Source organism: Exiguobacterium sp. s143 (genome assembly GCF_018618895.1).
Taxonomy (GTDB): domain Bacteria; phylum Bacillota; class Bacilli; order Exiguobacteriales; family Exiguobacteriaceae; genus Exiguobacterium_A; species Exiguobacterium_A abrahamii.
Genome location: NZ_JACSMX010000004.1, coordinates 1 through 56335 on the forward strand (window position 1 = coordinate 1; position 56335 = coordinate 56335).

Here is a 56335-nt window from a genome sequence, read left to right on the forward strand (position 1 = left end):
CTGCGCTCGACTTGCATGTATTAGGCACGCCGCCAGCGTTCGTCCTGAGCCAGGATCAAACTCTCCATGAAGTGTTTGACTTGCTCGTTTTTGTGACCGAAGTCACGATTGACGAAGCTTGCGCTTCATTCGTTTTTGTATTCCGTAGAATACGATTTTTGCCTCATCGTTCAGTTTTCAAAGTTCGTCATTGTTTGTTTTGAAAATGGTGGGCCTAAGTGGACTCGAACCACCGACCTCACGCTTATCAGGCGTGCGCTCTAACCAGCTGAGCTATAGGCCCGTCAAAGCAAACAAAATATGGTGCACCCTGAGAGATTCGAACTCCCGACCCCTTGATTCGTAGTCAAGTACTCTATCCAGCTGAGCTAAGGGTGCGATATGGTGCGGTCGAGAGGACTTGAACCTCCACGATGTTGCCACCACTAGGCCCTCAACCTAGCGCGTCTACCGATTCCGCCACGACCGCAAATATGAAATTAAAAATGGTGTGTCATGCAGGATTCGAACCTGCGACCCTCTGATTAAAAGTCAGATGCTCTACCAACTGAGCTAATGACACATAAAAACTGGGCTGGAAGGGATCGAACCTTCGCGTGCTGGAATCAAAATCCAGTGCCTTACCACTTGGCTACAGCCCAAAAATGGCGGTCCTGACGGGATTCGAACCCGCGATCTCCTGCGTGACAGGCAGGCATGTTAACCGCTACACCACAGGACCGCAATTTGAAGTTGTAAACAACTCTTTAAAAAGAAATGGTGGAGGATGACGGGATCGAACCGCCGACCCCCTGCTTGTAAGGCAGGTGCTCTCCCAGCTGAGCTAATCCTCCATATGGTGACCCGTACGGGATTCGAACCCGTGTTACCGCCGTGAAAGGGCGGTGTCTTAACCGCTTGACCAACGGGCCATATCGTAATTAATAATTATTCTCAAGAAACATTTTCACATAAGAGGTCTGGCGGAGATGGAGGGATTCGAACCCTCGCACCAGTTTCCCGGCCTACACCCTTAGCAGGGGCGCCCCTTATAGCCACTTGGGTACATCTCCAAAAGAATGGCTCCGCAAGTAGGATTTGAACCTACGACCTACCGGTTAACAGCCGGTTGCTCTACCGCTGAGCTATTGCGGAACGTTACGTTCTGTTCGGAACACTTTTATATAGTAGCAACTTTTTTTCTTTCCGTCAATGCTTTTTTAAAAAAGTTTTTAGCGACGATAAGTTGTTTAGTTGCTGTCGTTTTGACGACTTCTATAATTTATCATGCTCCGAAATGAACGTCAACTACTTTTGTAAAAAATCTTTCCACGACACCGACCACATCGATATCTTTCCGTATTCATGCGTCTTTTCCTTCTATATAATGTGCTGCATTTCTCACATTCATAAAGATAGGATTTTTTTTCGTCTTCTTGTCTTCTGGGACTGTATCGAAGCCCACCATAGCGCTCTAACCATTCCTTGAAGTCTTGATCTTGATGACGGTGTCCCATTCCTGTTAGATGTAAATGATAGTGACATAGTTCATGAATCACGATTCCGCGGAAGACTTTCATGTCATCGATATATCGTTTATTGAAGTCTAAATGGTGATCGCCTAAGAAGTAGCGACCACCTGTCGTCTTCAGTCGTGGATTAAAATAAGCTTCATGTCGAAACGGTAAGGAAAATACGTCGAGCGAAAGTTGCTCGACGTATCGTTGTAATTGTTCATTCGTCATTTCGGCGGAACCAGTGTCAAACCAATGCGTCCCCGCTCTGGTTCAACATTCGTCACCCATACCGTCACGATATCCCCGACAGCGACGACATCAAGTGGATGTTTGACACGCTTACGACTAAGCTTCGAGATATGAATCAAGCCATTCTCTTTCACTCCGATATCAACGAACGCACCAAAATCAAGAACATTCCGGACCGTCCCTTGGAACTCCATCCCGACTTGGATCATATCCATCGATAGAACATCTTGGCGAAGCAACGGTTTATCGAGCGCTTCCCGTGGATCACGACCCGGACGTTGTAACGCTTCGATGATATCACGTAATGTCGGTTCTCCGATCTCGAGCGTCTGTGCCATCTTCGGTAATGACAATGTAGACAATTGTTCCCGCACCGTATCCGTTCCAACTTGATCAAGTGTTAAGCCTAATGTCTTGAACAACTTCTCGACTGTTTTGTACTGCTCTGGATGAATCGGCGTCCGGTCGAGCGGATGCGTACCTTCTAGAATTCGCAGGAATCCTGCAGCCTGTTCATATGCCTTTGCACCAAGACGAGGAACTTTCAATAATTCCTGACGCGTCTTGAACGTTCCAAGTTCCGAGCGACGTTCGACGATTTTTTTCGCCGTCGCTTTCGTGATTCCTGCGACATAACTCAAAAGCGGTTCTGACGCTGTATTAACATCAACTCCGACTTGGTTGACGACCGTCTCGACGACGAAATCAAGTGTCTCCTTCAGTTTCGTTTGCGAGACATCATGTTGATATTGACCGACTCCGACAGACTGCGGGTCGACTTTGACGAGTTCAGCCAGTGGATCTTGCAGGCGACGCGCAATCGAAATCGCGGATCGTTGTTCGACTTGAAGCTCCGGAAACTCCGTCCGGGCAATCTCTGAAGCAGAATAAATACTTGCCCCTGCCTCGTCGACGATCGTAAAGGCGATATCTTTTTGCCCCTGCATCCAGTCCGCAACGAATGCTTCTGTTTCCCGCGAAGCTGTACCATTGCCGATTGCAATCAATTCGATCCCGTATGTATCGACGAGCTGCGAAAGAGTTTGGCGTGCTTCTTTTGCTTTTTGTTCTGACATCGTCACGTAGATGACGCCGACTTCCTTCATTTCACCTGTCGGATCGATGACTGCCCACTTACATCCTGTCCGGTAAGCCGGATCCAGTCCCAACATGACTTTCCCTTTCATCGGTGGCTGCATGTAGAGTTGGCGGAGGTTCTTACCAAAGACGTCGATTGCTTGGAGCTCTGCCTTTTCCGTCAGTTCATTGCGAATTTCTCGTTCGATGGCAGGGAAGACGGATTTTTTATAGCCCGTCGTGATCGCCGCTTCGACGATATCGCGTTTCTTTGGCGCCAGTTGTGCGTATGAACGAAGCAATGTTGGTAAAACCTGCTGTTCCTCTAACACGACTTTCACAGAGACGATTTTCAATGCTTCCGCACGGTTAATCGCAAGAATCCGGTGCGGAACGATCTGTTGAATCCGTTCACTGTAGGCATAATACTGTGCAAATACACCTTTTTCATCGACTGCATCCTTTTTCTGTTTCGTAACGATTTCTGCTGAACGGCGCATTTGCTTACGAATGAACTCACGCACCGTCGCTTGTTCGCCCCACTCCTCGGCAATGATCGATTGTGCCCCGGTAAGAGCTTCTTCCGGATCCAGCCCATTGCTCAAGCGATGGAATGTCGCTTCATCATAAGCAGACTTGTCGCGGAACCAGTCAGCAAGTGGTGCAAGCCCTGCTTCCCGTGCAATTTCCGCCTTTGTCCGACGTTTTGGTCGAAACGGTAAATAGATATCTTCGACTTGTTGTAACGTCGTCGCTTCCTCGAGCGTTCGACGGAGTTCCGGCGTCAATGCACCTTGCTCCTCGATTTTTTCAAGGACGTCACTCCGTCTACTTTCAAGTTGTGTTAATTGTTTATGTCGATCAAGAATCGCTTTGATCGCGACCTCATCGAGTTCACCTGTCTGTTCTTTTCGGTAGCGGGCGATGAACGGAATCGTACCGCCTTCTTCCGTCAATTGTAAGACTGCCTTCACTTGCGCAGGACGTACATTCAATTCACTTGCGATTCTCTTTTCCATCTGCTTCACCTCTCATTCATTATACCGAAGAACGCATGGAAAAGAAAAAAGACTGACACAAGGTCAGTCTTTTGAGAATACTTCATTTGGTTCGACTTTGATCGCTTCACGTAACTTCTGCAAAGCACGTCGTTGGAGACGGGAAACGTGCATTTGTGAAATGCCGAGTAATTCGCCCGTTTCTTTTTGACTCATATTGCGGTAGTAGGCACATTCGAGAATCGAACGTTCGCGGTCCGTTAAGACAGCAAATGCCTTTTCAAGAATCAGACGCTGATCGACGGAGTCGTAGCCGTTTTCTTGATTCCCGACGAGGTCGAGTAACGTAACGGTACTACCTTCCTGATCTGCCTCAATCGAACTATCGACGGATAATGCTTGATAGCTTTTACCCATCTCAAGTGTTTCGAGGACTTCCTCTTCCGATACTTCAAGACGCGCAGCAATTTCATCAATGCGCGGAGAGCGTTGCAACTCCGTCGTCAATTCTTCCACTGCTTTCTTGATTTTCGGTCCGAGTTCCTTAATGCGACGTGGAACGTGGACGCTCCATGTCTTATCGCGGATGAAACGTTTGATTTCACCGATGATCGTCGGAACAGCAAACGACTCAAAACTGCGACCGAATTCTTTATCGAAGCGGCGAAGCGCTGCGAGCAACCCAATCATACCGACCTGAACGAGATCGTCATGAATCGGTCGACCACGCGAGAACTTCCGGGCCAAAGCTTCTACCAAGTCTGAATAACGCTCGAGTAATGCCGCATGCACTTCCTCATCTTGGTCGTCCTGCTGATACAAATCAATCAGTCGAAGTACTTCATCATCACTGTGATGGCGTTGTTGAGACTTTGCTGGCACTTTGACCCACCTCATCTCTATTCATATATTTTGTCATATGGACAGTGACGCCGTTCGCTTTCTCGATCGTTACTTGATCCATCAATGCTTCGATCATCAAGATGCCGAGTCCTCCTTCATGCAAGGAATCGAGATCGTGTGCATCCGTAATCGGTTCACTTTGGCGTTTGACCTCATCTTTATCGAACGTAATGCCGTTATCCTTGACGACAATCTCGAGACGATCATCTGGATAGACGTTACATGTCAAGGCGATGCTACCATCTTCTTTTCCTTCGTACGCATGTTGAACAGCGTTCGCGCATGCTTCCGAGACAGCGATCTTGATATCTTCGATGTCATCATACGTATATCCCATCCGGTTCGCGACGCCTGAAACCGTCAAACGAGCAATGGCTACATATTCCGGTTTTGCCGGTAATGTCATGTTTAGTTGTTCGTTCTTCATTGCGTTCCACCTCTTACACCACTATCAATTGTAATGATGCTTGAAAGACCTGTGATTTCGAATAGACGACGGATGCGTTCAGAAACGCCGACGAGCGTGAACGATGTACCGTTCTTTTTCGCTGCTTTGAGCGCTCCGACGAACACGCCGAGACCTGTCGAATCCATGTAGTGTACTTCGTCCAAATGGACGACGACATCGTTTGTTTCAACTGCCGGGACTAGTTCTTGGCGAAGCTTTGGTGCTGTATACGTATCAATCTCACCTGCGATATAAAGATGCGTCTGACCGTCAAGCTGCTCTGTTTTAATTGTTAAATCCATCTTCAAGTTCCTCCTCAAGGAAAATCTGTCTATGTGGTCTTGCTATTCATCCTACCTCATCCCTTTATAAAAAGGTCACTTGGGTATGTTTCCCCGAAGTGAAAACTTTAAAACCTATTTTATAAAAAAAGAGGTCAAAAAAAGTCGCATACGCTAGTATCGACTCTTCTTGTGTTGCGCTTCTATGTAAGTGCCTAAAAATCAACCAAGCCTAAGCTGATTGCGACGGCACTATTTACCTTCATCATCGTGTCTGGATCTAGATGTGTGACTTTATCCGTTAGACGGCGTTTATCAATTGTCCGGATTTGCTCAAGTAAGATGACCGAATCACGTTCTAATCCGTGTCGCTCTCGATATACTTCCACATGGGTCGGTAGTTTGGCTTTGTCGATCTGTGCCGTGATCGCAGCCACGATGACTGTCGGGCTGAATCGGTTACCAATATCATTTTGTAGAACAAGCACGGGACGAACTCCCCCTTGTTCCGATCCGACCACAGGTGACAAATTTGCATAAAACACGTCGCCACGTTTGACTATCAAAGCTTACACCCCGCTTACTTGACGTAGGAGTGAGAACTCCGCCTCCGTTTCAATCTGGAACATTTCGCCAACGATCGATAAATTGATTGCTGCCATTTCTTCGTAACCACGCTTCAATTCCTCACGTAGCTGACGCTTGCGTTCTTCGGTCGTATGGTTCGACTTCATCCCAATCGTCTCCTTCGCTACATTTCGCTCAACAAACTGCATTTCCCGTTGTTGGACCAAGATAATGGCACCTCCAGATTCACTGAAACCTTAACGAACGACTCACTTTCTACTTCAATATATCAGTCGAATTCAGAAAATACAATCAAAATTCAAACAAATAACATATTTTTGCCATCTTATTGATGTCTTGTACGAATCATTGACGCGGAACACGCTTCGAGAATTGACACAGAACTTCATAGTTGATCGTCCCGAGCCAATGGGCTGCTTCCTCGATTGGTGCCCCTTCTCCAATCAAGATGACTTCCGTCCCAATCGGATATTCCCGAGGTAAACGAATCATGAGCCGATCCATGCAGACACGACCGACGATTTCGCACGGCAGACCGTCTACGATCAACGAATAGCCTTGGAACTTGCGTGACCAGCCATCCGCGTAACCAATCGGAACGGTACCGATCCATTCATCCGTCGGCGCTGTATAAGTCGCTCCGTAACTGATCGTTTGACCCGGCTCGACTTGTTTGACCTGCATCAAACGACTTTTCAGTGAAAACGCTGGTTTTAAGAACTCGTAATGTCCTGCCATCTCATCCGACGGCATCACCCCGTATAACGCGATACCGACTCGTACGACGTTAAACGGCGCTTGACCTGCTAAGCGAATCGCTGCCGCCGAATTGGCACAGTGGACGTAACGGATATCCGGTACTAGTGCGACATACGATAAAAACGTCTTGAGCTGGCGCTCGAATAACTGACTGTTCAGCTCGTCAGCAGTCGCGAAATGCGTATAGATGCCTTCGAGTTCGACGAGATCATCATCGCACTCAGCAAGAATTCGCTTCAACTCATCGACATGTTGTAGTCCGAGTCGTCCCATTCCCGTATCGATCTTGATATGCAAGCGGAGATGATCGATTTCCGTCAAATGACGTTTCGCTTCCTGAAGCCAATCGGCTGAAAAGACAGGAACGGCGACATCATAATTCGAAGCGACTGGTGCATGTTCTGGTAGTAAGGCTTCAAGCATCAGAATCGGTGCTTGGATGCCCGCTTCTCGTAACTCAATCGCTTCTTCAAGGAGTGCGACAGCGAGTAAGTCGGCTCCGTTCTCAAGAGCGATTTCAGCGACTGTCACTGCCCCGTGACCATAGCCGTCCGCTTTGACGACTGCCATCACCTGTTGCTCGCCCATCCGTGTTTTGATTTCGCGTATATTATGTGCGATCGCTTCCCGATCGATTTCAATCCAAGTTGGTCGGTACATCCCATTCCCTCTTCTCTAATAAGACTTGCGCAGATGCATAATGCTCAGAATGTGTGATCGAGACGTGGATGACGCCATCGAATGGTCCACTCATGATCGGTCGCCCCGTCTCATCGTTTAAGACTTCAACGTCTTGCCAAGAGACTTCTTTTCCGACGCCAGTTCCGAATGCTTTGACGAACGCTTCCTTTGCGGCGAAACGTCCAGCGAGATACTCGATGCGACGATGTCCCGAGAGCGATTGAAATCGTTCCTGCTCTGCCTGGGTTAAGATTCTCCCAGCAAAACGTGGCTGTCGCTCGAGCGTTTGCTCGATTCGATTCAGTTCGACCAAATCGATTCCAATTCCATAAATCATCTGAGACGCCTCCACAGTTCTATTCTTCGCCATCTTCATATAGAATGAAGATGAAGCGAGGTGTTGTCATGTTTAGTCGAACGGAAAACCTACAAACGTTCACACGTTCTTATCCGGTCGTTTCGTTGTTCATTTTAATCCAAGTTGCCCTGTTTGTCATCGAACAGTTGGGCCCACTCCTTAATCTGACATTCTCTCCTCTAAATGCAGGGGCATCCATCAATCTATTAATCGAACAAGGTGAATGGTGGCGTGTCGTCACAGCAACGTTCTTGCATTACGATTTTTGGCACATTGCGTTCAATACGTTTGCTCTCGTCATCTTCGCTCCACCGCTTGAGCGGATGATTGGTCATGGTCGATTTGCAGCCTTTTACTTGCTCGTTGGTACGCTCGCGAACATCTTGACGTACTTCACGAAAATCAACGAACCGTTTTATGGTCAAGCTGGAGCATCGGGTGCCATTCTTGGTTTGCTTGGTTTTTATGTCTACTTGAGTCGATTCAAGCGGACGGTCATCCTAGCAGACGATACACGTCTTGTGTATATCTTTACTGCGGTCACGGCAGTCTTTACCTTGCTCGGATCGAACGTTGCTGTCTTTGGTCACTTGTACGGTTTCGTCCTCGGATTCCTCTTTGGATTCGTCTTTGGTAATCGTGCCGTCCCATTCACACGTCCGTTCCAAACCGGTCGTCGTTCGAGCGGTGGACCTGTCTTCGTAAGCGGTTCTGGTCAACTTGGTCGGATCTTCTTCTATATCATCATTGCGTTTGCCGTACTCGGATTATTCTTCCGTTACTTGTAAACCAGCATGCAAAAAGGACTCCGCTACACACTCGAGTTCTTGCAGATTGTAGATAAAAGGGCTGACTCAAAAAATGACGCATCTTTTCACGCCCTTTCCTCAGGCGAGACACAAGCCAGTTTTCCCGCTCCATTCGAGCAGGAAAACGGGTCTTGTTTGTCTCTGACAGCGCAAAATCGCGTTTTTTCCTGTAGGAGTGGCGTATGACGCGTCATTCTTTTGATACTCGGAAGAAGTAGTAGAGAAGTATTTTGTTCCCTCGACATCGCTTCCTAGGGAAAAACAAGCAAGAGCGATCCTGCAGCGAAGCGGCGCGATGCTTGTCCCAGGAAAACGATGCGAGACGAACAAAAAAAGCGTAATCCTTCTCGTTAGAGAAAAATTACACTTTGTCTTCAGTCTCAAAGGACTCCGCTACACGCGTGAGTCCTTTTTTTGCTTATTTGCGAAGTACTTCTGCTAAGTCCTTCACGTCGTCAATCAGGTTATGGATTGTTTCCTGATTGTCCGTATAGAGTGCTTTTAGTTCTTCAAAGCGCCCTTTTGGATCTTGTTTGACAGCAGACAATTGTGTTCCTGCGCCGCTGAATGTCCGTTTCACTGCTGCAAACTGCGCTTGGCGCGTATCTTTATGCAGTAGTGATAAAGTAGCGCCGACAAGTGCGCCACCAAGTGTTGCTACGACAAAATAGTTCTTCTTCATCTGTTAGTCCCCCTGCATCTCACTCATTTGTTGGTGGTACGATTTGATACCGTTTCATGACGGGAGAAGGCGCGAACGACTTCCCTGCCTCTTCAGCATACTGGTCTACCGTAAGACGTTCAACTGATTTTGCATAACGAGCTCCGTCCCCTGTCTCTTGGAACTGAATCAATAAGGCAAGATCCGTTCCCTTCTCGACACGTCCAATCCGAAATGCCTGGAAGCCACCATATTCTGCTCCGATGACTTTCGGATTCGACATCACTTGATGTACGAATAGATCCCCGCTATTTTGATCTGCCGGAATCGACCAGTAGAAGAGACTGCCTTCGTCCGAAAAATTGCCACGTGATTCGAGCAACGTATAGGTATTGCCACTTTGAAAAGGTGATTTCGAGTCCGTCTCCATCCAGAGGATGGCATCGCCGCTTCCGCTAGCGACACGAATATGAGCATCACGGGAACGAATTTGTTCAACGAACGAACCGCTACCGAATGTAATCGAAAGTTTAGATGGCATCACAGGCCTCCGCAAGTTGAAAGTCTTTTTCCGTCAATCCGTTTTCATCATGAGTCGTCGCTGCAAGTGTGACGTTTTTATAGTCGATCACGATCCTTGGATGATGATTCAAGTTTTCAGCGATACTTCCGACTTCTTGTACGAAATCCAGTGCCGCAGGAAACGATGCAAGTGTATAAGTCCGGACGATTTCATCATCCACGACACTCCAATCCTGCAACCGCTCAAGACGCTCTTCCACTTCATACTCATTCAACCTAGCCATCCCTTTCTCCTCCTCTACTATCATTTTCGTCCTATACCTTATACCCCATTCTTTTACTTCTCTATACCTGTTTGTATCCGATTTCTTCCTTTTGCCTTCTGTGTGAGATAGAGTACAATGTGAAAGAGAACACTAATTCAAAATCGGAAAGGGGCTTACGCATATGCGCGCTCTGATTGTCATTGATTACACGATCGATTTCGTTGCTGACGAAGGAAAGCTGACTTGCGGAAAACCAGGACAAGCGATTGAAGAACGGATCGCTACGTTGATGGAGGAGTTTTCAACGGAAGATTACGTAGTCATCGCTAACGATATTCACGAAGAAGGCGATACATTCCACCCGGAAACCGTCCTCTTCCCGCCACATAATATCCGCGGAACACATGGACGTGATCTATTCGGGAAAGTCGCAGCCATGGCACGGGTCGCCGATCACGTTATCGACAAGACGCGTTACAGTGCGTTCGCCGGGACGGACCTTGATTTACGCTTGCGTGAACGCGGTATCCGCGAAGTCCACCTCGTCGGTGTCTGTACGGATATTTGTGTCCTTCATACAGCTGTCGATGCCTACAATCTCGGGTATCGTATCGTCGTCCATGCCGATGCGGTCGCAAGCTTTAACGCGACTGGTCACGAGTGGGCGCTTACACATTTTAAACAATCGATCGGCGCAGAAGTCGTCGGCGAATAAGAAGGGATCTGTCCGTCATGTTACAACGTAATCTTGCACTCCATACCGATCTGTACTTACCACGGTGGATGTATATCTATTGGAAAGAAGGACGTCATAATGAACGTGCCGTCTTTGATGTTTACTACCGTTCGAATCCGTTCGCAGGAGGCTATGTCGTCTTTGCAGGTCTCGAAAATATCATCGAGTATATTCAAACACTCCGTTTCACGGAAGAAGATATCACGTACTTGCAAGAGATGATTGGCTTCCCGGATGAGTTCAAGGATGAACTGCGTCAGTTCAAGTTCAATGGCTCGATCTCAAGTGTCAAAGAAGGCGAAATCGTCTTCCCGAACGAACCACTGATTCGGATCGAGGCACGCATCTTTGAAGCGAAGCTCTTACAGACCGCGATTCTGAACATCGCGAACCACGAATCGCTCATCGCGACGAAGTACGCACGTATTCGTCAATCGGCTCCCCGTGCGAAGTTCCTCGAAGCTGGTGCCCGTCGCGCGCAAGGCATCGATGCCGCTTACTTCGGAACGCGTGCTTCGTACCTGGCTGGTTTTGACGTCACAAGCCTTGCTTCAGCAGGACGCGACTTCGGCATTCCGTGTGGTGGAACGATGGAACATGCTGACATTCAATTCCACGATGACGAATTGACGGCATTCCGGACATTCGCTTCTCATTATCCGGATCAGGCGACATTACTCGTCGATACGTACGATACGCTCAAGAGTGGTCTTCCGAATGCAATCACGGTTGCAAAGGAGCTCCAAGCCAAAGGGCATAAACTGCGTGGCATCCGGATCGATTCTGGCGACTTATCTTACTTGTCAAAACGTGCCCGTAACATGCTTGACGAAGCTGGCTTCCCGGAAGTCGACATCGTCTTGTCAGGGGACCTCGATGAGTACGTCATTCAGGACTTACGCATCCAAGGTGCCCAAGCCAATACATTCCTCGTCGGAACACGTGGTATTACAGCTTACGAACAACCGGCTCTTGGGATGGTTTATAAACTGGTCGCGCGTGAAGTAGATGGCGAGCTCGCACCCGTCATCAAAGTATCCTCGTCAAAAGCCAAGACGACGACACCTCACATCAAAGAAGTCTATCGCATCATTGATCCGGTGACGGATAAGTTCAAAGGCGATTACGTGACGTTGATGGACGAAGATCCGTCGACACTTGAAGCTGTCGATCTCATCGACGTCCGAGACCCATCGTTCCGAAATCGCATCGAACAATTCAAGGTCGAGCGGTTACTTGAACCAATCTTCAAAGATGGAGAACTGGTCTATACGGTCCCAACGATTGAAGAAAGTCGCCACTTCCACGAAACACAGATCGGTCGTCTGTGGGAAGAGTACAAACGGCTGCGGTTGCCAGAGATTTATGCTGTCACATTCAGCGATCGTCTCTGGAAGCTCAAACTCGACATGATTCGGGACACTCGACTGGCAAGTGGGTTAAAATAAGACACAAAAAAGCGCCGTTCTTCCTCCATCGGGATGAACGGCGCTTTTTCTCATGTTAATCCTGCTTCGTTTCCGACAGGTGTCATTTCTGTTGGCGCTTGTTCCATCTTCTTACGAAAGTACCATGCGAAGCCAAGTGCACCTCCGATGAAGACGATATACGTGATGCGTTGACCGAATTCAGCTAAGGAATCCGCGTAGAAAATACTGATTAAATGATCACTTCCACTAATGAGTAGCAAACAGGCAATCAGGAGCGCAATGCGATATGCAAGCGTCGGGCGGTCTGTCGGTTCAGCATGCCAATACATGATGATATGGTGGGCAAGTAGAACGATACCCAGGATTCCTAATATTCCAATGAGTACTTGCGGCATAATGAACGATCCTCCTGTTTAGTAGTATCTAGTCTTATTTAAACATAGTTCATACGAATTTCGTCAGGAAAAGTTTCCCGTCTTACATTCCTCACGGTATACTGTAGGAAAATCGTAAGCGATCAAGGGAGGGCATTTTTTCATGAAAACCTTTAAGTTATGCACATTACGCATTTTAATGGATGAGTCAGGACGTGATACGACGATTCCCGTCGCCATTCAGGACGGATTGACGGTCAGTACCGAACAGACGGCACAGTGGGTTGCAGAAATCGTCGTTCCTCCGACGGATCAGCCGATCGTCGATGAATTGTTCACAAAACATTTACGTGCTTTGATTGAAATCACGATCTCACGACCTGATAATGACCCTGCCGCGATGATCGTCACGCCTCTTGAACGGACTGTCTTAAGCGAAAACGTCTCGTATGTCTTCACAGGTAAGATGGTCATGATGAAAAATGATTTATCTGAATCGATCTTACGCGAAGTCGTCGAAGATGGATTCGCTGGCGAAGAACTCGTTCAGGAGTATAAGGATCGTCGTTCAAAACGTGGTGCCCATATCACAAGTATCGCTAAAGAAACGTTCAAACAATATTTGACAGAGCATCCGAACACGCCCGTCTCTTAAGGTTTTTCGACCTCGTCCGTGATGTGGTCCGCTACGTTGATTCGATCAATCGTATAGCGATCCGTATGATGGATATAATTCGCACACGCGTTTTTCAAAGGTGTCCGGTAACTAAATGTCGCGTCAATCGATGATAATGCTGCCTTGATCGTATGCGAGTGACAGACGATTAGAATTCGTTTCCCTTCATACATGCGTGTCACTTCCTGTAGCGCCTCGAACACGCGATCCTGGATGGCTTGTTCCGTTTCAAGACCCGGCACAAGCGTCGTATCGTTCGCTTGAACGGCCTCGTAAATCGCTGCGACTGGTTCACCGGAAGCGGCTCCGAATTCGCGTTCGACAAGTCGCTCGTCTGTCGCTGTAATCGTTAAACCAACAGCACGACCGATGATTTCTGCTGTCTCAACGGCACGCGACAAGGGACTTGCTAACAAGACATCCCACTTTTCATTCGATAGATAAGCGGCACTGAGTTCCGCTTGTCTTCTTCCTGTTGCATTCAACGGGATATCTTCTCTTCCCTGAATCCGTTCGTTTAAGTTCCAATCCGTCTGACCATGCCGTACTAAACAAATTTCAGTCATGTCTCTGTCTCCCTCATTTAAGAAATATGACTGATTGTATCATGTTTTCCATTCGCAAGTTGTCGCGGTGGCAACAGTAGTACCTGACAGGTGAAACGTTCAATTCGTTCAAGCAATCGCTCGATCTTTAACGGATTTTCCGTCTGAGCGAAACTGGCAAGTGAGTGGGTGCCATTCGGAAAGGAAAACAAACGAACATCTGCTCCGACATCTGCTCCCTTCTCAACGAAATGCAAGGCTTGAGAAAATGGGACGATTGGATCTTTTTTACCGTGCAAGAGCATGATGGGCGGGGCATCCGATGTTAGGTGCGTGACGGGTGAGACGTGCGTCATCAGCTTACGCCATTCTTCTCGTCCCCCCTTATAGAACTTAATGTGGGCAATCCAAGTTTGAATGAAATTAAACAACAAAAAGTTCGTCGGTGGATATAAAGCGATCACACCACTGATCAATGGCATGTGCCGCTCATCACGCTCACCGACGAAAGCAGATGGGGCAAGTGCCGTCGTCAGCATGAGTGCAGCTCCGGCTGAGTCTCCCCACACCATCATCCTTCCTCTTAGAATGCGAAGATCCTCCGCTTCTTTGTTCAAAAAACATAACGCATCCCGTACATCTTCGAGGTTATCCGGAAAATAACTGCCCTCTTCGAACAAACGATAATCGATACTACAAACAGCAACTCCGAGTTCAAGCAGACGGTCGACGATTGGACTAAAACAGAACATGTCATCGCGCTCTCCACGAACGAATGCACCGCCGTGTGCGTAGATGGCAACTGGAAACGGTCCTTCCCCCGGCGGATAATAGAGATCGAGCTGTAAGGTGCGGTCCCCCACCTGTTTATAAATGAGCGTCCGCGGTGCAAGTTGTTTTTCTGTGAGTGGCAAGGCGGGTTCGGTCCATCGAAGCAATGCACCATAATTGTTCCAGATACTCGCTCCCGCTGCTGCCGTCGTCAATAACGCAGCTCCCCCCATTAGCCATGCAGTTTCACGTTTCACTTGATCACCTCCAAAAGACGTGCCAGTTTCTTCACTTTATTATCCTTCTACCCCGTTTTAAAAGAAGTCGAACGTCTCGGTATTCGTACTTGACGCTTCACCAGCGTTCCGCTATAGTGAGAAAGTCCAAATCGGAATAATTACGTTTTAATAATGGAGGTATCATATAATGAAAAAAATCATTCCTGCTTTAACAGTCGCTTTCGCAAGTGCAAGTGTTCTCGCTGCTTGCGGTTCGAATACCGATTCATCGACTTCAGATAAAACCCAGACAGAAGTCTATGCATCAACGTTCGCGACGGCTGCTATTGCCCGCGAAATCGGAGGGGATCAAGTCAACGTCAAGATGATCGTCCCACCTGGAGCAGACCCCCACTCTTACGAGCCGACGTCAAAACAACTCACCGAGATTGCTAAGGGCGACTTGTTCCTCTTAACCGGTACGACGCTCGAGCCGTATTCGAAAAAAATCCAGGAGAGTCTAAAAGGCACGGATGTCCGCTTCGTCGAGACGAGTAAGGACGTCAACTTGCTAGAATCGGATGCTACACTTCATGCACATGAAGAAGAAGGACATACAGAAGACGAACATGCCCACGAAGAAGAAGGGCACGATGATCATGCAACGGATGAACATGCGCATGAAGAAGAGGGTCATGACCATGGAAAATACGATCCACACGTCTGGCTCGACCCTGTCAACGCAAAAGCAATGGCACGTTCGATCACAAGCGCTTTATCAAAAGAAGCTCCAAAAGACAAAGCAACGTTCGAAAAAAACTTAAAAGCGTTCGATCAGCAAGCTGATGAATTGGACGAACAATTTAAACAAGCCGTCGCTGATGGATCGAAAAAAGAACTTCTCGTTACGCATGCCGCTTATGGTTACCTCGCAGAACGATATGGTTTCACACAACTGCCGATTGCGGGAATTTCTCCTTCCGATGAACCGTCACAAAAGCAACTGGCCGCTTTAGTGAAAGAAGCACGGATGCATGATTTGAAATACGTCGCGTTCGAAGAGACAGTCTCACCGAAGGTTGCACGTGTCATCCAAAAAGAAATCGGAGCTGAATCCGTGACGATTCATAATCTAGAGTCGGTCACGAAAGCGCAACAAAACAGCTCGTATTTCAAGTTGATGGAAGAAAACGTCCAAACATTGAAAAAGGCACTTCAGTAAAGTACAGTTGACACGCGTTACTCAATGCGGTACGGTAAGAAACGTGTTTTACAACAATTGAATGACTTCTTTTTATCGCGAGAAACGGAGGGACTGGCCCAATGATGTTTCGGCAGCGGACGATTTGATTCGTACTGTGCCAAATCCAGCAAGCGAAAGCTTGAGAGATAAGAAGAGCGTCTTTATTTCATAAAGACCTCCTTCTTTCTTGCGAAGGGGTCTTTTTTTGTATCTTTGAGAAACGAGGTGTCAACAATGAATGAAACGATCACGCCTAACAAATGGGCACTGCTTCCCCTCGTCGTATTCCTGGTCCTCTTCATCGGAGCCGGGATCTTCTATGACGACTTTTACAAATTTCCGATCCTTATCGCCGCACTGATCGCTTTGATTTTTGCTGCAATCACGACGAAAGGATCGATCAATCAAACGGTTGAACGAATCGCAACGGGTGCCGGAAATCCCGATATCATGATCATGGTCTTCATCTTCTTACTAGCCGGTACGTTTTCTGGAACAGCAGAAGCAATCGGTGCCATCGATGCGACCGTTAATGCCGCTTTGACGTTCCTACCTCCGTCGCTCCTGATGAGTGGTCTGTTCATCATCGCTGCCTTCATCTCGATGGCAATGGGAACATCGACTGGAACGATTGCTGCACTCGCGCCGATCGCCTTCGGTATTCATGAAGCGACAGGCATCAACGTTGCCATCGCAGCGGCTGCTGTCGTTGGTGGATCGATGTTCGGCGATAACTTGTCGTTCATCTCGGATACGACGATTGCTGCCGTCCGGACCCAAAAAACGAACATGCGCGATAAATTCCGGACGAACTTCATGATCGTTCTACCGGCTGCTATTTTGACGGTCATCCTACTCGCATTCGTTTCTGGTTCTGGTGACGTCGTCGAAGCAAAGGCCTTCGAATTCTATAAGTTGATTCCATATCTCGCTGTCATCGTCCTTGCGATCTTCGGCGTCAATGTCATCCTTGTCCTCATCGGTGGTACGTTACTCACCGGCATCATCGGTATGATTGATGGTAGCTTCGGCTTGAGTGGATTCGTCCTCTCGATGTCCGAAGGCATGTTGGGCATGGCGGAGATCTCCATTTTGACGCTCCTCATGGGTGGTCTCGTCAGCTTGATTACGTTCAACGGTGGAATCGCCTTCTTAAAAGAGACGCTGACACGCAAGATTTCACAGCGTCGTGGTGCCGAATTCAGTATGGCAGCACTCGTTAGCGCAACGAATCTCGCGACTGCAAACAATACGATCTCGATTCTCGTCGCTGGACCACTGGCAGCTGAAATCGCCGATACGTATGAAGTCGATCGAAAAAAATCGGCGAGTATCCTTGATATCTTCTCTTGTGGTATTCAAGGCATCATTCCGTATGGAGCACAACTATTGATCGCAGCAGAATTGACGAAAACGGCTTCACCGGAACTGATTCCGTATCTGTTCTATCCGTTCCTGCTCTTCGTCTGTGGATCAATTGCCATCTTCTTCGGCTTACCACGCATGAAGAAGACAGCGACGAAGCAAGAAAAAATTTCTTCGTAACCATAAAACAGGTCCAATCGCGTCGACGATTGGACCTGTTTTATTATTTATTCTGCTTCGCTTGTCGTTCTAAGATTAAGTAAGCGATTGCCGGAAGCGGGAACTGAACGAGTCCAGCGCCTCCCCACACCCATGGATTACGTCCTGACTTTCGCGCACTAAGAAACAGACCCACTGCCTGCGTTACTAACAAGGCGCCAATGCTAAGCCAAGTACATTTGGATAGCTTTTTATTCTTTTGAGCCATCTTTTCTCCCCCTCTTTTAACACACGATTAAATCTCACGATTCTTTTCTATTTTACCTTATTTCATTCCTCCATGAGCATGGAAACGGACGTCTTCGTTCGTTCATGCTAAACTAAACGAGCAAATCTAAACTACGTTTTATGAGGAGGAGTAACACATGCAATACGCAAAACTTTCAAACGGTATTACGATTCCCCAAATCGGATTCGGTGTCTGGCAAGTAGATGAAGAGACAGAAGCACCTGCTGCTGTCGCTGAAGCATTACGTGTCGGCTATCGTCATATCGATACGGCTGCTGTCTACAAAAACGAGCGCGGTGTCGCAAAAGGAATCAAGGAAAGCGGCGTGAAACGTGAGGATCTCTTCTTAACGTCAAAAGTCTGGAACGATGATATTCGTGCCGGTCGGACGAAGGAAGCATTCGCAGAATCGCTCGAACGTCTCGAAACAGATTATCTTGACCTCTATCTTATCCACTGGCCGGTCGAAGGCTATATCGAAGCGTGGAAAGCAATGGTTGAACTGTATGAAGCAGGCAAGATCAAAGCGATCGGTGTCTCGAACTTCAAAGAACATCACCTCGATACATTGGCAGAAGAGGGCTTGATGGCACCAATGATCAACCAAGTCGAGTTGCATCCACAATTACCGCAACACGAACTGCACGAATACTTGCAAGATCACAACATTCAAGTCGAAGCATGGAGCCCACTCATGCAAGGGAAATTCCTCGAAATCAACGATTTCAAGGAAATCGCAGAGAAACACGGCAAGACACCTTCACAAGTCGTCTTACGTTGGCATCTCGACAACGGCATCGTCGCTCTTCCAAAATCCGTTACACCAGAACGCATTGCGGAAAACTTCGACGTCTTTGATTTCCAACTCGATGCCGATGATCTTGAGAAAATTGATCGTCTGGTAACGGATGTCCGCCTCGGACCGGATCCGGACGAAATCGATTTTTAATCTGACGATTCACGTAAAAGAGAACGTCTTCCATATGAAGACGTCTTGATTCATCTGAACGACGAGAGACCCGTTTCCAGTCTACGACTTGGAAGCGGGTCTCTTTTTTTTATGATTTAAGCTGTTCAGACATAATAAATTAAAATCGTATCTTCCGCTTCTTCTGCCTTTTGAAAATAGGCACGTAAATCGGCGAACTGTTCCCAGATATCCTCGAATTCGCCCGGTGTTCCGGCTTCATCATGAATCGAAGCGAGTGCCCGTTGATCAAAATTCCGCATCACCTCAGCCGAGATGATGAGGAGTGGCAAGGGCAGAATACCGACAATCGCCGCTTTCTCCTCATTGACGATCAACTCTTCGCCAACGATCGCTCGTCCCAGGTTGTAATGTGTGTCTTGATCAATATAGATATCGATTTGATTCATCAAATGATAGATGGCGTTCGTCTGTTCGAGGGCGAACAATTGTTCATGATCGGGTTGTGTCTCATGAATGAATAAAATCCAATCCATGATGATGTGGGGATCGTTTCCGAACGACTCCCAGACCGCATCCGTGACGCGGACGAAATGTACGTTTTCCATTCTCCCCCTCCCTTCTGTACTCTGTATTCCCTTTTTAAATTCGTTCTATACAAAAAAAGAGCCAGATTTCTCTGACTCCCTTTTCCTTAAATTGCTTTTTCGTCTTTTTCTGATTCTTGCCATGCTTCAAGCGTATCTTTCCCTGGCAAGTTCGGAATCGAGTCCGTATAGAATCGTGGCTCTTTTCCAGCTTTTCGTTGCCCGACATAATCTTCGAGCGCTAGTTTCGCGATTTTCGAGAGACGGAAGATCGCATACAAGTTAACGATCGCCATCAGTCCCATAAAGATATCTGCTAATGCCCACACGAGGTTCGCCGATTCAACGAGTGAACCGAAGACGATCATGACGAGAACGAGCACACGATATGCCATCAAGACTTGTTTATTTTCACGGATGAAGTTGATATTCGATTCACCGTAGTAGTAGTTTCCGACGACGGAACTAAAGGCAAAGAGGAAAATCGCGACGACCATGAATCCTGTCGCGAGTGATCCCACTTGTGATGCGAGCGCACCTTGTGCTAAGTCGATCCCAGCTACCGGTTGACCACTAGCATCTTTTGTTGCCACTCCACTGACGAGAACGATCATCGCTGTCGCTGAACAGACCATCAATGTATCAACGAAGACCGCAAACGATTGAATCAACCCTTGTTTAACCGGGTGAGAGACTTCCGCTGTTGCCGCCGCGTTCGGTGCCGAACCCATACCGGCTTCGTTCGAGAACAAACCACGGCGAATCCCGTTCAAGAGTGCTGCACCTACTGCACCACCTGCGAGTGTCTTGAATTCGAATAGACCTTCTTGGAAGATCAATTTAAAAATACTTGGCAGTACTTCAAGATTCGTAGCCATGATGTAGAGTGCGATCAGAATATAACCACCGGCCATGATTGGTACGAGGAACGACGCGACGGTTGCGATACTACGGACGCCACCAAAGATGACAAGTGCCGTCAGCACGACTAGTCCGACCGTAATCCATGTCTTATCAAAGCCGTATTGATTTTGAAGTGAAAGCGAGATCGTATTCGATTGAACGGAATTGAAGACAAATCCGAATGAGATCGTAATCAAGATACTAAATAAAATCCCTAACCAACGTTGACCGAGTGCTTTTTCCATGTAATAGGCAGGGCCCCCACGCCATGCCTTATCGTCCCGTACCTTGTAGATCTGCGCGAGTGTACTCTCGACGAATGCCGATGCCGAACCGATCAAGGCGATCAACCACATCCAGAAGACCGCTCCTGGTCCACCGAGTGCGATCGCTGTCGCGACACCCGCGATATTACCAGTACCGACACGTGCTGCCGTACTGATCGCAAATGCTTGGAATGGCGACACGCCGTCTTTCCCTTTATCCGTTCCTTGGAACAGTAAGCGTAACATCTCCGGTATCATCCGGAATTGAACGAACCGCATCCGGAATGTAAAATAAATGCCTAATCCGATGAGTAAGATGATCAGTACGTTTGTCCATAACATATCACTGATTCTACTGACTACATCCATTACCTGCTTCTCCATCCGATTCCCTCCACTTCCACCACATAGTTTCTCTTTTTAGATGTAAACTTTTTTCACATGTGAATTATCATACGCAATTTTTTTTGAAAAATCAAACTCATCTATACCTCAGACGACAAAAAACGTGTCAAACCTCACATCAGATGTCAGGTTTGACACGTTCATTTAAACAGGTTTTTAGATTAGATGAACAGATTCAGATTGGCACCATCCGTTGCACCAAGGTAACTGGCGACGCCACCATAATCGATATCATCCAGTAATTCCTCTTTCTTGATGCCCATGATATCCATCGACATCGTGCAGGCGATCATTCGGACACCAGCAGCTTGTGCTTTTGCCATCATCGTCTCGAGTGCATCGACTTGTTTGTTCTTCATGACTTTTTTCATCATTTTTTGACCGGCGCCTGCCATGTTCATGTTCGAGAGCGGCAGCTCCCCGGCATGTTTCGGCATCATCATACCCATCATCCGTTCGATTCCTGCTTTCTCAACTGCCGGTGCGTCTGGTTTTCGAATGATGTTCAAGCCCCAGAACGTAAAGAACATCGTCACTTGTTTTCCCATCGCTTGTGCACCTTGCGCAATGACGAAAGAAGCAAGTGCTTTATCAAGATCACCACTGAAGACGACCATCGTCGCATCATCTGCCGGATTGACTTGAACCGGCGCTGCAGCTGGTGTCTCCCCTTGCCCTTTTTCAAGCAAGACCTCGACGACCCCTTGATTCATTTCCGCTGAATGGACCGTGTGACCTAGTTTTTTCGCCCATGCTTGAACGTCTGGCAAGAATCCTGGATCTGACGCCTTGACGAAAATTTGCTCGCCGTCCGTCATCTGATCGATTTTTGTTTTCAGCTCTAAGATTGGACCTGGGCACTGTAAACCGCACGTATCGAGCAGTGCCACTTGTTCTGGTGCAGCCTTCGTTTTTGGCTCACGTTTCGTTACCGTCACAGCAGTCTCCTCCTTCGCTTGGCTTCGCGCTTCTTGATCACGATGCACGACCGACCATGTTTTGTAGCCACCGCTTAAGTTTTTCACATCATAACCGTGTTGTTGCAACAGTTGACTTGCAACATATCCGCGTAATCCGACTTGGCATGTCACATAGATCGTTTGATCCTTCGGCAGATCATCCAACTTCTCACGTAACGTCGGTAACGAGATATTGACCGATCCCGGAATCGCGCCTAACTCGTTTTCCGATGGTTCACGGACATCGAGTAATAAGCCGCCATTGGCGACGATCGCATTGATTTCGTGCCAATGAACGTTCGCACTGTCACCAAGCACGATGTTCGACGCAATATATCCTGCCATGTTGACCGGATCCTTCGCTGAACTATATGGCGGTGCATATGATAGTTCAAGATCTGGTAGATCAAGCACTGTCAATCCACCTTTAATCGCTGTCGCGAGGACATCGATTCGTTTCTCGACACCTGTCATGCCGATTGCCTGCGCTCCGTAGATCGTTCCTTCGATTGGATCAAACAGTAGCTTCATCGAAATCGGACTCGCCCCTGGGTAGTACCCCGCATGCGATCCCGGGTGGAGATGCACCGCTTCGTAACGAAGACCGAGCTGACGTAACCGTTTTTCATTGTTACCGGTCGAAGCGACCGTCAAGTCGAAGACTTTTGCGACCGCTGTTCCGAGCGTGCCGCTGTACCGGACGTCGCGTCCGGAGATGATATCTGCAACGAGGCGTCCTTGACGGTTTGCCGGCCACGCGAGTGGAACATGTGTCGCTTCCTTCGTGATATAGTCTTTGACTTCGATTGCGTCACCAATCGCAAAGATGGATGGATCGGATGTCCGTAGTTGGTCGTCGACTTGAATCGTCTGTTTAATGCCAAGTGTTAAACCAGCATCTGCTGCGAGCGTGCTCTCCGGTGCAACACCAATCGATAGGATGTTCATCTCTGTTTCGATTACGCGTCCACTTGTCAGGACGACGTGGCGACCTGCCTCTTCAAAACGAGCGACGCCATCTTCTAGAATCAACTCGACGCCTTTCGTACGCAGATGTTCATGAACGATCGCTGCCATTTCCGGGTCGATCGGAGCCATGACTTGATCCGCCATCTCAACGAGGGTGACGTGCGCCCCACGTTCTGCGAGATTTTCTGCCATTTCAAGACCGATGAATCCACCGCCGATGACAAGTGCTTTATCAGGACGATTTGTATCAACGTATTCCCGCATCCGGTCCGTATCTGGGATGTTCCGTAACGTAAAGACGTTCGTTGCGTCATCGAGTCCTGGAATGTTCGGACGGATCGGTTTTGCACCTGGAGAAAGAATCAGATGATCGTACGATTCATCGTATTCTTCACCCGTTTCGACGTTGCGGATCGTGACTGTCTTCGCTTCACGGTTGATCCGAATCGCTTCCGACAAATTGCGGACATCTAAATTAAACCGTGCATGCATGCCTTCTGGCGTTTGGACGAGTAATTTATTGCGATCTTTGATGACATCTCCGATATAGTAAGGCAGTCCACAGTTCGCGAACGAAATCTCTTTTCCCCGTTCAAGCAAAATGATTTCTGCCGTTTCGTCAATCCGACGCAGTCGTGCTGCAGCCGTAGCGCCACCAGCGACGCCGCCTACGATGATCGTTTTCATCTGATGATTCCTCCTCGATTTTCTATCTGCCACTTAATATACCCTGTCAGGTATGTATTTTCAAGTCAGTTGCTCTCAGATTCACAAACATGACATATCTCTACTCTTTTGTATTTTCTTCCTATCTTAACGGACATTAGTTGCAATTCCTTCTGAAATGCTTGAAACTGAATTTATAGTATATAAAGGGGGATTTTGCAATGGACCAGGAACGTAACTCGAACGAATCAAACGAGAACAATAAAGTGACACCGATTCACCAAGATCGTCAACCCGAAACAAACGAGCAAGGAATCGCGCCGCAACAGCAACAACACTTGGAAGCTTTTCAAGCTTTCCTCGTTGAAAAAGGGATTCCAATGGAAGCACGTGAGAATGAGACACACGTCTTCTTCATGACACAAGAAAAAACACCTGCTGGAGCAGAACCGATGATGATGATCGTCTTCAGTAAGACGACGACAGATGTCGAATTGTTCGCTCGTACGGTGACACACGTACCAGACGGTGTCGAGGATCTCCCGATTCTTAACGCCATCAACGACTTTAACCAAGAGTTCAAATACTTCCGCGTCGTTCTCGACAGCGACCGTGATGTCACGATCGCATCAACGATCGATCTCGATCATGGCTTCAACCCAGCTGCTATCTTCGGACATTCTGTCATGATGTTCCAAGCATCAGACGAAGTCTACACGTATTTGACAAAACTGTACGAACAGTTCTAATTTCTCATTTTAAAACGGCTTTGGAGCCCTGCTCCAAAGCCGTTTTTTTCTTTAAAGTTCAATTGACAATGAGAATTATTCTCGCTATAGTTAGATTTGTGAAAACGACTACATGACGGAAAACGTCTTATTAATTCTTCTGGGGGAATCACGATTATGAAAAAACGTTTAAAAGTAGCTTCAATCTTCATGGTAGCCGGTATCTTGGCTGCCTGCGGTTCGAATGAAACGGATACGACTGCACCGAAAAAAGAGAAAACGGAACAGTCGACCGAAACAAAATCAGCAGATGCGGGGATCGCTACAACGACACTGACAGATGAATTGACGATCTTCAGCTCAATCAAAACAGAACTCGACAAAGCAAAAGAAGGACAAGCGATTGATTGGAAGATGGTCAAGACAAGTTATGAATCGAAACTAAAAGGTGGTGTCGAGACGACAGCACCAGAAATCGAACAAGTCATCCAGTCTGCTTTAGCAGGTGTTGAAGCGAAGGATCTCGATGAGAACATCGCTCGTCAACTCGTTGATAAAGGTCTACAATCGTATTTCTATAAATTACAAAAAGCAACGCAAGCAAAAGCTGAAGAAGCACTCGTAGCTGGTAAACCGGAAGCTGCAACGGAAGCACTCAAGGATGTTGAAGCGATGGCGAAGACCGTCTTCATTCCGACAGCTGAAAAACGGGACGCGAGCTACGGCTTCAAAAACGAAGACGCAATCGCTCAAGCGATCACATCAGGTCTTGCAGCTCAGCAAGAAGCCATCGACGCGAAAGAAATCGGTGACTTCAATGTTGCGAAACAAGTGACGGATAAATCGATTTATCGTTCCTTCTATTTAGCTGCACTCGGTTATGCACAAAAAATCGAGGATGGCGTCAAAGCCGGTACGGACGAAAAAGAATTACAAATGGAACAAGCAGAAGGATATGGCTTCCTCCTCGCGATCGAAGAATCATTAGCGGGCGGAGACGAAGAGGCTGTTAAAACACTGAAAGAGCGCTATGATTTCTCAAAAACAAAGCCAGCTGACGTTTCTTACAAAGAAATCGAAGGATTGTTCGCAAAAGCGTTGACTGAAAAAGTCGACGGTTATCATGAAGAGGCACAAGAAGCGATCGAGAAGAAAGACGTCGATACAGCACGTGCAGAAGCAATGGAAGCGAACATGTTCGTCGTTGCGATGAAACCGACACTTGAGAATCGTCTCGGCAAGGACAAAGCAGCGAAAGTCGCAAAAGACGCAAACGAATGGTTCGCACTCGTCGAAAAAGGCGACGTCAAGGCTGAAACGACAGGCGAACGGATCACAGACGCACTCGAACCACTTAACTAAGAAGGAAATGGAAACGGAGGGATAAGATGAATATCGGAATCACAGGAGGTGCCGGCTTCATTGGCGCCGCCCTCGCCCTCCGGCTCCAGCAGCACCATACCGTCCATGTCCTTGATGCTTTCACGGACTATTATGATGTTCAGTTAAAAGAAGAACGAGCAGCTGCATTAAGACGTGCCGGTGTTACCGTTACGACGGGTGACGTTCATCACGATCTCGACGCCTGGATGGAGACATCGTTCGACGCCGTCTTTCATCTCGCAGCTCTTCCAGGTGTTCCGCGTTCGCTCGAGGAACCGCATCACTATATTCGTGAGGACATCGATATGACGGTGACCTTGTTAGAAGCCGCAAAAAGACATGGCATGCCGCATGTCTTTTTCGCGTCTTCTTCTTCCGTTTACGGGGAACAGACTGGTCCGCTGAAAGAAGATCAGGCAACGGGACACGTCGCCAGCCCTTATGCGGCAGCCAAGTATAGTGCCGAAAGCTTTTGTCATGCTTATGCTCATTTATATGATGTAAACGTGACGCTGTTTCGCTTCTTTACGGTCTATGGTCCTTCGGGTCGTCCTGATATGGCGCTGTTTCGATTCATCGAACAGGCATTACGCGGAGAGGCACTCACCGTCTTCGGTGATCCGATCCGTGACTTCACGTATATCGATGACATCACCTGTGGAATGGAACAGGCATTGCTGGCTCGTGCAGTCGGGACGTATAACCTCGGCGCGAATCAGCCGGTCTCCGTCCGCACTCTAGCTGAACGGATCGGTCAACGGTTTGATGTGCCCGTGCAAACTCAAACTGCACGACGTGGGGACGTGACGATGACATGGAGTGATACGACGGCTGCAAAAGAAGCATTCGGTTACCAACCGTCAATCGAGATCGATGTTGGACTGGAGCAGGTGATCGCGTGGCATCAAAACCGCTGATTCGAACGTTCCTGTATCTGACGCTTACCGGGCTTGTCATCTTTTTACTGCTCCGTTTTTTCCTGGAGTTGCCGGTCTCGTATCGGTACATTGAAGCTTTATTCAAGAGTCCCTGGACGATCCTTGCGACCTTGACGTATGCGATCGCCTTTTATTTACGCGCGGTCGCCTGGCGCCGCGCCGATGCCAAACGTGCACCGACTGCTGTATACCTGTCGAGCCTGTATCTCGGACTGACGATCAATCATCTCTCACCGGTCAAACTGGGAGAGATGATCCGACTCGTGACGGCGAGAGCCGTCGGAAGTCCATGGAAACAGACGAGCGCGATCTTCGTCTTACAACGAAGTATTGACTTGATCGTTCTGTGTACCTTCATTCTGATCGGTTGGTTGTTTCACCCAATCGTCTTGCTCGTCGCGCTCCTTGCGACCGCGTTATTGCTCGTGTTACGCCGACATGTCCCGCATCTCCCATCGCTCGTTCTGTTCGGAACGCTCGCTTGGGCAGTCGAGGCACTCGCCGTCTTCCTCCTCTTGCACGGAGCAGGTATCGATGTGTCCTTCCCGACGACATTGATTGCGATGAGTGCCGGTGTCCTGTCCGGTGTGATTCAGTTCACGCCGGGTGGCCTCGGTACGTATGAACTTGCGATGGGTACAGTGTTACGGCAAGCCGGTGTTGCCCATGCGTACGACGTTGCCTTGATGACGCACTTCTTTAAATATGCCTTTGCTTTTCTCATTCCGCTGTACGTTCTCATTCGGCATCCGGCTACGCTTCGGTTGTTGGTTCGTCAGCTCAAATACACTGATTGGAAAGGAGGAAGACGATGAAAAGTGCTTCTCGCTTTGAAAAAGTCGCAGCACGCGCCTGGAACTTACTCAATGAAGGAAAACCCTTCACACCCATTTTTACGATCGGCGTCTTCTTGACGTACGCCTTATGGACGCAGATGCCACTCGCAGAAGCTGGTCTTGGTTTCATCGTGACGCTTCCTTTATTTATCTTGCTTTGGCGTTATGACTTTCCGTTATTTTTACGAAATTACCTTTGGATCCCGGTCATCGTTTGGCTGTTCCTTCGGGGTACGAATGCAGATTACTTACCTTTGTTCGCCTATGGCGCAGGTCTCTATTTCTTCTTTACGATTTTTTTCTGGGGAACGATCTATTATCATCTCCGGATCGGAACGCGCTGGACGAACTTCACGCGTTTTTGGAAACTCGTTCTGAAGAATAGTGATTCGACAAGTGGTAACGCGCAGGAGCAACTGCCTAAGGTTGCTCTGTTGCTCATGTACTGGTGGACGGCAAGTGACGCATCGACACTCGACATGACGTTCGTCTGGTTCCCAATTGGTCTATTCGTCTTTGCATGGATCCTACATCACTACCTGTTCGACTGGAAACCGAAGTTGCCCGAGGCAATGACGGCAGATGCCGATCTTCCGACTTCAGAAAAAGTCTATGTTCTGATTGTCGACGGGATGCGTAAAGATCGCTACATGGCAGCAAACACGCCGTTCCTCGAACGATTGCGTCAGGAAGGAACGGAATATACGAATATGGAGACTGTCTACCCTGCCCGGACCGTCGTCTGCTTCAGTTCGATGTTCACGGGTGCTCGCCCAGAAGATCACGGCATTCATTCGAACATGGTCTGGAATACGACCGGTGTTAAAACGGATACTGTCTTCGATCGTCTCCGTGCCGTCAATAAATCAGGAAAAATTCTTGGCATCGCGCACCTTGTCGATGCGTTCGGTTCAACCGATGTACGGACCGTCACGGCGGTCATGCATAACGATGTCGCGGATCGAAATATCATAGAACGTGCCAAACAAATCGTCCATGAAGAGGATCCGGATCTGCTCGCGATTCAGTTGATCGGAACGGATCAAACAGGACACAGTCGGGGCACCCTCTATTCCGAGTATGTTCAAAAAATCGAAGAAGCGGATGCATTACTCGCTGAATTTTGTGAGGAGCTCGATCGTCTCGGTAAACTCGAGGATGCGACACTCATCGTCATGGCAGATCACGGTCAAGCGGACGGAATCGGTGGACACGGTCACTTGGATGAAGGCGAACGGTTCGTTCCGTTCTGGATGTATGGTAAGAACGTTCATGCCGGTCTGAAAGTGGATACGCACCGCCATATCTTGTCACTCGGACCGACGATCACAAAAGTCCTAGGGGCAGACATCCCGCACGATAGCCGTGGTGTGCTGTTGACAGAAGCGTTCAAGGAGGCGAAGTCTAAATGAAGATCATCGTCTTTTTACCGGCCCACAATGAGGAAGTGTCGCTCCCGCTCGTCTTAAAACGAATTCCGGACATGATTGACGGCATTCCAGTCGAGACCCTCGTCATCGACGACGGCTCAGTGGATGCGACGAGTACGATTGCGCGTCAACACGGCGCACATGTCTATCGGTTCGAACAAAATCAAGGACTCGGCGCTGCAGTCCGGGAAGGACTCCGCCAGTCCTACGAACTCGGCGCTGATGTTGCTGTCATGATTGATGCGGATAACGAATATCCTGCCGATCAAATTCCAGATATCGTGCGACCGATCTTACACGATCAGGCCGACTACGTATTCGGTTCCCGCTTCCTCGGTACCGTCGACGGGATGCGGCTCTATCGCTATATCGGGAATCATGTCTTCACGTGGTTGCAATGCCTTTTATTGAAACGTAAAATCCATGATGGTCAAAGTGGGATGCGTGCTTTTTCACGCGCAGCGTGTCACCATGCTGAGATCATTCACGATTATAACTATGCCCAAGTATTGACCCTCAATCTCGTCCGAAAAGGCTTCCGCCTTCACGAAGTTCCGATTCGTTATCGGGTCCGGGAAGCAGGAAAGTCCTTTATCCGTCTGAATTATGTCCAACGTGTCCTCCCAGCGATTTACCGGGAGTGGCGACGACCGATCACACAGCTTAGCGTTGAAGAACGCATGGAACGAAAGGAGCACCTCGGATGAAACGCCTTCTTTTGCTACCGCTCCTCCTGCTCTCACTGTTCGTGAGCACTTCCACGGTTTCCGCTTATAGTTACGGAGACCCAGGAAAGGAAGCTTTTGCGGAAGCCTATAAACAATTTGAAGAACAAATCGATGCCAAGGATTACGCGCTTGCGAAAGAGACGCTTGCCGCCTATGATAAAGAATTCAAACTGTATTTCCCTGAAGCGAAAGCGAAGATCGACACGGCTCTCGAACAAGAAGATGCCGAGGCTGCCAAACAAGCGTATCGCGTCGCTCTCCGCCAAAATATCGAACGTCGCCTGCACTTTGCTGAAGAGCAGTTCGAGGACTTCGGTCAAGCGAAACTCTTACTCGCGAAAGCCCGCGGGACATACGATGTGCTCGCACCTTACGTCAAGGAAAGCAAGAATGCACAAACATCCGATGACGTGTATACTGCATTTGATGAATCATTAAAGGCACTCGGAAATCCTGGTCTGTTTGGGGTCGGGAAAAAAGCGAGTGATGAAGAATCCTTCAAGAAAAACATTACGATGATCGAAGATACGTTGACGCCTCTCTTCGTCCTGCCGGGTGAAGAAAAAACAGGCGTCTTCACAGAAGAAGACTCCTTCCTCGGTCAAACGTTCGGAACGGACGCGATTTGGAAATTGATTGCGCTCGGACTCGTCATCGTCCTCATCGTCATCGTCGTCATTGGTCAATGGAAGAAGAAACGCCGCTCATAAGGAGGAAGACAGATGGATTTTCAAGCGTTTTTGATTACGCTTCGGGAGTGTCTCGAGGCTGTTCTCATCGTTGGGTTGATCTTAGGTTATCTCGATCGATTGAACGCTCCACAATATAAAAAGTGGGTCTACGCAGGTGTCGGGTTGGCACTTCTCGCTAGCCTTGGTGTCGCGTTCCTGTTCCAAGTCGTTTTTACGAGTTTTGCGAGCTTCGGAAGCGATACGTATCTTCGTCTCGGCATCATGATGGTCTCCGTCCTGCTCTTGACACACATGGTCCTCTGGATGGGAAAAGAAGCGAAAGAGAATCAAAAAGCCTCCCAAGCGAAGGTCGCAGCTGCCGTCTCGACGGGTAGTGCCATCACGATGATCATCCACTCCTTCCTCGTCATCGTTCGAGAAGGAATTGAGACCGTCTTCTTCTTCGCTGCCATCTCAGGTGGGGAAATCGAAAAAGTACTAACGAGTTACGGTGCGGTTTCCGGTCTGTTACTCGCCTTGATTTTCGGATACTTATTCGTTTCCGGCTCTATGAAGATTCCCGTCAAACGCTTCTTCCAAGTGACGGGTGTACTCATTCTATTCATCGCAGCCGGCATGCTCGTCCAAACGATTGGACGCTTCCAAGATCTTGGTTTGCTCGGTAGTCTTTTGATGAATGCTGATGGCACACCAGCTGCTGTATACAATATCGTCGGCTTCATGCCGGAGCACTATATCGATCAGGTGCAATACTTGCGTGATACAGGAAATTCAACATTGATCAGTGGACAGATCGGAACGTTCATGGGTGCGATGTTCGGATACAGCCATAACCCCTCGCTCGAACAAGTCGTCGCTTGGTGGGGCTACTTCGCCTTTGCCGGTTGGATGTTGCTCCGTCAAAACAAACCATCGAAGTCATCAAAGTCCTTACAGGAGGTTTCTTGACCGTCCGAAGCGATCGTTCACGTCCGCGTGGACGATCGCTTTTTTGGATCACGTTGCTATTTATCGGTGGCTGGATTGGTTTACGGATCAGTTACGTCAGTCCCTTCATCGCGAGCTACGATATTGCGAACTTCACGTTAGCTGTGACCGATTATGATCTGGCTGATTTACGTCCGCACTTTCCGGGTTATCCCTTTTTCATCTTATTTGCCAATCTGTTTCTGCCGCTGATGATACCTGTCAAAGCGCTCGGACTCGTCTCTACACTAGGACTGGCAAGTGCGCTCTTGCCACTTTACTCGCTCTTTCGCCGTCATGCCTATGATACGGCTCGACTGATCGCTGCCTTTACCGTTCTCTCCACTGCCTCACTCGTGACGTTTGCTGCGACAGGGATGTCGGATGGGCTCGCCCTCGGACTACTCGTCTGGTACGGCTGGAGCATCGAACGCGCACGGCATCAGATTCGTCGCTGGCTTCCGTATCTTCTGTTCGGTTTACTGATGGCGACTCGCCTATCCTACGCGCCATTTGGTTTCATGTTGCTTGTCCTGCTGTGGCAGGTACGAAAGGATTACTGGCAACTCTTATCCGAGTGCGCCCTTCTTGTTCTGGCGCAGCTTGCTTGGTTGCTACCGGTCGCTTTTTCTGTCGGTGGACCCTACTCGTTTCTTCAATTATCACTTCGCTTCGTCAGCGGTCATTTTTCCGATTGGGGTGGTTCTGCTCAGACCGATGACGCTTCTATCGTTCAACGATTTGTTCAAACACTTCAGCAACTCTTCTGGCATGGGATCGGCTATGGCACGTGGATCGGACTAGTGTCAGGACTGATGCTGTTTTTACGAAAACGTTGGGCGGTCGATGTCGCTTGGGGAGCGACGGCTGGACTCTATTTCGTCTGGGTCTGGCTCGGACAAAATATCGATAAACCCCGTCATGTCTTACTGCTTGTCCTATTGCTACTCATCTGGTTGATCCGTCAGCTTCCGTTGCGGATGTATCTGCCGTTTTTAGTCATTCAGTTGACGATCGGTAGCCTCGCGTTAAACGAGCAAGCAACGCGTCCTCCGGCAACGATTGAACTGGCGCGTTACGTAGCGACTCTTCCAATCGGCGCGACAGTCTTTACCGACGAGGAAGCTCGCCAATTCCAGTCCGAACGACCGGATGCCGCGATCGTTCCGATCGGATCGATCAGTAAATGGAACGCAGAACCAAAATCCGACCAGAGTTACGTGACTGGTCGATTGCTCGAGCGCCTCCACGCTCAAGGCGTACGACCAAAAGTCAAACAAGTCGTCCGCTTCACGAGTGATGCCCGCTACGAACCAGAAGACGCGCAAGCGATGCTGTATCAATTAACGCCTTGACGGCACGACTACACCCATACGAAAAACCATGTCGATTCCCGAATAACACCGTGGAAATCGATATGGTTTTTTTCATTGCTGCGTATCGTAACGACGTTCCATATAATCAAAGGTACCGCCGCTGATTTCAATCGTCCGGACTGGTTCGAAGCCGAGACGACGATACAGTCGCTGTGCTCCTGCATTCGTTTGATCAGCGTTTAAGGTGAACGCTTGTAGTCCTCGCTTTTCCCCTTCTTCCGCTGCTGCCTGCAATAATTCCGTTCCAATTCCTTTTCCACCATGACGCGCGTCAACCGATAAAGTATCCAAGTAATAGACCGGTCCTTCCGTCTCGACGTCGATCCGGACGTCTTGACCCGTCCAGCGCTTCAGTTGTGCTTTGATCGGTTCGTCGAGTCGTTTCGCATCCGTCCCGGCATATGCAATGACGATACCTGCTACTTCACCCTCGATGATTTTCACGAGGATGTTTTCATGACTCAATCGGTTTCCTGTTTCAGCGACGAAGTACGCGAGTCGCTCTAAAACTTCCTCCCGCTTTTTCGTTCCCGTCAGTGTCTCAGCAATCTCATGAATCGCCTGCTCAATCAACGGGGCAATCTGTTGCGCTTCAGAAGCATGTGCTTGTCGAATCATCTCATCCTTCTCCTTTCGTTTTTCTAATCCATGAACCTGAAAAATCGGACTCGACGATGTCGAATCCGATACATGATTTTTTTAGACATTCATCTGTCTCACTGCGTGACTTTTTGTACGACAGGTGCCGGTACGATGACAGGCTCCCGTGTCATGACAGCCACGACACGTCCAGCGATCGCTACAGCCAGTAACGTATATAACGTTAAGCTGAGCGGCAGATAGACGAGTGAGATGATTAACACGATGGCATCGAGTCCGAACAAGATCGTTCCGATCGATAGACCTGTCAGTTTACTGAGTCCCATCGATAGCAAATCGTCTCCACCTGTTGCCGCTCCACTTTTCAAAACAAGTCCGAGACCATATCCGGTCACGATTCCGCTAGCGATCGCTGCGATGAGCGTCGCTGGCCAAGCCTGTTCTGGAAAGTGGAACAAATCGAGTCGGTGCCACATCTCATAAAAGACTGATAACGCACCTGCTGAGAGTAACGCTTCGCTGACGAAACGTTTCCCTTTGAAGTACAAGGCACCGATGAAAAATGGAATATCGAGCACGATCATTGAGATCGAAGGATTGATATCAAAAAAGTATCGACCGAGCAACGATAATCCGATAAAGCCGCCTTCTGCTAATCCGAACTGTTCATTCAATGTGTAGTAACCGAACGCCATGATCAGCGTCCCGGTTAAGATGGTTGCGATTCGTTTCATGTTTTATTGTCCTCTCCCGTTTACATCGTGGGAGAGGTTTTATACGTCCCGTTTGGGTATTCATCTATTTTCGCTCTCCCTGATTTTTATAAGCCATTACCGTCTGTTCGTTATGACCGGTACTGCTAAAAATCAGGTAAGCTGAATAGATGATTGGTCCTCTCGGTATCCATCGGTTTCCACCCCTTCATTAAAAATCTATTTTCATTATAACCCGAATTTCAGTAACTAAAACAGTTTTACGCATTCTTCACATAATCCAAACACTTTTGCTCACTCATTCACAATTTAGACAAGATTATGCTCAATGTTGAACAAACCACTTGAAAACGACCTTGTGAAGGATTACACTAAGTATATCAAATGAATGTGATATTTATCACAAACAAAACACAAAGGAGACTTTACCCATGAAAGTAGCAGTCATCGGATGTACACACGCAGGAACAGCAGCAGTCAAAGAACTCGCTTCACAACAAGACGTCGAGATCACCGTTTATGAGCGGAATGACAATGTATCGTTTCTCTCTTGTGGAATCGCGCTTCACGTCGGTGGTGTCGTCAAACATGCGGAATCGCTTTTCTACTCATCACCAAGTGAACTCGCTGAACTCGGCGCTGAGATGCGTCTGAAACATGATGTACTTGAAATCGATAGTGAACGCCAAACGATCGTTGCGAAAAACCTCATGACTGGTGAAGTCGTTCACGATACGTACGATAAACTCATCATGACGACTGGATCATGGCCAATCATTCCGATGCTTCCCGGCATCGAATTGAATCAGATCGAGCTCTGTAAAAACTATCACCACGCTCAAACAATCATTGAAAAAGCGACAGATGCAGAGCGGATCACAGTCGTTGGTGCAGGGTATATCGGTGCTGAACTCGTCGAAGCGTTTGAAGCATACGGAAAAGACGTCACGTTCATCGATAGTGCGGATCGCATTCTCAACAAATACCTCGACCGCTCGTTCACTGACGTCATCGAACGTGAATTGACAGACCGTGGTATTCGCCTCGAACTCGGACAAACCGTCCAAAGCTTCAAAGGGGAAAACGGCGCCGTGACACACGTCGTCACAGACAAAGGAACGTTTGAAACGGACCTCGTCATTCTCTGTGTCGGTTTCCGCCCAAGTACGGAACTCTTAAAAGGACAGGTCGACATGCTACCGAACGGTGCCATCATCGTTGACGATTATATGCGGACAAGCAACCCGAACATCTTTGCTGCTGGTGACAGCTGTGCCGTCTATTACAATCCAGCTCGGACACATGCCTATATTCCACTTGCAACGAATGCTGTCCGGATGGGAACATTAATCGGTAAAAACTTACGCGCACCAAAGATTCGTTACCAAGGAACACAAGGCACATCTGGTCTTCGCCTATATGATTTGAACATCGCGTCGACTGGTTTGACAGAAGAAGCGGCACCCTTGTTCGGACTCGAAGTGAGTAGCACGACAGTCACAGATGCGTATCGCCCAGAGTTCATGCCAACAGCAGAAGACGTCCAATTGAAGCTCGTCTTCGAGACAGCAACCCATCGTGTCGTCGGTGCACAAATCATCTCAAAAGTGGATTTGACACAGGCGATGAACACACTGTCAGTCGCCATTCAAAATGATATGACACTTGAAGAGCTCGCTTTCGTCGACTTCTTCTTCCAACCGCACTACAACAAACCGTGGAACTTGCTGAACCAAGCAGCTCTGCAAGCGATGAATGAACGTCAATCCGCTCGTGTCTAAGCGCATTACACGATCAATCAAACAAGCAACGAATCATCGTTGCTTGTTTTAGACTGAAGACAACGTGCAATTTTTCTCTAACGAGAAGGATTGCACTTTTTTGTTCGTCTCGAATCGTTTTAATGAAAACACCAGTTATATCGTCTTTTTCTCCGATTCAGTCTCAAATAGATGTTGCCAGTCTTGATACGGCATCGTGCCATTCACTATTTCCATGTCAAAGCGTAACGGTGCGATCAACTCGAGTGAATTTCCATCTGGATCCTCGAAGTAGATCGCCGCGTGCGCATGTGGATGGTTATCGAGAACAAGCGGTTGATCGGCTGCCGCTACACCAAAGGCGGATCGGACTTCAATCCCTCTCTCCTTTAACCAGTCCTGTGCTTTATCGATATTTTCTTGCTCCATCCGAAACGCCACATGTCGAATCGATGGATGATACGGTAACTCGGCTTGACCAGCTTTCCATAAACCTAACCAACTCTTGCCATGCTCGATCCAAAAGAAAGCGACGCGTTCATTTCGGAACGCACATGCTAGACCTAATTTTTCGTAAAAGATAATCGATCGTTCAAGTTCTTTGACCGGTAAATGAGCTTCATACAATCCAGTAATCATCTTCTTCACACTCCTCTTTTTCTAGTGTAAACCATCAATTTCCAAATTTACTATCATCAGAAACGTTTAATCCGACCTGTTGAGGGAACATACACCCTATACCAAAACCAACTTTCAGGAGGAATGATTACATGGCTGCATCGAAAAATCCGTTAACCCAATACTTCAATGACGATTTCCCAAAACAATATCAGGACGCACCAGCGGTTCAAGCAAAAATGGAACCTGTTCCCGATTGTGGCGAAGAGAGTTATAAAGGCTCTGGCAAATTGATCGGCAAAAAAGCACTGATTACGGGTGGCGACTCCGGCATCGGCCGAGCAGCAGCCATCGCTTACGCTCGTGAAGGAGCTGACATCGTGCTCAACTACTTACCGGAAGAACAACAGGATGCGGAAGAGGTTAAAGCACTCGTTGAAGCAGCGGGACAAAAAGCATATCTCTTACCTGGTGATTTAAGTGATGAAGCGTTCTGTGGACAACTCGTCAAAGAAGCACACGAATCGCTCGGTGGACTCGACATTTTGGCGCTTGTTGCAGGTAAACAACAAGCCGTCGAAGATATTCTCGACCTGTCAACGGAGCAATTACGTAAGACATACGAAATCAATGTCTTCTCCCTCTTCTGGGTCGTCAAAGCAGCCTTGCCACTCTTAAAAGAAGGGGCTTCGATCATCACGACGACATCCGTTCAAGGATACAACCCAAGCGCGAACCTCTTGGATTATGCATCGACGAAGTTTGCCATCAACGGGTTCACGCGCGGACTCGCTAAACAAGTCGCACCAAAAGGAATCCGTGTCAACTCCGTCGCACCTGGTCCGATTTGGACACCACTTCAAATCTCGGGCGGTCAGCCAAGCGAGAACATTCCAGAGTTCGGACAGGAAACACCACTGAAGCGCAGTGGTCAACCGGTCGAACTGTCGGATGTGTATGTTTTCCTCGCTTCAGACGCTGCGAGCTATGTTACAGCGCAAATCTATGGTGTCACAGGCGGAATCGAATTAGCATAAGAATTGCATTTGACGGGAATGACTCAAAAGTCAGTTTCTACAAAGACCAGGGTGGCAGAATGATAATCTGCCACCCTTTTCTCGTAAAAAAAGAAGTGCTCGTTACACGCGACTCCTACAGGAAAAAGCGCATTTTTGCGCTGTCAGAGACAAACAAGACCCGCTTTCCTGCTGAAGAAAGCAGGAAAGCTGGCTTGTGTCTCGCCTCAGGAAAGGGCGTGAAAAGACGAGTCACTCTTTTTTGAGTCAGCCCCCTTTACGTATATCTTAACGGGATATCAGTTGCATCACCGGGTACCATTTAGTCTAATGAAAGTATTAACGATGAAGGAGTGAATCAGATGACTGAAAAAGAAAAGATGATTCAAGGGGAACTCTACTTAGCACAAGATCCGGAACTCGTAGCTGACCGTATCCGAGCACAATCGCTCTGTTATGAGTTCAATCAATTGAGTGTTCATGATGGGACTAAACGGAAAGCACTTCTTCAACAATTATTCCAGACGGAGCAAGCCGACTTTTACATTGAACCGACCTTTAAATGTGATTATGGCTATAACATCACATTAGGGGCTCGCTTTTATGCCAATTATGACTGTGTCTTGCTCGATATTTGCCCGATTACGATTGGTGACAACTGCATGCTTGCTCCAGGAGTACATATCTATACTGCGACCCATCCACTCGATCCTGTCGAGCGCAACAGCGGTTATGAATTCGGAAAACCGGTCGTCATCGGAAATAATGTCTGGATCGGTGGACGTGCGGTCATCAATCCCGGTGTGACGATCGGAGATAATGCTGTCATCGCCTCAGGTAGTGTCGTCGTCAAGGATGTACCGGCAAACAGCGTCGTCGGTGGAAATCCAGCCCGAGTCATCAAAACAATCTAATTCTCATCAAATTCTAATCTGTTCCTCAGCTTCCTTTCACATGGTCTGGTTATTCTATGTATAAGAACAACAGCCACTACTAAAGGAGGACATCATCATGACTGAAAAACGAACAGATAAAGGGAATAAACGTTTCAAAAAAGGAATCGCTACACTTGCCGTAACGGGTACAGTCTTAACAGGAGCCGGAGCGTTTCTCCTCTTCACAGGTCCAGGACACTCTCTCGTCAACTCGACGGTCACCACTTCACAGCAGGCAGAGCAAAAAGTCGAAGCTGCTTCGCGCCAAGTCGAACAAAAGCTTCCTGCTTCGATGCGTGACGATCAAGAAATCGAAGGCACATTGCAAAAAGTATCGGATCGTTCGATGACGATTGACGTCAACGGTGACACTCAGACGTATGACTTTGCTTCGTCAGTCGAACGCGAAGCCGTGCAAGAAGGCGATTGGGTCAAAATCGATCTGAATGCGAATCAGCAAATCACGGAACTTGAGCGAGAAGATCAAGATGATCGGAATGACCGAGAGGACGATGGCAATCGCTCAGATGATTCATCGGATGATGCGAATGAACGATACGGCATCCTTCGTGCCCTATCACAAAGTGAATTGACACTCGAACAAGATGGACAAGAGACGGTCTACGCGATTGCGGATCGTGCGGAACGCGACGCTGCGAAATCTGGGGATATCGTAAAAATCGAATTGAATGCGGACGGTCAAGTCCGTGAAATCGACCGTGACGATGACGACGAGGATCGTAATGCTACACGCGACGAAGACGGTGACGATGCACGGGAACAAGAAGTCCGCGGCACGCTCGCTAAAATAACGAATCAAGAAATCATCATCGAACAGAATGGTACGCAAAAATCGTACTCTCGTGCATCAAACATGGAACAAGATGATGACATCCGAGTCGGTGGTTCCGTTAAACTTGAGTTAAACGCGTCAGACGAAGTGACAGAAATCGATGAATGATCATTAAAGGAGGATGTTTATGCCAACTACCATCTTAATCGTTGAGGACGATGCGAAAATCGCACGCCTCCTTGAACTCGAACTCCAATATGCCGGGTACGCGACACGTGTCGCCCCCAACGGAAAAGATGGTCTCGCTGCCGCTGAGCATTCGGTTGATCTCGTCTTACTCGACGTGATGATGCCGGAGCTGAGCGGCTTCGAGGTGTTGCGCAGGCTCCGTGGAAAAGGTATTCATATCCCCGTCATTATGCTAACAGCACGTGGGGAAGTTTACGATAAGGTCGCAGGACTCGATCTTGGTGCGAATGATTATGTGACGAAACCGTTCGAGATGGAGGAACTCCTTGCCCGGATCCGTGCGTTACTACGCACTCCGACTTCAACTAGTAACGCATCGCGCACGTTACAGTTCGCAGATCTTGTACTCGATCTTGATCGACATGAAGCATTTCGCGATGAATTGCGACTCGATTTGACACCACGGGAGTTCGAACTCCTGACGTATTTACTGGAAAACAAAGAACATGTCCTGACACGCGAACAAATCTTAAATCGCGTCTGGGGGTACGATTACTTCGGTGAGACGAATATCGTCGACGTCTACATCCGTTACCTTCGAAAAAAAGTCGATGCTCACCCTCCTGCTTTGATCCAGACCGTTCGTGGGGTTGGTTATGTGCTGAGGGAGGCGAACCCATGAAGCTTCGAACGAAACTTGCTTTATCCGTCACCGCCTTTACGACACTTTTATTGTTGCTTTCGTTCATCGTCGTGACCTTCGTCGTCCGCAATCATTTGATTGAATCGCGTTATACCCAACTGGAACAGGCGGAGGAATTGATGGAGGATGATTCATCGGTCCGGGCATTACTGACGCTTCATGAAGATTCCGTCGTCTTATCGAACGAAGATGGACGATGGGTCATTTCAAACGATGAAGAGGATGACGACTCTTCTACCGTTAACGGAGACGTACGAGCAAGTGACCTCCCTGGTATCCCGCGCTCGAACGAACCTTTCAAGTCTGGCGATTGGTTCGGTATCGTCTATCAGGATCAAGCCTATTTATTCGAAGATGAAAGCGTCGATGATACGGTCTCGACACTCATCTTGACCTTCACCATCGTGTTGGTCGTCGGAATCGTCATCGCGTTCATCAGTAGCTTCTGGATTGCATATCAGACGCTTCGCCCGCTCAGGCAACTGAATGATACGATGCAACGGATCTCGTCTTCTGGAACGCTTGAGACTGTGCAGACCGAACGCGATGATGAGATCGGTCGCCTCGGTCATGTCTTCAATCAGATGATTGGGCGTGTCGATCAGACGATGGAACAACAACGGCAGTTCGTCGCCGATGTCTCGCATGAGATGAAGACACCGCTGACCGTCATCGAAGGGTATGCGCAATTATTGAAGCGATGGGGCAAAACGAAGCCGGACGTCCTTGATGAATCGATTGAAAATATCTTACAGGAGACGCATGCGATGCGGACGACCTTGATCGAGCCCATGCTCGAACTGTCTCGTCTCGGTTATGAAGAAACGTCTGTCGAAGAGATTGACTTAGCCGAGCTTGGGAGCGAACTCGCTGATCGGATGTATCACGCGACAGGGACGATCATCCCTGTTGATGCCTCTGGAACAATCCTGGCGAATCGCGAAGCGGTGCTACGCATCTTGACGATTTATATCGATAACGCCCTGAAATATGCCACTTCTCCTGAATTGCATCTGCGCAAGGAGCGACTCGCTGTTCTTGATCGAGGAACATCTCTAACGAACGAAGAACGTACCCGGTTATTTGACCGGTTTTACCGACTTGATGCAGCACGCGATCGTTCAGGAAGTGGACTCGGATTGTCGATTGCTGCTGCACTTGCGACGACACACCATTTTCAGGTCGGTAGTGAAGCGCGTCAGCCAGATGGCAGTTGTTTCTATCTGATTCCCGAGCAGTCTAAATGAAACTTTTTCTACATTTGTGTCGTACACTTAAGGAAGAACGTCACATGATGAAAGAAGGAATTTCACGATGGCTAAAAAACGTTGGGGTGGACTTGCTGTTGCCGGCGCCTTTCTCTTAACGAAAGGAAAGGTCATCCTTGCCTTATTGAAACTTTCGAAGTTTGGAGGCACTCTGATTTCGTTCGGAGTTTCGCTTCTCTTTTACGCTCAAGTATTCGGTGTCTGGTTCGGAGTCGGATTGCTCTATCTCCTATTCATTCATGAGATGGGACATCTACTCGCTGCGAAACGACTCGGTTTTAAAACGGGTCCCGCGATTTTCGTACCGTTCATGGGAGCCGTCATCGGAATCAAAGATACGTTCCGGACACCAAAACAAGAAGCGATTCTTGCGTACGGTGGACCACTCGCGGGTCTTGTGTCCCTGATTCCGCTTGCGATTGGATACGCTGTGACGGGAAATGACTTTTGGCTCGTCATCTTCCATCTCGGAGCTCTATTGAATCTCTTCAACCTACTTCCCGTAAGTCCGCTTGACGGCGGACGGATTCTTGCGGGACTTCCGATCATCGTTTGGGTCGCTGGTCTTGCTGCCTTGATTGCTTACGGCATCACGAACTTCAGCCTGATTCTGCTCTTGATTGCTTTCTTCGGCGGCAGTGCTGTCTGGAAACGGTATAAGTTCGCAAAACAATATGAGGCGAACCGATCGACCTTGATGTTATACCGTGCTGCACGCGAACGCGTCTTACGCGCAAAGGCGGAGCAGGAACGTGCAAACGCTGAAGTCGTTCTTGCACCGGAAGTGGAGGAAGAACAAACGGTCGAAAGTACGTACGATCCGATTGCTTGGTCGCTTCGTCTCGATTTACAAGATTTGCGACAAGCGAGTCCAGAAGAGGCACGTCAGGAAGCGGACGATCTGTTACGGTATCAATATGATGCTGCGAACGACTACGATGCGTTGTTGCGACGAATCGATCAGCGGATCGAACCGCTCCGACTCGCTGAAGAGTCGGTCCAGTATCACCAGATGCCGAAAAAACAACAAACGATCACCTTACTCGCTTACTTGGCGCTCGGTGCCATTTTATTCATTGCTTTCGAGTACTCGAAAGGGTACTTGCCTACACCATCTTAAAACGAGTTCCATCGGATGCGCTTCATGGCGCATCCTTTTTTCATGGAACGAACACATTGACTAGAGTGATTTCTTGCATCTCTTCATAGAAGCGACTACTCTGAGTAAAACCCTACTTACCACTTGTCTAAAAAAGGAGGCTCTCCTTCCATGAATAAAAACACTGCCCGTTTGGGTGAAGCACCTGTCAACCAGCTCTTACTTAGTCTCTCCTTGCCGGCAATGGTCGGGATGCTCGTCACGGCACTCTATAATATCGTCGATACGATTTTCGTCGCTCAAGGCATCGGTACGGCTGCCGTTGCCGCTGTCGGAATCGCTTTCCCCGTCCAGCTCGTGTTGATGGCAATCGCCAACTCGATTGGGATCGGGGGGGCTGCGATTGCGTCACAACGGCTTGGTCAAAAACAGACGGATGGTGCCAGTCGTGCTTATGCGAACGTCTTGATAGCGGTTTTCTTCATCAGTATGCTCGCCATCATCAGTGCTTTCATCTTCGTCGAACCGTTACTTCGTCTCTTTGGAGCGACAGATGAAATCATGCCGTATAGCATCGATTTCTTACGCGTCCTCTTGATCGGATCTCCTTTCTTCATGTTGACGATGGCGTCGAGTGCAATGTTACGCGCAGAAGGACGCGCGAACTATCAGATGCGCGTCATGTTGACGACGGTTGCCATCAACATCGTCCTGACACCTCTGTTCATCTTTGGTCTTGATTGGGGCATCCAAGGTGCTGCACTCGGGACAGTCGTTGCGCAAATCGTCGGTGCTGCACTTGTTTTCCGATTCTTCTTTACGAAACGTCGGCAAACGGGGTTAACACTCGATCGGAATGCTTTCAAACCCGATTTCCGTTTAACGTTTCGGATGATGCAAATCGGATCATCGTCGTTCATCATGCAAGTCTCCCAATCGATTTTGTTCATCACCGTCAACCACATGCTCGTCCGGTACGGGGGTACGACAGAACTAGCGACGTTTGCGGTCATCAATAAGTTCATGGCGCTTGTCGGTATGCCGATCATGGGGATCGTACAAGGGATGCAACCGATCGTCGGGTATAATTTCGGTTCTCGGCAATTTAGCCGGATGTCGCTTGCCATCAAACTCGCAATCCGTTACGGCTTATCGTTATCAATCAGCTTGTGGTTACTGATTCAACTGTTCCCCCGTTTTTGGGTCGGCTTGTTCACGGAAGAAGCAACACTGCTGCAGGAAGGCTCGAGTGCGATGCGCATCTTATTCGCTCTATCGTTCGTCTATGGGATTCAAATGATTGTCAACGGGATGTATCAATCGCTCGCCAAAGCAAAAGTCGCTTTATTCTTGTCCTTGTCACGCCAAACGTTATACACGATTCCACTCGTCCTAATCTTACCCCTGTTCTTCGGTGTCAATGGTGTCTGGTTCGCTTTCCCGATCGCTGATGCGATGGCTGTCTTGACGGCCCTTGTCTTCGCCTATAAAGATCGCGTTCTGTTATTTAAGCCGGAGGAATACGTCGCAGAGGAACAAAAAGTCGCCACCGCGAAGTGAATGGAAGAGATATCAGATCATCTGCCTTGCAGATGGTCTTTTTTGATGGACTTCTATAATACGAACATGTATTCTGTTACTAGTGAATGACAGAAAGGAGCCTGCTACATGTATACATTAGCGATTGACTTTGAAACGGCAAATCGGAATAGCCGAAGTATTTGTGCGTTTGGTTGGTCCGTTCTCTCTAACGGTCGCGTCACGGAGAGTAAACAGGTCTTAATCAATCCAGAAGAAAACTTCGATGCCGGAAACATCCGGGTTCATGGAATTCGTCCGAGTGATGTCTTCGATGCACCGACGTTACCTGAAGCGATGGAAGCACATGGCTTATACGATTTAATTGCAGGTGCTCAACTGGTCGTCGCCCACAATGCATCATTTGATATGGGGGCGCTCCAAAAAGCGATTCAAAAATACGATATGTACCAGATGCCTGCTTTCACGTACGGTTGCACGGTCAAGTTATCCCGCAAACTGTATCCGTGGTTGCCGAACCATCGATTGAATACGATGGCAGAATTCCTCAACGTCTCTTTCCAGCACCATGATGCGAAAGAGGATGCCTACGTCTGTGCCTTGCTCTTAAACGATATGTTGGAACGAACGAATCTACAGGATCCGGTCACCTTGCATACGTTTTGTGGCGTTCGGATGGGACAGGTTGCCTATTAATAAACAAAAAAATTGTAGACAACAGGGCTGACTCCAAAAAATGACGCATCTTTTCACGCCCTTTCCTCAGGCGAGACACAAGCCAGTTTTCCCGCTCTATTCGAGCAGGAAACGGGTCTCGTTTGTCTCTGACATCGCATAAATGCGCTTTTCCCTGTAGGAGTGGCGTGTGGCGCGTCATTCTTTTTATACCGAAGGATCAGAGAAGCGTTTTGTTCACTCGACATCGCTTCCTAGGGAAAAACAAGCAAGAGCGACCCTGCAGCGAAGCGAAGCGGCGCGATGCTTGTCCCAGGAAAATGATGCGAGACGAACAAAAAAGCGCAATCCTTCTCGTTAGAGAAAAATTGCACTTTACCTTCAGTCTCAAAGCACTCTAGACACGAGATCTAGAGTGCTTTTTGATGCTGTTCTATTATTTGCTTGTTTGTTTGATCGGGAACCAGCCTGGACGACTTGTGATACCTGCCCATAACGCATCTGGAACGACGAGTTCTGCTTGTGCTTCTGGATCAAGTTCGGTCCGGATTGACGCAAGGTCACCCGCTTCGACTTTCTCAACCCATTTCGGTTCCATGATCAGTTCACGACCGAGGGCGATCATTGGAACGACAGCCAAACCTTGTTCGACTTCGTCCGCTGTGTGCAACGATCCGACACCGATGACAGGTACTTGTTCGCCAACACGTTCTTGGACGAGCGTGATTGGTGATGTCGTTGCATTTTCGTCACGAATCGAACCTGCGAAGAAGTCCATCACGGAAACGTGCAAGTAATCGAGGTCTTTTTTCGCCAGCTCATCGACGAGGCGCATCGTATCATCGAGTGTGATTCCTGGATTTTCGATCTCTTCTGGAGAGAAACGGTATCCGACGATGAACGAAGGATCCTGTTTCGCGACAGCTTCGACTGCATCCACGACCGCTAATGGGAAGGCGAGACGTTTTTCTAAGCTACCGCCCCATTTGTCTTCGCGACGGTTTGAGTGTGGTGAGAAGAATTGTTGAATCAAGTACGTGTTCGCACCGTGAATCTCAACACCATCAAATCCAGCTTCCATCGCACGACGTGTCGCTTGACCGAATGCTTCAACGATTGCTTCAACTTCTTCTGCCTCTAATGCACGAGGTGTCATTGCCCCTTCACGTACGGGTGCGACAGCACTTGCACTGACTGTTTGCCCACCGACGAGTTCTGGTGGTGCCATGCGACCAGCGTGGAAGATTTGTAAGATCGCTTTTGCGCCTTTATCTTGAATCGTTTTTGCAAGTCGCTTCAGACTTGGAACGAGATCGTCACGATGCGCACCGAACTCATTCGGGAATCCTTGACCGTCTGCCGTGACGTTCGCACATGCTGTAATGACCGCACTGACGCCGCCTGAACGTTCCGCATAGTACGCGAGTTCCGCATCCGATACTTCGCCGTTCTCTTGTGCCGCATAGTTCGTCATCGGTGCCATCAAGACGCGGTTTTTCAGCGTCACACCGTTTGGTAATGTAAATGGTTCAAACATTGCTTGAGTTGCCATGAGTGAAGTGCCTCCTCTAATTTCTTGAATTGAATATCGACAGTATACGCTCGTCTTCCTCTGAATAGCTACTGATGTGCTTACGTGATGTGTCACTTGCGGATCGCTTTACGACGACCACCCGGCCACCACCAGTTCCAGTGACCAAATAGTTTCATCAGTGCGGGGACGAGTAGCATCCGGACGATCGTAGCATCAATAAATATCGCAAGCGCGATACCGACGCCAAGTTGTTTAATTGGACTGACGCCCGTGAAGGCAAACGCCCCTGTGACGACGATCATGATCAAGGCAGCAGACGTAATGATTTTACTCGTCTTCGCAAGCCCCATCTCGGTCGCGTAATCGTTATCGCCTGTCTCGTCATAATACTCTTCCATTCGCGAGACGAGGAACACTTCATAATCCATCGATAAACCAAAGACGAGTGAGAAGATGAAGACCGGTGTCAGAATGCCGATCGTCTCCTGCGGAAGAACTGCGCCGGACTCGAACAAGATGACGAGTAATCCGAATGTCGCTCCTAGACTAAGCAAATTCATCAGAATCGCCTTGATTGGGATCAAGATGGACCGGAACGCAATCAGCAGGATGATGAATGTCGCCAAAACGACGACACCGACTGCTAGTGGGAGTTTCGATTCAATGGCATCATAAATTTCCTGATTGAAGGCTGCCGGTCCCCCGACAAGATAACCGTCCGCTTGCATCTTTCGCACCCAGTCTTGCGAAGCAGCATCGCCGGGATCTCCTTTTAAGTTAACATCAATTCGTGCTTGGTCGTTCTCTGATAGAAATGCCGTCAAAGCTTCGCGCCCGGCCGGAACAGCGACTAACTGCTCGAGCGTCACTTGTTGCTGTTCGGCAATCGTTGCGGCGGATACGACGGAACGTACATCGGGATCCGACTCGAGTCGAATCGTCACGTCTTCGATTTTTTCTCGTCCCACCTCTGAGGAAGCATCAGCAGATAAAATGAGGACGGCGTCCGTTCCATCGTTTCCGAATGTTTTTTCCCACGACTCAAAGGCGAGACGCGACGGATACGATTCCGGTAAAGCGGTCGCTTGCGGAATGTTCAACGTCAAATCACGTAACGGCAATAAACAAGGTAACAACAGCAATAAGGACAAAATCGTGACTGCGACCGGGCGCTTCATGACGAAACGAGCGAGGCGACGCCAACGATCTTCACTACGACCTGCTCGCTGCCGGAAGAGTCGTCCTTTCTCTAACACCTTCCCGAAAACGATCAATAGTGCCGGTAGTAACGTTAATGCACTGACGACTGCCCCGAGGACCGAAACGAGCGTCCCGATCGCAACAGCGCGGAAGACATCCACATCAATCAGCAATAGCCCGGCAAGTCCGACGAATACACAGATTCCGGAAAATAAAATTGAACGCCCTGCCGTCTCGACCGAACGGATCGCCGCCTTCCGAATATCTTGTCCGTCCTGCCGTTCTTCGCGAAATCGATTGACGTATAACAGCGAAAAATCAATTCCGAGCGCCAGCGAAATCATCGCGACCGCATTCAAGACGAAGATTGATAACTCTTGTTGCCCGGCGACGAAATAAAGAACACCGGCACCAAAGACAAAAGTAACGAGTCCCATGATCAACGGTAGGATGGCGGCAACCGGAGTACCGAAAACGAGTAGCAAGACGATCAACGCTGCTGGAATTCCAATCAACTCAGCCCGGATGAGATCATTTTTCGACGCTGTATTCAAATCATCGACGACGACTGGTTCACCCGTTAGTCGAATCGTTCCGGTATCATCCAGTTGACGTGTGACCGCAGCTGCCCATTTCGCATCAAGTGTCGGTACCCCGACCGTCACGTATCCCTTATCGTTCCGAATCGCTCGCGGATTTTCAACAGGACCAGTGACGTTCCCGACACCTTTGATATCACGGAAGCGCTCGACATGTTCCACCATCGTTTGTTGTAGATTCTCTTGATTTTCAAATAGAACGATGATCGTATGCGGATCCTGACCGAAGTCTTGATCGAGTACTGTCTCGACGCGTTGAAAATCACCGTCACGCGTAAATCCGTTTCCTTCTAGCCGATCGGGTAGTTGATAAGCGAAATATCCAAGCACGACGAGCAGGATTGCCCAAACAATCAACACTCCTCGAAAATACGTACTCATCAGATGACCAAGCCGTTGCATGATGCGTCCCCTTTCTGTATAAACGTACAAAAAACATCCTTCTTGCTGAAAAGCGAAAAGGATGTTTCATTACGTCTTTTGAAAAATTTGAACCCATGTGTTGCCGAATGTCGCCGATGTCGATACGATCGCAAGACGTCGCGCCTCTTCATCGAGTAACACACTTTTGAGTAAAACGGAGGAATGACATCCCTCGAACTTATATTTCAGCTGACTCTTCTCATACAAGTAAAAACGAGATGAATCGGTGATCGAAAACAATTGGTGCCGGTGATCAACGAGCGAGTACTCCGCGTAATCTGAAAAAGGAATGATCGATTCCTGATTCGTCGCAGCGTCCCAAATCACATACCGTTCTTTTAGATCATCATAAGAAATGATCGTCGTAGGTGCGATGAATCGTTCGAACGTCAAACGTGTATCATATCCTCGCTCCACTAAGCGTCCGAACAGTGGCGCCTCTTCATAATTTGAGTACCGCCAGTCCCCTGTTTGAACGTTCACACAGACGACGTCTGTTTCTGCCGTGTACAGGAAGATCTCATCATCTTGCCACAAGAATAAATTACTGAACCATGCCTCGGAAAAAGCAGCGGGTCGCTTGATATAATCTAAATGCCCTTGCTCTAAATCTAGTAAACCAAAATAAGCTGACTCTTCAAATACGATGAACAATCGTCCACCGCCTGGCTCAATGTACCAGGAGAATGGAACATACGCACATGCTGTTTCCCATAGTGGTCTTAAATCCGCATCACATTTCATAAATCCGTGGCGATCTCGAAAAAGAAGCAAATCCTCCCCGATTCGATCAAACAGTGAGACGGATTCATGGAGTAACAGCTCTGCAGCAGGTTTATACATATGCATCACTTCCTACTTCATACGGTATCAACCTTCTCAGTTTCTCGCTACTATTGATGCGCTCGGCTTGCACCTCCTGTTATACTAACTTCATGGAAAAAGGAGGACGAACACGATGAAACCTTTACAATTATCAGCAGAGACGGCTGTCGAACTCGCAAAACGTCTGAACGTACCACTTGAACAACTGATGCATATGCCGCGCCATATCTTGATTCAAAAGCTCGTCGAACTCGAGCAGGAACAAGCGAAAACAGAATCGGATTCGTCTAGCGAATCGGAATCCTGAGTAAAAAGCCTCTTTTCCAATGACGGAAGGAGGCTTTAATCTTCGTTTAAGATTGTGGATGATAGTCTGATTTACCGTAACGGAAGACATTGATGATTGCTTTTCCGTCACTCGGATAACCATTCGGATGATCGATCGGGAAGAGGGAGAAAAAGACGAAATAAAACGAGAAATACGCAAATTGGTACGTAAAAATCGACGCCTCGAACACGCCGGCATAAATAAGACCATTTACGACTAAGATACTCACCAAGTTCGCGATCGATCCACCAGCATAGACCATGATATTAGCAAACTTCGTTTCGTGACGTAGCGCCTCATATTGACACCATCCATCCCAAAAATAAACACGATTCAGTCGAATTGGACCAACACGAAGCAATGATTTGCCTGAACCAATATTGATTTCCATGTTTCCACCGAACAATCGGGCAAAAAAGTAATGACCCATCTCATGAATCAATGTCACGATAGGTAGCAGTAAAAAGAACGATAAAAAGAATTTCCATAAATCACCGAAACCGAACATACAACGTACACCCTCTCACTTCAAAACAACATCTTAAATACTACATATAATTTTCCCGAAAGATGTATCTTCAAACAATGTTTCGATGATTTTCGCAAGTCAATTGCATGACAGACTGACATCGGACTGTCATCCACGTAAAAAAAGGACGAAGTCTTATAGCGCTTCGTCCTTCTTGATTTAATCGGTTTTCTTACGACGTTTGTTCGCTGCGTACAACAATCCGATAATTGTCAGTGCTGCACCACCTGCCACCGCATACTTCTTGTAGTCCGCTTTTCGTTCGGCGATGACCGTCGTCGTCAATGCTGGAACGACCAACTGTTTCTCTTCATGCAGTCGTGGTGCGTGCAACTTAACTGCACCCGACTCAACCAATACCTCGAATTCACCGTTTGGCAATTCAATCGTGATATCCTCTTCCGTCGCATTATGGTAGACGCGCTGTCGTTCGATGTATCCTTCATAGGTGCGCTTCAGTTCAAAGGCAATGACACCTTCCCCTTCTTCGAGGAAACGAAGATGCTTCTTGATCATCGATGCGTTTGCGAGACGGAACATCGGATACTGACGACGAAGGGCAATTAATCCTTTGACGTACTCGACGGCCGGACGCTCTGTTTCTGCCCGTTCATAATCGAGACGATTGACGACCTCTCCGGCATTGAAGCTGTCACGAACACCGTCCTTCGTCCGGAAAAACTCTTGTCCGGCATGAAGGAATGGAATCCCTTGTCCCGTCAAGATGATCGCATTCGCGAGCATTTGCCGTTTCCGGCGAATCTCTTCCGTATCCTCTGGGCGAGACACCGTTAATTTATCCCAAATCGTCAAATCATCGTGAGCTTCGACATACGAGACGACCTGATTCGGCTCATCAGCAAATCCTTGTGAAGAGACGTTACCAGCGATTCCCCGTTTGACTTCACTCGTCCGGTCGAATGCCCCGCTGATGAAACCACGGTCTTCCGGCGTTTGAACATCTCCTTTGACCCCGTCTCGTAAACCGTTATTGAAGTGAGCGATTCCTGGCATTTTCGGTGCATTGAAGTAGTTCGCTTTTTCTTCTGGATCAAGTGGCGTATCGAGATCCCAACCTTCACCGATGATCAGAATCGACGGATCAATCCGGTCAAGTGCATGGCGCACCTGATTCATTGTCTCGACATCATGAAGTCCCATCAAATCGAATCGGAAACCATCCAGATGGTATTCTTTCGCCCAGTACGTCACACAATCAAGAATGAACTTTCGCATCATCAGACGTTCAGATGCCGTATCATTTCCACAGAAACTACCATTTGAGAGACTACCATCCGCCTCTTGACGATAGAAGTATCCAGGAACGAACTGACCGAGCGGAACCGTTGCTGCATCATACGTATGATTGAAGACGACGTCCATGATGACACGGATCCCGCGATCGTGTAACGCTTGTACCAATTGTTTTAATTCAAGAATCCTCGTTCGTGGATCATCTGGATTCGACGAGTATGAACCTTCCGGCGCAAAGTAGTTCACCGGGTCATACCCCCAGTTATAGTTATCCGGGTCGTTCGGCGCTGTCTCATTGACTGAGCCAAAATCATAGATCGGCAGTAACTGGACATGTGTCACACCGAGATCCGCTAAATAATCAAGTCCTGTTAATCCGCCATTTGGTGTCCGTGTCCCTGCTTCCGTCAGCCCAGCGAACGTACCACGTGCGACGACACCACTAGCCGGATGACTCGTTGCATCGCGTACATGTAATTCATACACAACTGCGTCTTGCGAAGAATGGAACAGTGGGCGTTCTTCGATCCATCGTTCTGGTGTCACACTTGTCGGGTCGATCAACGCACCGCGTTTTCCATTCGTTCCGACGGCTTTCGCATACGGATCGACCGCCTCGACCTTTTGTCCGTTGATGCTCGCTTGAAACGTATAGAAATAACCTTCATATGCCGCTCGATCGAGTTCAACGACGTACGTTCCCCGTTCGCCTGCCACCATCTCGACCTCTTCGACTTTTCGTGCGCGTAGTGTCTTGTAGAGACGAATCACGACACGTTCTGCCGTCGGCGCCCATAAGCGCACGCGAATCGCTGTCTCTGAGAAGGTCGCTCCTAAATCATTTCCACTATAGGCAAATCGCTCATCCAGTTCTTGCGGTGTGAGCGTCAACATGTCTGCTGTTTGTTTCAAAGCTAAGCACCCCTTTCATTTCATGGTTTTTATTATAACAAAATTTCAAAGCAGTGGACGCTTCCGGTATTCCTCTCTAAAATAGAGAGTGGAATGAAAGGGGAGATTAACATGGCAGCAAAAGATAATTCATTTGATATCGTGTCACAAATCAACATCGAGGAAGTCAAGAATGCCGTTCAGATCGCACTAAAAGAAATCACGAACCGCTTCGACTTCAAAGGTTCAAAGAGCGACATGAAGCTCGAAAAAGAGGATTTGATTCTAATCTCAGATGACGATTTCAAACTCGATCAAGTCAAAGATGTCTTAACAGCAAAATTGATCAAGCGCGAAGTCCCGACCAAAAACCTGCAGTACGAAAAAGTCGAGCAGGCTGCTGGGAATACGGTTCGCCAACGTGTCATCCTTAAGAGCGGGATTGATCGTGACGATGCGAAAAAGATCAACAATGCCGTCAAGGAATCGAAATTAAAAGTGAAGACACAGATCCAAGATGATCAAATCCGTGTCACAGGTAAATCACGTGACGACCTACAACAAGTCATGCAAATCGTTCGTGAACTTCCGTTATCGGTCGACGTTCAGTTCATTAACTTCCGTTAATCCACTCACGTCAAATTAGCTGAACGTTTTTGTTCAGTCCATCAAACAAAAAAGGGAGGTGCTTTCTGGATTGTATCCAAAAAGTACCTCCCTTCATTTATATCGTTGCTTACTGCGCTGTATAACCACCATCGAGAACGACAGCTTGACCCGTGACACCTGCTGCTTTGTCACTTGCAAGGAAAATAGCGTAATCCGCGATTTCTTTGACTTGGAGTAACCGTTGTTGCGGGACAAGTGGATAGATGACTTCTTCTAATACACGTTCGAGTGGTACATTCCGTGTTTCAGCGAGCGAAGACAATTGGTTTTGGACGAGTGGTGTATCGACATATCCTGGGCAAATCGCGTTGACCGTGATACCTGAAGTTGCTCCTTCTAATGCTGCGACTTTCGTTAAACCGATGACGCCGTGTTTCGCACTGTTATAAGCAGCTTTCCCTGCAAAACCAATCAATCCGTTGATCGATGACATGTTCAAGATTCGTCCAGAGCCTTGTTTTTTCATGATCGGGAAGACATATTTCGTATAAAGGAATGGTGCACGAAGCATGATGCTTTGAAGCAAGTCGAATTTCTCAGTCGAGAACTCTTCGATTGGTGAGACGTGTTGCATACCCGCATTGTTGATGACGATATCAATCGTTCCGTAGTGTGCGACAGTCTGTTCGATACTTGATTTGATTGCCTCTTCATTCGTCACATCACCTGCGACGGCAAACGCATCGAAGCCTTTTTCACGAAGTGTTTCAGCAGAGCGTTTTGCAGCTTCTTCCTGAAGATCGACGATGACGACCTTCGCACCTTCTTGAGCGAATTCTTCAGCAATCTCAAGACCGATTCCGCTTGCTGCTCCTGTAATTAATGCAACTTTTCCTTCGAGTTGTTTCATCATGATGGATTCCTTCTTTCTTTATCTTTACGTGTTCGGTCTCTTTACTGTACGCTGATTGAAAGAATAATAAAAATGAATACTTGTTATGACATCTATAACTCAAAAGAATAGGAGAATACTGATGGATTTCCGCCAACTGGAATACTTTACGGAAGTGGCACGCTTCAAAAGCTTCACTCGTGCCGCTGAACATCTCCACGTCACGCAACCGACACTCAGTAAAATGGTCCGTCACTTAGAAGAAGAACTTGAGATGGAATTGTTCGATCGGAGTAAACGACAAATCGTCCTGACGGATGCCGGTGAGACCTTATTGATTGAAGGTGAAAAGATTCTGCGGCAGTTATCTGACCTGCCTTCCCACCTCTATGACGTCATGCATCTGACGAAGGGAACGATTCGGCTCGGTGTGCCCCCACTGATCGGTTCGCTGTTTTTCCCGGGTCTCCTGCGTCGCTTCGAAGAGATGTATCCGATGATTCAAATCGAATTAATCGAAGCCGGTGGGCATGCGCTAGAAAAAGCGGTCGTCGCCGGTGAAGTCGATTTGATCGCAACGGTGCTGCCTTCGGATGAGCATTTAACGACACACCCCTTCATTGAAGAAGAATTGCATTTGTTTTTACCAAATGATCACCCACTCGCTGATCGGTCGATGATTGCGTTAGAGGAAGTCACCGACATGCCGTTCGTCTTGTTCAATGAAACGTTCTCACTCCACGATGTTGTCTTGAACGCCTGCCAAGATGCCGGATTTACGCCTAACGTGTCTCGGGTGAGCTCGCAGTGGGACTTCTTATGTTTACTAGTCGCAGAAGGAAATGCCGTGACTGTCCTGCCGCGTTCGATCGCGGATCGCTTTTCGATTCGTGGCGTCAAAACGATTCCGCTTGAAACACGAGTCCCGTGGCACTTAGGAATCGCCGTTCCGACCGGTCGCTATCAATCGTACGTGACGCGGAAATGGATTCAATTCGTCAGCGATATATATTCCAAATAAGCATACTTTTCATAAAAACCATGTATTTGTAGAATGGAAATTCTTCCTTTACGATGAGAACATCGTTAAAAAAGAAAGGAAGTCCTTTACCATGGCAACTCATTTTGAATCACGTCACGAAACAGGCGTTAAAAAACTCAGCGAATTCACAGACGCAAACGCTGCACAATCGACGCATGACAAAATCTCTGAATCCCTGAAAGATATCGCTCCAGCAGTCGGTGAGTGGATCACGGATTTCGCATACGGTGAAGTTTACAGCCGCGATGGTCTCGTCAACCGTGACCGCGCAATCGTTACGATTGCTTCTCTCGTCACACAAGGTACAGAACCACAGCTTGCTCTCCACATCAATACTGGATTGACAGCTGGTTTAACAGGAAACGAAATCGTCGAAGCTATCATGCATCTTGTTCCTTACACTGGATTCCCACGTGTCTTGAACGCACTTGAAGTCGCAAAAGTCGTCTTCGCAGAACGTGGCGTCACAGTCGAAACAGAATAAGATCCGTACGACTTAATTGAAAAAAGATGGGCATGACGCATTTTCGGGTATCTCCTTAACAAAGGAGTGGTCGATCATGCGTTATGCCCTTTTTGCGGATCTTCACAGCTCAGTAGCCGACACAGCGGCTGTCCTAGCTGACATACGGCGGCTCGCTCCCGATGCGCATTTGTTTTGTCTCGGTGATGTTCATGAATGCCATGTCGGTAAAAAGCGAGCAAAGCGCTATTCTTTCGAATCGCTCTCCCTCGTCGTGACGCTCGATGATGATTTTTTAAAGCTGATTGATTTTAAGACGTTACTTGGTAATCAAGAAGAGCGCATCCTGTCGCTCGTTCCACCGCATCTATCTCCTGTCATCGATGTATTACGCGATTGCCCTCGAAAACAACGCATCGAGGGGGCATTGTTGATTCATGGAGACCAACTCAGTTGGTCGCGGGATTTTCTACCCGACCTGTCACAACAACGCGAACCGTTACTCTTTTTTGGTCATAGTCATATCAGAGGTTTGTTTCGAAATGGCATCGCCAAACCGAGCCCACTAGGTCAAACTTTATCCATCAAAGGAGGACGGTATGCCGTCAATCTAGGTCCCGTCGTGTTCGAACGAGAATGGTGTCTTTACGATTCAGAGCAACAAACGATCGTGTTCTATCAGGCGAAGTAAGAAGATACGACAAAAGCCGTCGGGCACAGGGCTCGACGGCTTTTGTTCGTGTATCTTATTGATCAGAGATAACGGACAAGCGATGCCTTGACGACATCCACTTGTGTGAAGTTCGTCTCTTCCGCGAATGTTTCGATGACTTGACGGACATCCCCTTGACGACGTACGAAGCTCGTCGGGACTGGTGTCGTACCGACAAGTTGCTCATGCAGACTCGTCAATCGATGATCATCGATGATCGTCGTCATCAAATCAAGGAACAGGAGAACATGCAGACGGTTCAAATAATCCCATGGTTTGTCTTCCGAACGGAATTCATTACGAGCGAGCCATTTTTTCAATCCGATCGCATCGATTTGACTCAACGTCTCTGTCGTACGTGCTGACTTCCAAAGCGTCAACAGTTCACCCAGTTTTTTCCGTGTCTGTTTCTTACGCATGAAGAATTCAAAATTGTCTTTCGTCCGTAATGCGTCTCCTTCAAT

Annotated in this window: 59 protein-coding genes, 10 tRNA genes, 1 rRNA gene and 1 riboswitch (1 of these 71 cut by a window edge); of the genes, 30 read left to right on the forward strand and 40 right to left on the reverse strand. The window is 48.2% G+C overall.

Features of this window, described 5'->3' with window-relative positions; all coding sequences use genetic code 11:
* From KNQ03_RS12895 to acpS, 20 genes are all read right to left on the reverse strand, one after another.
* Positions 1-71, reverse strand: a 16S ribosomal RNA gene (locus tag KNQ03_RS12895); the annotation flags it as partial.
* 135 nt (positions 72-206) lie between these two features.
* A tRNA-Ile gene (locus KNQ03_RS12900) sits at positions 207-283 on the reverse strand.
* 18 nt (positions 284-301) lie between these two features.
* Positions 302-378 (reverse strand) — tRNA-Arg (locus KNQ03_RS12905).
* A gap of 4 nt (positions 379-382) precedes the next feature.
* Positions 383-469 (reverse strand) — tRNA-Leu (locus KNQ03_RS12910).
* Positions 470-486: 17 nt separating this feature from the next.
* A tRNA-Lys gene (locus KNQ03_RS12915) sits at positions 487-562 on the reverse strand.
* A 7-nt stretch (positions 563-569) separates the two neighbouring features.
* A tRNA-Gln gene (locus tag KNQ03_RS12920) sits at positions 570-641 on the reverse strand.
* Positions 642-645: 4 nt separating this feature from the next.
* A tRNA-Asp gene (locus KNQ03_RS12925) sits at positions 646-721 on the reverse strand.
* A gap of 36 nt (positions 722-757) precedes the next feature.
* Positions 758-833: transfer RNA gene (locus tag KNQ03_RS12930), tRNA-Val, on the reverse strand.
* A 3-nt stretch (positions 834-836) separates the two neighbouring features.
* Positions 837-911, reverse strand: a tRNA-Glu gene (locus KNQ03_RS12935).
* Positions 912-960: 49 nt separating this feature from the next.
* A tRNA-Ser gene (locus KNQ03_RS12940) sits at positions 961-1052 on the reverse strand.
* A 7-nt stretch (positions 1053-1059) separates the two neighbouring features.
* Positions 1060-1134, reverse strand: a tRNA-Asn gene (locus KNQ03_RS12945).
* Between the two features lie 149 nt (positions 1135-1283).
* Complete coding sequence (locus KNQ03_RS12950; RefSeq protein WP_214725066.1) at positions 1284-1724, reverse strand: SprT family protein; 441 nt, start codon at positions 1722-1724, stop codon at positions 1284-1286.
* Positions 1721-3841: a Tex family protein gene (locus tag KNQ03_RS12955; protein WP_214725068.1), complete on the reverse strand. Its 2121-nt coding sequence runs from the start codon at positions 3839-3841 to the stop codon at positions 1721-1723. The genes KNQ03_RS12950 and KNQ03_RS12955 overlap by 4 nt, the downstream gene beginning before the upstream one ends.
* A 63-nt stretch (positions 3842-3904) precedes the next feature.
* Entirely contained in the window at positions 3905-4702 is a 798-nt protein-coding gene (sigB, locus tag KNQ03_RS12960; RefSeq protein WP_023469620.1) for an RNA polymerase sigma factor SigB, read from the reverse strand.
* Positions 4668-5150, reverse strand: coding sequence for an anti-sigma B factor RsbW (rsbW, locus tag KNQ03_RS12965; protein WP_023469621.1), 483 nt, complete (start codon positions 5148-5150; stop codon positions 4668-4670). Before rsbW ends, sigB begins: the two co-directional genes overlap by 35 nt.
* Entirely contained in the window at positions 5147-5473 is a 327-nt protein-coding gene (locus KNQ03_RS12970; protein ID WP_023469622.1) for an STAS domain-containing protein, read from the reverse strand. Before KNQ03_RS12970 ends, rsbW begins: the two co-directional genes overlap by 4 nt.
* A 194-nt stretch (positions 5474-5667) precedes the next feature.
* Entirely contained in the window at positions 5668-6018 is a 351-nt protein-coding gene (locus KNQ03_RS12975; protein WP_023469623.1) for a type II toxin-antitoxin system PemK/MazF family toxin, read from the reverse strand.
* Positions 6019-6021: 3 nt separating this feature from the next.
* The gene (locus KNQ03_RS12980; RefSeq protein ID WP_023469624.1) at positions 6022-6246 is read right to left on the reverse strand and encodes a hypothetical protein; all 225 of its coding nucleotides are present in this window, start codon (positions 6244-6246) and stop codon (positions 6022-6024) included.
* A gap of 139 nt (positions 6247-6385) precedes the next feature.
* Complete coding sequence (gene alr, locus KNQ03_RS12985; RefSeq protein WP_214725070.1) at positions 6386-7459, reverse strand: alanine racemase; 1074 nt, start codon at positions 7457-7459, stop codon at positions 6386-6388.
* The gene (acpS, locus tag KNQ03_RS12990; protein ID WP_050679019.1) at positions 7437-7817 is read right to left on the reverse strand and encodes a holo-ACP synthase; all 381 of its coding nucleotides are present in this window, start codon (positions 7815-7817) and stop codon (positions 7437-7439) included. Before acpS ends, alr begins: the two co-directional genes overlap by 23 nt.
* 68 nt (positions 7818-7885) lie before the next feature.
* Between acpS and KNQ03_RS12995 the strand changes: the two genes are divergently transcribed.
* Positions 7886-8626 carry a rhomboid family intramembrane serine protease gene (locus tag KNQ03_RS12995; protein WP_064300646.1) on the forward strand — a complete coding sequence of 247 codons (741 nt, stop codon included), beginning with the start codon at positions 7886-7888 and terminating at the stop codon, positions 8624-8626.
* Positions 8627-9065: 439 nt separating this feature from the next.
* On the opposite strand, the gene KNQ03_RS13000 is transcribed toward KNQ03_RS12995, so the two are convergent.
* Genes KNQ03_RS13000 through KNQ03_RS13010 form a run of 3 tightly spaced genes read right to left on the reverse strand, consistent with a single transcriptional unit; the run spans position 9066 to position 10114 of the window.
* The gene (locus tag KNQ03_RS13000) at positions 9066-9329 is read right to left on the reverse strand and encodes a hypothetical protein (protein WP_023469628.1); all 264 of its coding nucleotides are present in this window, start codon (positions 9327-9329) and stop codon (positions 9066-9068) included.
* A 19-nt stretch (positions 9330-9348) separates the two neighbouring features.
* Positions 9349-9849: a hypothetical protein gene (locus tag KNQ03_RS13005; protein WP_023469629.1), complete on the reverse strand. Its 501-nt coding sequence runs from the start codon at positions 9847-9849 to the stop codon at positions 9349-9351.
* The gene (locus KNQ03_RS13010; RefSeq protein ID WP_023469630.1) at positions 9839-10114 is read right to left on the reverse strand and encodes a 4a-hydroxytetrahydrobiopterin dehydratase; all 276 of its coding nucleotides are present in this window, start codon (positions 10112-10114) and stop codon (positions 9839-9841) included. Before KNQ03_RS13010 ends, KNQ03_RS13005 begins: the two co-directional genes overlap by 11 nt.
* A gap of 163 nt (positions 10115-10277) precedes the next feature.
* On the opposite strand from KNQ03_RS13010, the gene KNQ03_RS13015 reads away from it, so the two are divergent.
* Positions 10278-10811, forward strand: coding sequence for a cysteine hydrolase family protein (locus tag KNQ03_RS13015; protein ID WP_050678478.1), 534 nt, complete (start codon positions 10278-10280; stop codon positions 10809-10811).
* A gap of 17 nt (positions 10812-10828) precedes the next feature.
* Complete coding sequence (locus KNQ03_RS13020; protein WP_029342847.1) at positions 10829-12280, forward strand: nicotinate phosphoribosyltransferase; 1452 nt, start codon at positions 10829-10831, stop codon at positions 12278-12280.
* 50 nt (positions 12281-12330) lie between these two features.
* Here KNQ03_RS13020 and KNQ03_RS13025 read toward each other — a convergent pair whose 3' ends face one another.
* A complete protein-coding gene (locus KNQ03_RS13025) occupies positions 12331-12657 on the reverse strand; it encodes a hypothetical protein (protein WP_029342848.1) in 327 nt (108 codons plus the stop codon).
* A gap of 142 nt (positions 12658-12799) precedes the next feature.
* On the opposite strand from KNQ03_RS13025, the gene KNQ03_RS13030 reads away from it, so the two are divergent.
* Complete coding sequence (locus tag KNQ03_RS13030) at positions 12800-13291, forward strand: YwpF family protein (RefSeq protein ID WP_023469634.1); 492 nt, start codon at positions 12800-12802, stop codon at positions 13289-13291.
* On the opposite strand, the gene KNQ03_RS13035 is transcribed toward KNQ03_RS13030, so the two are convergent.
* Together KNQ03_RS13035 and KNQ03_RS13040 are read right to left on the reverse strand one after the other, a co-directional pair.
* Positions 13288-13878 carry a histidine phosphatase family protein gene (locus KNQ03_RS13035; protein WP_058705196.1) on the reverse strand — a complete coding sequence of 197 codons (591 nt, stop codon included), beginning with the start codon at positions 13876-13878 and terminating at the stop codon, positions 13288-13290. The two genes, KNQ03_RS13030 and KNQ03_RS13035, sit on opposite strands and share 4 nt — an antisense overlap.
* 17 nt (positions 13879-13895) lie before the next feature.
* A complete protein-coding gene (locus KNQ03_RS13040; protein WP_214725072.1) occupies positions 13896-14885 on the reverse strand; it encodes an alpha/beta hydrolase in 990 nt (329 codons plus the stop codon).
* A 169-nt stretch (positions 14886-15054) separates the two neighbouring features.
* Between KNQ03_RS13040 and KNQ03_RS13045 the strand changes: the two genes are divergently transcribed.
* Both KNQ03_RS13045 and KNQ03_RS13050 read left to right on the forward strand, forming a co-directional pair.
* Complete coding sequence (locus tag KNQ03_RS13045; RefSeq protein ID WP_214725074.1) at positions 15055-16068, forward strand: metal ABC transporter solute-binding protein, Zn/Mn family; 1014 nt, start codon at positions 15055-15057, stop codon at positions 16066-16068.
* A 69-nt stretch (positions 16069-16137) separates the two neighbouring features.
* Positions 16138-16242, forward strand: a riboswitch (SAM riboswitch).
* Between the two features lie 81 nt (positions 16243-16323).
* Positions 16324-17634, forward strand: a complete 1311-nt coding sequence (locus tag KNQ03_RS13050) for a Na+/H+ antiporter NhaC family protein (protein WP_064300651.1) — start codon at positions 16324-16326, stop codon at positions 17632-17634.
* Between the two features lie 43 nt (positions 17635-17677).
* Here KNQ03_RS13050 and KNQ03_RS13055 read toward each other — a convergent pair whose 3' ends face one another.
* Positions 17678-17881 carry a hypothetical protein gene (locus KNQ03_RS13055; protein WP_149427980.1) on the reverse strand — a complete coding sequence of 68 codons (204 nt, stop codon included), beginning with the start codon at positions 17879-17881 and terminating at the stop codon, positions 17678-17680.
* Between the two features lie 157 nt (positions 17882-18038).
* Between KNQ03_RS13055 and KNQ03_RS13060 the strand changes: the two genes are divergently transcribed.
* Positions 18039-18851 (forward strand): aldo/keto reductase, encoded by an 813-nt coding sequence (locus tag KNQ03_RS13060; protein WP_214725076.1) that lies wholly within the window; start codon positions 18039-18041, stop codon positions 18849-18851.
* A 125-nt stretch (positions 18852-18976) separates the two neighbouring features.
* Here KNQ03_RS13060 and KNQ03_RS13065 read toward each other — a convergent pair whose 3' ends face one another.
* From KNQ03_RS13065 to KNQ03_RS13075, 3 genes are all read right to left on the reverse strand, one after another.
* A complete protein-coding gene (locus KNQ03_RS13065) occupies positions 18977-19438 on the reverse strand; it encodes a hypothetical protein (RefSeq protein WP_029342856.1) in 462 nt (153 codons plus the stop codon).
* Between the two features lie 86 nt (positions 19439-19524).
* Positions 19525-20970 (reverse strand): alanine/glycine:cation symporter family protein, encoded by a 1446-nt coding sequence (locus KNQ03_RS13070; protein ID WP_214725078.1) that lies wholly within the window; start codon positions 20968-20970, stop codon positions 19525-19527.
* Positions 20971-21152: 182 nt separating this feature from the next.
* Positions 21153-23606 carry a CoA-disulfide reductase gene (locus KNQ03_RS13075; RefSeq protein WP_214725080.1) on the reverse strand — a complete coding sequence of 818 codons (2454 nt, stop codon included), beginning with the start codon at positions 23604-23606 and terminating at the stop codon, positions 21153-21155.
* 200 nt (positions 23607-23806) lie between these two features.
* Between KNQ03_RS13075 and KNQ03_RS13080 the strand changes: the two genes are divergently transcribed.
* The 9 genes from KNQ03_RS13080 (at position 23807) to KNQ03_RS13120 (ending at position 32641) form a co-directional block, all read left to right on the forward strand.
* Complete coding sequence (locus tag KNQ03_RS13080) at positions 23807-24334, forward strand: type III secretion system chaperone family protein (protein WP_023469644.1); 528 nt, start codon at positions 23807-23809, stop codon at positions 24332-24334.
* Positions 24335-24490: 156 nt separating this feature from the next.
* Positions 24491-25675, forward strand: a complete 1185-nt coding sequence (locus KNQ03_RS13085) for a hypothetical protein (RefSeq protein WP_214725082.1) — start codon at positions 24491-24493, stop codon at positions 25673-25675.
* Between the two features lie 26 nt (positions 25676-25701).
* The gene (locus tag KNQ03_RS13090) at positions 25702-26613 is read left to right on the forward strand and encodes an NAD-dependent epimerase/dehydratase family protein (protein ID WP_214725084.1); all 912 of its coding nucleotides are present in this window, start codon (positions 25702-25704) and stop codon (positions 26611-26613) included.
* On the forward strand, positions 26595-27449 hold the full coding sequence (locus tag KNQ03_RS13095) for a lysylphosphatidylglycerol synthase transmembrane domain-containing protein (RefSeq protein ID WP_133208393.1): 855 nt from the start codon (positions 26595-26597) through the stop codon (positions 27447-27449). Before KNQ03_RS13090 ends, KNQ03_RS13095 begins: the two co-directional genes overlap by 19 nt.
* A complete protein-coding gene (locus KNQ03_RS13100; protein ID WP_214725086.1) occupies positions 27446-28882 on the forward strand; it encodes an alkaline phosphatase family protein in 1437 nt (478 codons plus the stop codon). Before KNQ03_RS13095 ends, KNQ03_RS13100 begins: the two co-directional genes overlap by 4 nt.
* Positions 28879-29607 carry a glycosyltransferase family 2 protein gene (locus KNQ03_RS13105; RefSeq protein WP_050678465.1) on the forward strand — a complete coding sequence of 243 codons (729 nt, stop codon included), beginning with the start codon at positions 28879-28881 and terminating at the stop codon, positions 29605-29607. The genes KNQ03_RS13100 and KNQ03_RS13105 overlap by 4 nt, the downstream gene beginning before the upstream one ends.
* A complete protein-coding gene (locus tag KNQ03_RS13110; protein WP_244290068.1) occupies positions 29604-30338 on the forward strand; it encodes a hypothetical protein in 735 nt (244 codons plus the stop codon). The genes KNQ03_RS13105 and KNQ03_RS13110 overlap by 4 nt, the downstream gene beginning before the upstream one ends.
* A 12-nt stretch (positions 30339-30350) precedes the next feature.
* A complete protein-coding gene (locus tag KNQ03_RS13115; protein ID WP_029342865.1) occupies positions 30351-31268 on the forward strand; it encodes an FTR1 family iron permease in 918 nt (305 codons plus the stop codon).
* A complete protein-coding gene (locus KNQ03_RS13120; RefSeq protein WP_214725088.1) occupies positions 31265-32641 on the forward strand; it encodes a hypothetical protein in 1377 nt (458 codons plus the stop codon). The genes KNQ03_RS13115 and KNQ03_RS13120 overlap by 4 nt, the downstream gene beginning before the upstream one ends.
* A 72-nt stretch (positions 32642-32713) precedes the next feature.
* Here KNQ03_RS13120 and KNQ03_RS13125 read toward each other — a convergent pair whose 3' ends face one another.
* The gene (locus KNQ03_RS13125; protein WP_149427988.1) at positions 32714-33280 is read right to left on the reverse strand and encodes a GNAT family N-acetyltransferase; all 567 of its coding nucleotides are present in this window, start codon (positions 33278-33280) and stop codon (positions 32714-32716) included.
* A gap of 98 nt (positions 33281-33378) precedes the next feature.
* On the reverse strand, positions 33379-33996 hold the full coding sequence (locus tag KNQ03_RS13130; protein WP_058265694.1) for a YitT family protein: 618 nt from the start codon (positions 33994-33996) through the stop codon (positions 33379-33381).
* Between the two features lie 410 nt (positions 33997-34406).
* Between KNQ03_RS13130 and KNQ03_RS13135 the strand changes: the two genes are divergently transcribed.
* Positions 34407-35756 (forward strand): FAD-dependent oxidoreductase, encoded by a 1350-nt coding sequence (locus KNQ03_RS13135; RefSeq protein WP_058713917.1) that lies wholly within the window; start codon positions 34407-34409, stop codon positions 35754-35756.
* 135 nt (positions 35757-35891) lie between these two features.
* On the opposite strand, the gene KNQ03_RS13140 is transcribed toward KNQ03_RS13135, so the two are convergent.
* Positions 35892-36374: a VOC family protein gene (locus tag KNQ03_RS13140; RefSeq protein ID WP_214725090.1), complete on the reverse strand. Its 483-nt coding sequence runs from the start codon at positions 36372-36374 to the stop codon at positions 35892-35894.
* A gap of 131 nt (positions 36375-36505) precedes the next feature.
* Between KNQ03_RS13140 and KNQ03_RS13145 the strand changes: the two genes are divergently transcribed.
* The 8 genes from KNQ03_RS13145 to KNQ03_RS13180 all read left to right on the forward strand — a co-directional run bounded on the left by KNQ03_RS13145 (position 36506) and on the right by KNQ03_RS13180 (position 44591).
* Complete coding sequence (locus tag KNQ03_RS13145; RefSeq protein WP_029342871.1) at positions 36506-37390, forward strand: SDR family oxidoreductase; 885 nt, start codon at positions 36506-36508, stop codon at positions 37388-37390.
* A 341-nt stretch (positions 37391-37731) separates the two neighbouring features.
* The gene (locus KNQ03_RS13150; RefSeq protein ID WP_035395634.1) at positions 37732-38283 is read left to right on the forward strand and encodes a maltose acetyltransferase domain-containing protein; all 552 of its coding nucleotides are present in this window, start codon (positions 37732-37734) and stop codon (positions 38281-38283) included.
* Between the two features lie 97 nt (positions 38284-38380).
* Complete coding sequence (locus tag KNQ03_RS13155) at positions 38381-39265, forward strand: hypothetical protein (RefSeq protein ID WP_251140313.1); 885 nt, start codon at positions 38381-38383, stop codon at positions 39263-39265.
* Positions 39266-39284: 19 nt separating this feature from the next.
* On the forward strand, positions 39285-39968 hold the full coding sequence (locus KNQ03_RS13160) for a response regulator transcription factor (RefSeq protein WP_035395630.1): 684 nt from the start codon (positions 39285-39287) through the stop codon (positions 39966-39968).
* Positions 39965-41236 (forward strand): sensor histidine kinase, encoded by a 1272-nt coding sequence (locus tag KNQ03_RS13165; RefSeq protein ID WP_214725092.1) that lies wholly within the window; start codon positions 39965-39967, stop codon positions 41234-41236. Before KNQ03_RS13160 ends, KNQ03_RS13165 begins: the two co-directional genes overlap by 4 nt.
* 67 nt (positions 41237-41303) lie before the next feature.
* Complete coding sequence (locus KNQ03_RS13170; protein WP_149427993.1) at positions 41304-42377, forward strand: site-2 protease family protein; 1074 nt, start codon at positions 41304-41306, stop codon at positions 42375-42377.
* A gap of 150 nt (positions 42378-42527) precedes the next feature.
* On the forward strand, positions 42528-43916 hold the full coding sequence (locus tag KNQ03_RS13175; protein ID WP_149427994.1) for an MATE family efflux transporter: 1389 nt from the start codon (positions 42528-42530) through the stop codon (positions 43914-43916).
* Between the two features lie 108 nt (positions 43917-44024).
* Positions 44025-44591, forward strand: a complete 567-nt coding sequence (locus KNQ03_RS13180; protein ID WP_053452136.1) for a 3'-5' exonuclease — start codon at positions 44025-44027, stop codon at positions 44589-44591.
* Positions 44592-45006: 415 nt separating this feature from the next.
* Here the strand turns inward: KNQ03_RS13180 and KNQ03_RS13185 are convergent, their stop codons facing one another.
* The 3 genes from KNQ03_RS13185 to KNQ03_RS13195 form a co-directional block, all read right to left on the reverse strand.
* The gene (locus KNQ03_RS13185) at positions 45007-46122 is read right to left on the reverse strand and encodes an NADH-dependent flavin oxidoreductase (RefSeq protein ID WP_058265686.1); all 1116 of its coding nucleotides are present in this window, start codon (positions 46120-46122) and stop codon (positions 45007-45009) included.
* Between the two features lie 92 nt (positions 46123-46214).
* Positions 46215-48305, reverse strand: a complete 2091-nt coding sequence (locus tag KNQ03_RS13190; RefSeq protein ID WP_214725094.1) for an MMPL family transporter — start codon at positions 48303-48305, stop codon at positions 46215-46217.
* A 69-nt stretch (positions 48306-48374) separates the two neighbouring features.
* Complete coding sequence (locus KNQ03_RS13195) at positions 48375-49169, reverse strand: hypothetical protein (RefSeq protein WP_082663182.1); 795 nt, start codon at positions 49167-49169, stop codon at positions 48375-48377.
* 115 nt (positions 49170-49284) lie between these two features.
* On the opposite strand from KNQ03_RS13195, the gene KNQ03_RS13200 reads away from it, so the two are divergent.
* On the forward strand, positions 49285-49458 hold the full coding sequence (locus tag KNQ03_RS13200) for a YycC family protein (protein ID WP_023469668.1): 174 nt from the start codon (positions 49285-49287) through the stop codon (positions 49456-49458).
* A 46-nt stretch (positions 49459-49504) separates the two neighbouring features.
* On the opposite strand, the gene KNQ03_RS13205 is transcribed toward KNQ03_RS13200, so the two are convergent.
* Both KNQ03_RS13205 and pulA read right to left on the reverse strand, forming a co-directional pair.
* Positions 49505-49987 carry a site-2 protease family protein gene (locus tag KNQ03_RS13205; RefSeq protein WP_058265683.1) on the reverse strand — a complete coding sequence of 161 codons (483 nt, stop codon included), beginning with the start codon at positions 49985-49987 and terminating at the stop codon, positions 49505-49507.
* A 180-nt stretch (positions 49988-50167) separates the two neighbouring features.
* On the reverse strand, positions 50168-52174 hold the full coding sequence (pulA, locus tag KNQ03_RS13210; RefSeq protein ID WP_251133728.1) for a type I pullulanase: 2007 nt from the start codon (positions 52172-52174) through the stop codon (positions 50168-50170).
* Positions 52175-52285: 111 nt separating this feature from the next.
* On the opposite strand from pulA, the gene KNQ03_RS13215 reads away from it, so the two are divergent.
* Complete coding sequence (locus KNQ03_RS13215; RefSeq protein ID WP_023469671.1) at positions 52286-52780, forward strand: YajQ family cyclic di-GMP-binding protein; 495 nt, start codon at positions 52286-52288, stop codon at positions 52778-52780.
* 109 nt (positions 52781-52889) lie between these two features.
* On the opposite strand, the gene KNQ03_RS13220 is transcribed toward KNQ03_RS13215, so the two are convergent.
* The gene (locus KNQ03_RS13220) at positions 52890-53675 is read right to left on the reverse strand and encodes a 3-hydroxybutyrate dehydrogenase (protein ID WP_029342884.1); all 786 of its coding nucleotides are present in this window, start codon (positions 53673-53675) and stop codon (positions 52890-52892) included.
* A gap of 121 nt (positions 53676-53796) precedes the next feature.
* On the opposite strand from KNQ03_RS13220, the gene KNQ03_RS13225 reads away from it, so the two are divergent.
* From KNQ03_RS13225 to KNQ03_RS13235, 3 genes are all read left to right on the forward strand, one after another.
* The gene (locus KNQ03_RS13225; RefSeq protein WP_214725096.1) at positions 53797-54675 is read left to right on the forward strand and encodes a LysR family transcriptional regulator; all 879 of its coding nucleotides are present in this window, start codon (positions 53797-53799) and stop codon (positions 54673-54675) included.
* Between the two features lie 91 nt (positions 54676-54766).
* Positions 54767-55180, forward strand: coding sequence for a carboxymuconolactone decarboxylase family protein (locus KNQ03_RS13230; RefSeq protein ID WP_023469674.1), 414 nt, complete (start codon positions 54767-54769; stop codon positions 55178-55180).
* A 76-nt stretch (positions 55181-55256) separates the two neighbouring features.
* On the forward strand, positions 55257-55850 hold the full coding sequence (locus KNQ03_RS13235) for a metallophosphoesterase family protein (RefSeq protein WP_214725099.1): 594 nt from the start codon (positions 55257-55259) through the stop codon (positions 55848-55850).
* 62 nt (positions 55851-55912) lie between these two features.
* Here KNQ03_RS13235 and KNQ03_RS13240 read toward each other — a convergent pair whose 3' ends face one another.
* Positions 55913-56335, reverse strand: the 3' portion of a protein-coding gene (locus KNQ03_RS13240; RefSeq protein WP_214725101.1) for a hypothetical protein. Its footprint extends 183 nt past the window's final position; 423 of the gene's 606 nt are visible here — the last part of the coding sequence; its start codon lies off the right edge, out of view; it ends in the stop codon at positions 55913-55915.

Bases quoted from the DNA above. Each gene is read 5' to 3' on its own strand.
- KNQ03_RS13110 (WP_244290068.1), top strand. From the start codon at position 29,604: ATGAAACGCCTTCTTTTGCTACCGCTCCTCCTGCTCTCACTGTTCGTG.
- KNQ03_RS13115 (WP_029342865.1), top strand. From the start codon at position 30,351: ATGGATTTTCAAGCGTTTTTGATTACGCTTCGGGAGTGTCTCGAGGCT.
- acpS (WP_050679019.1), bottom strand. From the start codon at position 7,817: ATGATTTATGGAATTGGAATCGATTTGGTCGAACTGAATCGAATCGAG.
- KNQ03_RS13060 (WP_214725076.1), top strand. From the start codon at position 18,039: ATGCAATACGCAAAACTTTCAAACGGTATTACGATTCCCCAAATCGGA.
- KNQ03_RS13205 (WP_058265683.1), bottom strand. From the start codon at position 49,987: ATGTTCGGTTTCGGTGATTTATGGAAATTCTTTTTATCGTTCTTTTTA.
- KNQ03_RS13135 (WP_058713917.1), top strand. From the start codon at position 34,407: ATGAAAGTAGCAGTCATCGGATGTACACACGCAGGAACAGCAGCAGTC.
- KNQ03_RS13165 (WP_214725092.1), top strand. From the start codon at position 39,965: ATGAAGCTTCGAACGAAACTTGCTTTATCCGTCACCGCCTTTACGACA.
- KNQ03_RS13150 (WP_035395634.1), top strand. From the start codon at position 37,732: ATGACTGAAAAAGAAAAGATGATTCAAGGGGAACTCTACTTAGCACAA.
- alr (WP_214725070.1), bottom strand. From the start codon at position 7,459: ATGTACCGACCAACTTGGATTGAAATCGATCGGGAAGCGATCGCACAT.
- KNQ03_RS13185 (WP_058265686.1), bottom strand. From the start codon at position 46,122: ATGGCAACTCAAGCAATGTTTGAACCATTTACATTACCAAACGGTGTG.
- KNQ03_RS13030 (WP_023469634.1), top strand. From the start codon at position 12,800: ATGAAAACCTTTAAGTTATGCACATTACGCATTTTAATGGATGAGTCA.
- KNQ03_RS13080 (WP_023469644.1), top strand. From the start codon at position 23,807: ATGGACCAGGAACGTAACTCGAACGAATCAAACGAGAACAATAAAGTG.
- KNQ03_RS13225 (WP_214725096.1), top strand. From the start codon at position 53,797: ATGGATTTCCGCCAACTGGAATACTTTACGGAAGTGGCACGCTTCAAA.
- KNQ03_RS13025 (WP_029342848.1), bottom strand. From the start codon at position 12,657: ATGCCGCAAGTACTCATTGGAATATTAGGAATCCTGGGTATCGTTCTA.
- KNQ03_RS13190 (WP_214725094.1), bottom strand. From the start codon at position 48,305: ATGCAACGGCTTGGTCATCTGATGAGTACGTATTTTCGAGGAGTGTTG.
- rsbW (WP_023469621.1), bottom strand. From the start codon at position 5,150: ATGAAGAACGAACAACTAAACATGACATTACCGGCAAAACCGGAATAT.
- KNQ03_RS13230 (WP_023469674.1), top strand. From the start codon at position 54,767: ATGGCAACTCATTTTGAATCACGTCACGAAACAGGCGTTAAAAAACTC.
- KNQ03_RS13075 (WP_214725080.1), bottom strand. From the start codon at position 23,606: ATGAAAACGATCATCGTAGGCGGCGTCGCTGGTGGCGCTACGGCTGCA.
- KNQ03_RS13045 (WP_214725074.1), top strand. From the start codon at position 15,055: ATGAAAAAAATCATTCCTGCTTTAACAGTCGCTTTCGCAAGTGCAAGT.
- KNQ03_RS13195 (WP_082663182.1), bottom strand. From the start codon at position 49,169: ATGTATAAACCTGCTGCAGAGCTGTTACTCCATGAATCCGTCTCACTG.
- KNQ03_RS13170 (WP_149427993.1), top strand. From the start codon at position 41,304: ATGGCTAAAAAACGTTGGGGTGGACTTGCTGTTGCCGGCGCCTTTCTC.
- KNQ03_RS12950 (WP_214725066.1), bottom strand. From the start codon at position 1,724: ATGACGAATGAACAATTACAACGATACGTCGAGCAACTTTCGCTCGAC.
- KNQ03_RS13130 (WP_058265694.1), bottom strand. From the start codon at position 33,996: ATGAAACGAATCGCAACCATCTTAACCGGGACGCTGATCATGGCGTTC.
- KNQ03_RS13215 (WP_023469671.1), top strand. From the start codon at position 52,286: ATGGCAGCAAAAGATAATTCATTTGATATCGTGTCACAAATCAACATC.
- KNQ03_RS13015 (WP_050678478.1), top strand. From the start codon at position 10,278: ATGCGCGCTCTGATTGTCATTGATTACACGATCGATTTCGTTGCTGAC.
- KNQ03_RS13140 (WP_214725090.1), bottom strand. From the start codon at position 36,374: ATGATTACTGGATTGTATGAAGCTCATTTACCGGTCAAAGAACTTGAA.
- KNQ03_RS13085 (WP_214725082.1), top strand. From the start codon at position 24,491: ATGAAAAAACGTTTAAAAGTAGCTTCAATCTTCATGGTAGCCGGTATC.
- KNQ03_RS12995 (WP_064300646.1), top strand. From the start codon at position 7,886: ATGTTTAGTCGAACGGAAAACCTACAAACGTTCACACGTTCTTATCCG.
- KNQ03_RS13050 (WP_064300651.1), top strand. From the start codon at position 16,324: ATGAATGAAACGATCACGCCTAACAAATGGGCACTGCTTCCCCTCGTC.
- KNQ03_RS13200 (WP_023469668.1), top strand. From the start codon at position 49,285: ATGAAACCTTTACAATTATCAGCAGAGACGGCTGTCGAACTCGCAAAA.
- KNQ03_RS13125 (WP_149427988.1), bottom strand. From the start codon at position 33,280: ATGATTCGACAAGCACATGCTTCTGAAGCGCAACAGATTGCCCCGTTG.
- KNQ03_RS13235 (WP_214725099.1), top strand. From the start codon at position 55,257: ATGCGTTATGCCCTTTTTGCGGATCTTCACAGCTCAGTAGCCGACACA.
- KNQ03_RS13105 (WP_050678465.1), top strand. From the start codon at position 28,879: ATGAAGATCATCGTCTTTTTACCGGCCCACAATGAGGAAGTGTCGCTC.
- KNQ03_RS13070 (WP_214725078.1), bottom strand. From the start codon at position 20,970: ATGGAGAAGCAGGTAATGGATGTAGTCAGTAGAATCAGTGATATGTTA.
- KNQ03_RS13180 (WP_053452136.1), top strand. From the start codon at position 44,025: ATGTATACATTAGCGATTGACTTTGAAACGGCAAATCGGAATAGCCGA.
- KNQ03_RS13055 (WP_149427980.1), bottom strand. From the start codon at position 17,881: ATGGCTCAAAAGAATAAAAAGCTATCCAAATGTACTTGGCTTAGCATT.
- KNQ03_RS13175 (WP_149427994.1), top strand. From the start codon at position 42,528: ATGAATAAAAACACTGCCCGTTTGGGTGAAGCACCTGTCAACCAGCTC.
- KNQ03_RS13010 (WP_023469630.1), bottom strand. From the start codon at position 10,114: ATGGCTAGGTTGAATGAGTATGAAGTGGAAGAGCGTCTTGAGCGGTTG.
- KNQ03_RS12970 (WP_023469622.1), bottom strand. From the start codon at position 5,473: ATGGATTTAACAATTAAAACAGAGCAGCTTGACGGTCAGACGCATCTT.
- KNQ03_RS13145 (WP_029342871.1), top strand. From the start codon at position 36,506: ATGGCTGCATCGAAAAATCCGTTAACCCAATACTTCAATGACGATTTC.
- KNQ03_RS13005 (WP_023469629.1), bottom strand. From the start codon at position 9,849: ATGCCATCTAAACTTTCGATTACATTCGGTAGCGGTTCGTTCGTTGAA.
- KNQ03_RS13000 (WP_023469628.1), bottom strand. From the start codon at position 9,329: ATGAAGAAGAACTATTTTGTCGTAGCAACACTTGGTGGCGCACTTGTC.
- KNQ03_RS13020 (WP_029342847.1), top strand. From the start codon at position 10,829: ATGTTACAACGTAATCTTGCACTCCATACCGATCTGTACTTACCACGG.
- KNQ03_RS13035 (WP_058705196.1), bottom strand. From the start codon at position 13,878: ATGACTGAAATTTGTTTAGTACGGCATGGTCAGACGGATTGGAACTTA.
- KNQ03_RS13065 (WP_029342856.1), bottom strand. From the start codon at position 19,438: ATGGAAAACGTACATTTCGTCCGCGTCACGGATGCGGTCTGGGAGTCG.
- KNQ03_RS13100 (WP_214725086.1), top strand. From the start codon at position 27,446: ATGAAAAGTGCTTCTCGCTTTGAAAAAGTCGCAGCACGCGCCTGGAAC.
- KNQ03_RS13220 (WP_029342884.1), bottom strand. From the start codon at position 53,675: ATGATGAAACAACTCGAAGGAAAAGTTGCATTAATTACAGGAGCAGCA.
- KNQ03_RS13090 (WP_214725084.1), top strand. From the start codon at position 25,702: ATGAATATCGGAATCACAGGAGGTGCCGGCTTCATTGGCGCCGCCCTC.
- KNQ03_RS13160 (WP_035395630.1), top strand. From the start codon at position 39,285: ATGCCAACTACCATCTTAATCGTTGAGGACGATGCGAAAATCGCACGC.
- KNQ03_RS12955 (WP_214725068.1), bottom strand. From the start codon at position 3,841: ATGGAAAAGAGAATCGCAAGTGAATTGAATGTACGTCCTGCGCAAGTG.
- KNQ03_RS13155 (WP_251140313.1), top strand. From the start codon at position 38,381: ATGACTGAAAAACGAACAGATAAAGGGAATAAACGTTTCAAAAAAGGA.